Raw genomic sequence first — 55,671 nt, forward strand, 5'->3', positions numbered from 1 at the left:
TAAGCTAGGTGTTTTACTTATTGATATGTAAAAAGTTAATTTCAATGATGGGAAGTTTATGGAAAGCGTGATGTATAGCTATAACCGGGTTTGACGCCTTTCTCATCTGTGGTTGAGTAAACCGCAGGAACGATAACAGGATTACAAAAAGCCCATCCTGACGGCGCAATTTACCGAACAGCGTTCTGACACCTGGCGGCACTCACATGACACGCATAGCAGACCGACAATTAAAATAATCTTATTGATAGGCTGAATTGATTAAGCTTCGTAAATTTTTTTGCTACAGTTAATGTTACTTACCGCAATCACCCAGGAGGATAATTTGTATTTTTCCAGCGACGAAAAAGCGAATGTCATCATTGGCGAAGCCGCAATGAACCTGTTTAATGCCGGTCAGGAAGTGAATGTTGAACTGCTGATTAATGAACTAAGGGTCATGGCTGACTCTGAAGTTAATGAGACTCGCCTTGAGCAGATGCAGCATGCGCTTCAATGGCTGATGGGGTTCAAAACCATCGGTTCCCGCAGCACCGCCCCGGCGACCTGGCTTGCCAAAACCACTGGCAAAGAGCCCGCTGCTCCCGTCTCTGCCGATGACATCTTCTTTAAACACTAACCCAGGTCTGCCGTTCCTCTCCGGCCTTAATATTCAGGTCGGAGCGTCGCTGGGGTGTTAATGATACAAGAATCTGGTACAATTTTTACCTCGCTACAAACTCCTCGTAACACCCTGTTTTAAAAGCCTTAGCACTTTTTGCACAAAAAAATTAATCCCAAAAATCCAAAATTCTGTACAAGTTTTGCAAAGATGTATAACTTGCGCATCCAGAGTGCATACATTTAAATCACCTGAGGACAACAACATGCGTCAGAACGGACAAGCCCCGGAAACGATCAGCGATATTGCCCGTTACTTCAATCAGGCCAGCTCACCGTCGCAACAGGAGACGCTGGGTTCGGTTGTGGTGGAAATTCTGCGCGCAGGTCACAGCCTTAGTCGGAAAACGATTTGCAGTAAACTGCTGAGTCGCCTTGAACTGGCTGCCACGCCAGAAGAAGAGAGTCATCTGCATGAACTCATTGCGATGCTTTTTCGTCGCGAAGATTAATGCCCTCTCACGGTCGTGTATGTTAATCAGGACGCCTGTTTCAGCCATCACCCAGGAAGATCTACCCTAGCAATAAAGCCCAGTACTGCTTCCCGTATCGGGTGCGCCAGGTCGCACCCGCTGACGCATACGGACCCGCAGCATGGCCATTGATTCGCAATCAGAGAAGCCAGTATGTACAGAAGTGAAGATGAGAAACTGACAGATGTCATGATCGGCGAAGCCGTTCTGACATTACTCAAGTCAGACAAACCGGTATCCAGCAATGCCTTAATCGCACAGCTCGAACTGATGGCTGCTGATGCTGACGACGACGTGAAAGTGTCAGTGATTCGCAAAGCCATCACCGAAGTCCGTAATGGTATGGTTGCCGCGCGCAAACGCGTGCAGGGCGACGGTGCCGAACGTGATAACACGGCTCATCGTATGAACAGTGATGGCCCGCCTGAGGGTTCGAAAAAGCACTGATTGAGCGTACTGCGTACCTGATACATGCGGCTAATTTTAAGCGAAGCGGCAGACCTGAACAGAATTTTTAAGGCGGGCTGGGCAAAACGAAAACTGCGTCTACACTCGTTTTTGACTTCAACCATTGCATCTGACTCATTTTCCTCAGAGAAAGAAAAATCATGCAGCATTCATCATCAGATTCTTCAATCATTGACTACTTCCGTAGCGCAGGCGATCAGCTTGCTCCGGAAACTGAACTGCTGGGCGCAGTGATTCGTGACATTGTTGCTGATCAGGGACGTGTAACCAATAAAGCGATCATCCTCTATCTGATCGCGGAACTGGAATGCACTTCAGATGTTGTCAGGCTGGATGTGTTACGCAAAACGCTGGAAATCGTGGTTGGCCGCACGCCAGACGATACCGGTATCTGATACGCCATTCTGCGTTACCTCTGGTAACGCAGGATACTCTTCCCACCCCGCCCGCTTTTGTAACCGTTCATCACTTCCGCTGTATACCGGATATGCCACACCAAAACGATAAGATATAAAAATTCTTTTGCGGTTTAATGATGTGGCAGGCAATTTATCCCGACGATAACGCTTTTTTGCAATCATGCCAGAAGATGATCATTCAGGTTTAATAATACCTGCCAATGAAACGACGCACTTCTTTACCTGAAATTCGCTACCCATAATGAATAATCAACAGAAGGATCTGACTGACATTTTTAATTTTGTCATCAACCGTCACGCTGAATAAAAAAGAAACGACCGACTCACAGTAAAATCCCTTTTAAAGGCTGCGAACAATATGCAAAGCCTCTTATGCTCGCCGATGTCAAAGGTAGCAGGGACGCTATCATGACACAGGCCGGGACAACGCCCGGCATCAGGCCTGGCAACCTTAATGCATCTTACGAGTGAAAAAGCTTATCGCTTCCTGACACAATGCTTTCAGCCTGCTGTCACGCGTCTCTTCGCTCAGGCGAAACAGCGCGTCCGTAATGTCGTGGAAATGAACCGGCTCTCCCGCCTTGATCAAATCACTGACTACCGCACCAACCAGCGCACGGATTTCATTATCGTTGTCGTACTTCACACGACCTCCCGATGGTGTATGCATATACAGTCTATCATTAGCGGGAGCCAAAAAACAAAAAAGCCGTCAAGCGGGAAATATAAGCGAAGCGGCAAAAAGGTTATTAACTATACAACCTCAGAATATTATCTTGATTTATTTTCACCCCATGCAGCCCTGAAGCTATAAATAGCCAAAACGTGGTAGCAACCGCTGTAATCTATTTATGCCCATGTATATTGAGAGTTGGATAGTTATATATCGCGGAAACAGAATTTTGGCTGAATGTGTTATAAACACTTTTTCGACTCACTGTTTGTTGCGATAACCTGCGCGGCAGCTTTCCCGGCCTGATATGTTCTGACCAGCCTTTCACAAATGATCATCTGACAATGGCCAGCAGTATGATAAAACTATCGTCATCCTCTGGTGTCACGAGCAGCACATGGCTAAATTTACCCTGAAACAGATTGCTGCCCAGTCGGGACTCAGTCTGGCGACCATCGACCGGGCACTGCATCAGCGCGGCAACGTGCATGCCACAACCCAGCACCGAATCCAGCAGGCGATAGCGGACCTGGAACTGATGCAAAAAGCGGGACTCGCCAGGGGAAGAACGATCTATTTCGACGTCATCATGCATACACCTGACCGCTTTCAGCCACTGATACGTGAGGCGTTCAGCAGTCAGATTGCCAGTTTTACTGCCTTTAAACTTCAGCTGCGTTTCCACTTCGGCGCGAATTTGACTGCGGAGGCGATTAACGCGCTGCTGAATAAAAAAGCGTTGCATAGTCACGGCGTCATTCTTAAGGCAGCCTGTTCTGGTGAACTTCATCCCACCCTTGAATCACTGCTGAAACAACGCGTTCCGGTGGTCACCATGATGAGTGACCTGCCCGGCAGCGCGCGCCTGCGCTATATCGGCATGGATAATTTTGATGCCGGTAAAGTGGCGGCTTTTCTGATGTCAAAATGGCTGCGGGTTAGTCGTTCGCATATTGTGGCTGTGACCGGCAGTCACGATTTCATTGGCGAACAGGAGAGAATTCAGGGATTTCAGCGAGCAATGCAGGAGTTTGCGCCCCAGCATCAGGTGAGCGTGGTGGCAGGCGGTTATGGCATTGACGCCCGGATGCAGCAGTCGGTGACACAGTTCTTGCAGAGCCATCCGGATGCAGATGCGGTCTACACAGTCGGTGGCGGTAATCCCGGCATACTGCGCGCTTTTGCCGAACAAAAGCGGACGGTTAACGCTTTTATTGGTCACGATCTCGATCGTGAGAATCGTGCACTGCTGCAGGCCGGTAAAATTGATGCATTAATCGAGCATAATTTACAGCTTGATGCGCTGCACGCTTTCAGAACGCTGCTGGCGTTTCATGGATTTTTGCCCGCCTCAGAACCACCCGCGCCTTACTCTAAAATCAACATCATCACCCGTTACAACATGACAGCCTGAAAAACTGTCAGGCAATTAATGAGCCCGGCTCATAACCGTTTGCCGACTGAGCGGGCTAATCACGCTCCGGCTTGCCGGTTACACTGTGCATGACACGTTAACAACAGGAGTGAGTAATGAAAATTATCGCCAACGGATCGCTGCCTTCGCGTAAAGGACCTGCTGAATATTTTACCGGCACGGTTCGGATTGATGCACCATTCCAGGCAACCGAACCCGCCCGCGTGGGTGGCGCAACGGTGACTTTTGAACCCGGTGCCCGTACCGCATGGCATACCCATCCACTCGGGCAAACCCTGATCGTCACGCATGGCCAGGGCTGGATTCAGTGTGAGGGTGAAGCCATTCAGGTGATGAACACCGGTGATATCGTCTGGATCCCGGAAAACGTGAAGCACTGGCACGGTGCAACGCCGGATAACGCCATGACGCATATTGCTATCGCTGAGTCACTGAACGGCTCGCCGGTTGACTGGCTGGAGCAGGTCAGCGATCAGCAATATCAGCGCTAAATCAGGCGCGTATTCTGTCGCTAGAGTCTGACGTGATCGATCAGCGCCCTCAGCTTGGGGGCCAGATTTTTGCGGCTGGGAAAATAGAGATAGAAGCCGGCAAAGGCAGGCAACCATGCATCGAGCAGGGTCACCAGTTCGCCACGTGCGATGTAAGGCTGGAAGGTTTCTTCCATGCCAAAGCTGATGCCGCCCCCGGCGCAGGCGGTTCGAATCATCACCCCCATGTCATTTGTGGTGAGTTGCGGATTGACGGCAACATCAAACTCGCGTCCCTGCTCTGCGAACTCCCAGCGATAAGGGGCCAGACCAGGCCCTTTTCGCCAGCCGATGCAGCGATGATTGACCAGATCCTGAGGATGTTGCGGCGTGCCTGCGCGAGCCAGATAGGCGGGTGACGCCACCGCCACCTGACGCTGCGCATTGGATACCGGCACCGCAATCATATCCTGAGCAATCACCTCCCCCAGCCGCACACCCGCGTCATAGCCCTGCCCGACAATATCAAACTCCTCATCGGTGACGGTGATATCCACCTCCACCTGCGGATAAGCGGTAATAAAGCTTGCCAGCAGTTCTCCCCCCAGCATCCGCTCAGCAATCGAGGAGATCGCCAGCCGCAGCTGGCCCCGAGGTTCCGCAGCCAGTTCGGCAATATCGGTCACGGCGCGATTGAGCTGGTTGATCGCCGGCGCCACTTCGGCATAGAGCCGCTGTCCGGCTTCTGTCAGCTGAACCGATCGTGTGGTGCGCTGCATCAGCGTGATGTTAAGCCGGTCTTCCAGACGCCGCAGACTCTGGCTGATCGCCGGACGCGTAACACCTAATTGTTCTGCGGCCAGCCGGAAATTTCGCGTCTGCGCCACAATCACAAAAACTTCGAGAGCATTTTTATCGGCATTCATTGGTCAGATTGAGTTACCAGTGCGTAAAGCGTTCGGTGGATTATCTTTATAATCCAGTCGCCGTATGATCGCCAGTGACAACCTGACTGGAGAAACAAAATGACTCAGAAAGTGATTTTAATTACCGGCGCCTCAAGCGGCATCGGGGCAGGCATTGCACGTGAACTGGCGAAAACAGATGTCATTCTGCTGCTGGGTGCGCGGCGGGAAAGCCGCCTGGCCGCGCTGGCTGAAGAGCTGCAGTTCAATGGTGCAGAGGTGGCGATCAAAGCGCTTGATGTAACGCGCCGCGAAGAGATGACGCAGTTCGTTGAGTATGCGCTGGAGAGATGGGGCCGGGTGGATGTAATGATCAATAACGCCGGTATTATGCCCTTGTCACCGATGGCGTCGCTGCGGGTGGAAGAGTGGGAACAGATGATCGACGTAAACATCAAAGGGGTGCTGTATGGCATTGCGTCAGTGTTGCCGACCATGCTGGCCCACCAGCGCGGCCACATCATCAACGTCGCGTCGATAGGGGCGCTGGCCGTGTCGCCCACCGCAGCCGTCTACTGCGCCACTAAGTTTGCGGTGCGGGCGATTTCCGATGGATTACGGCAGGAGAACAGCCAGCTACGGGTGACCTGTGTCCATCCCGGTGTGGTGGAGAGCGAGCTGGCATCAACCATTACCGATCCGGCAGCCGCCGAGGCGATGCAGCACTATCGCGCTATCGCGTTGCAGCCGGACGCCATTGGTCGCGCCGTGCGCTATGCCATTGAACAGCCTGAAGAGGTGGATGTGAACGAAATCGTGGTGCGGCCAACCCGAACGCAGCAGTAAGCAACACGCCCGATGCGCTGTGTGCATCGGGCGGAAGGTTTTACTGTCAGTAGAGGCTTCTGCGGGTACGCTGCACGGTGATGGCGATGGCCGTCAGTGCCACCAGCATCAGAAATATTCCCAGTCCAACCATGGCGTTAAAGCCATAGACTTTGAACAGCAGCAGACCGGCAATACAGCCGCTCAGGAATGAAAACACGGTAGTCAGATGGGTGTGCAGAACCTTCTGGAAAAAGCGACGATCGTCGGTTTCAAGATGCACGGCGTGAGAAGTATGGGCAAAGATCCACGACCCCAGCGCAATACCCGCATCGGTCAGCGTGCCGGTAATGTGGGTCGATCTGACGCGGCCATTGGAGAGCTGCGTCGAGGTCGCATTATGAATCCCCATTAAAAAGCCCAGCATTAACAGCACTTCCCCGTTAAAGCTTGGCCGGTAGAACACGATTTCAAAGATTGATGCCGCCGTCAGTGCCGCCCCTTCCGCCAGAATGATCAGACAGAATATGGTGCGTAACTTATGTTTGATCCCCACTACCACCGCCAGCCGGGCAACGGTGCAGCCCAGCACAAAGGCAATAATCAGTGCCATCAAAAACAGCATGGTATGGAGGTCGCTGGTGGTCACTTCCTGGGAGATTTGCGACGTGTTACCCGTCATATGCGATGGAAAAAATCCAAACGCGCCCAGCGCCATGGCATTAAGGATGCCGGCGGTGGTGGCAAGCACCAGCGCCAGCAGTCGATCTTCGGTATGCGAACGAACTTTCTTCTTTTTTATCAGCACAGGCTTCCCCACCTCAGGTGAATGCAAAACATTCTTATAAGGCTTCAAGCATACAACCTGATGGAAATTATTCCTGTCAGAACCAGATAACTCTGATGAAATAAGCCATTAATTTTGCTGATTTTTATAAAGCTGATTCAGTTTACTTTTAAAAGTGTCAACGACGCGATGATTCACCAGCAGGTGATCACCAGAGAGGCTGATGGTGAACTCAGTCAACGATGAAGAGTTGCGCGCCTGTGGACGTAAAGGAGCGATGTGGTTCAGCATCGTCCGCCACCTGATAGCTGACGCCCGGTGTCAGCACGAAACGGCGACCATCTGCCAGTTCAGTGTGCAACTCACCCGCCATGCACAGCAAAATATGGCCCTTTGTGCACCAGTGATCGGCAACATAGCCTGGTGAATAGTCGACCATCCGCACCCGGATATCGTTAAACTTCACGGTTCGCCAGGTCGCCTGCCCCTGGTCGCCGGGATGAATCGTCTCTTCAATCTGATCCCACTGGGTCAGGCCAAACGGCAGATTTTCAATTTTCATGCGATTCCCTCAAGGCTAAGTGCAGGATAAACGTCAGGCCAGCGCCTGGGTAACAGCCTCTTCTGCGTGGATAAGCGTGGTATCAAACAGTGGCACGCTGGCATCCGTGGCATCCACCAGCAGTGTGATTTCGGTGCAGCCGAGAATAATGGCCTCCGCCCCCTGCGCAACCAGTTGCTGCATGATCTCCCCATAACGGCGACGCGACGCGGGATTGATCTCGCCCAGACAGAGCTCGTGGTAAATCACCTCATGCACAAAAATCCGATCCTCTCTATCAGGCGTGATCACCTCAAGACCAAACTGCTGCTGAAGTCGCCCGCGATAGAAATCCTGTTCCATGGTGAATCGCGTCGCCAGTAATCCGACCTTACGCACCCCGGCCTGCTGAATGCGCCGTCCGGTGGCGTCGGCGATATGCAGCAGCGGGATGCCCGTTGCGGCGCTGATTTGTGCTGCCACTTTATGCATGGTGTTGGTACAGAGTACGATGAACTGCGCGCCAGCCCGTTCCAGATTGCGTGCCGCTTCAGCCATTATCTCTCCCGCCTGCTGCCACTCTCCCGCGGCCTGTAGCTGCTCAATACGCTGAAAATCGACGCTATAGAGCACCAGCTCCGCCGAGTGCAGGCCGCCCAGCCGCTGTTTAACCTGCTGATTGAGAATGCGATAATAGAGCGCGGTAGACTCCCACGACATACCGCCTAACAGACCAATCACTTTCACAATGCACTCCGGGTTCAGGGGTTTTATTCCAGCATGCCAGATCGACATTGATCGGCAACGGCTTTGTTCAGTTGATACTGTTCTGAGGTCTGAAGCGTCGGGCAATCACCATTAACAGCACAACGCCAGCGCTCATGATCAGCCAGGCCTGAGTCATTGACGTTCCGCTATCACGCACCCAGCCTGCCAGCAGCGGCATCAGAGCCGCAATCAGATATCCGCCTCCCTGCACGCGCGACAGCAGAATGCCCGCCTCTCTGGCACTGCGCGCATGATCCAGCGTGACAATCAGCGACAGCGGAAAGAGCGCACCGATGCCCGTACCCAGTAACAGTGAAGAGAGTATCGGCATCGTACCTGGGTAAAAGACCAGACTCAGCAGCCCCAGCAGCAACAGGGCCAGCACGCCGAGCAGCAGCGGACGGCGATCGGGAAAGCGATGTAACGTCGCCGAGACGATGAATCCTGCCACCACTTCGGTTAACGTCAGCGCGGCGAGCAGATAGCCACTGTGGCGAGCACTCCAGCCCAGTTGAATATAGAATGGCGGCAGCCAGGCCAGCACTAATGTATAAGCACCCGTGCCAATGCCGAAAAAGAGCATCAGCAACAGGGTACGCCGCACAGGCAGCGTCGCTGCATCAGAGGCCACGCTCACCTGCGGCGATCGTCTGACTAAAGTCAGCCAGATCAGCAGTGTGACCAGCGTTAACCCGCCGGAAAGCGCCAGCGCGGGTTGCAGGCCCAGCCATGAAAACAGCGGGTCAGCACCGGCAGCAGTCAGTGCCGCGCCCGCCATAATGCCCGTGCTGAACAGCGCCATCAGCGTCGCCGCGGCCTCAGCAAAGCGTTGCCGGATCAGAGCGGGCATCAGCGCCTGTATCACGCCAATTCCTGCGCCCCCCGCCAGCGCGGTGAGCAGCAGCTGAGAGGGAGTAAGCGTAACGCCGCGCCACAGGCAGGCGAACGTCAGACAGAGCAAACCGGCGGCGATTCCCTTTACCGGCCCGATGCGGGCGATCAGCCACGGGCCAGAGAGTGCGGCCAGGCCCATCATCGCCACTGGCAGCGTGGTCAGCAGACTGAACGTCGTCGACGACAATCCGGCCTGCAGTTGCAACACCGGGAACAGCGGGCCGATAATCGCCAGCATAGGTCGCAGATTCAGCCCGATAAGAAAAGCGATCACGGCTAACAGAATGGGGAACAACACCTTATTTTTCATCATCGACGCCTTTACAGAGGATTGACGATGACAGCAACGGGCTGCCACCATTTATCTTAACGTTAAGATAAATTCCCCCCGGTGTTAAGAGGCTGCGCACAACCCGACAACATAACCACAATATTTAAAGGTGATTTATGCATGACCATATTGATTTCGTTGTCAGTCAGTGGGACGACGCGATGCCCGATCTCGACGCCTCTTCAATGCGGATCTTCGGCAGGGTGCTGCGTCTGATGAAACATCTGGCGAAAGCGCGCAGTCAGGCACTGGAGCCTTTTGGTTTTCAGGAGGGAGAATTTGATGTGCTGGCGACATTGCGACGGGCGGGATCGCCTTTTCGCCTGTCGCCCACCCAGCTCTACCAGGCGCTGCTGGTGACTTCCGGTGCGATGACAAATCGTCTGAACCGTCTGGAGCAGCAGCATCTGATTGAGCGTATTGCCGCGCCAGAGGATAAGCGCAGCATGCTGGTCGGGCTGACGCCGCACGGGCAGCAGCAGATTGAGCATGCACTCCGCGTCCATACCGCTACGCAGGAGGCGTTGCTGGCACCGCTTGGCGCTTCAGAGCGTGCCGAACTGGAAAGGTTGCTGAAAACGCTGCTGCTGGCGTGTCCAGGCGAAGCGACCGCCGCAGAATAGCGCCGTCAGCGCTGCAGTTCGGCCACCGTCATGGTGAAGATAACCGGCAGGTGATCGGCGCTGGCATAGGCATGCGGCATATCGGTTCGCGCTACGGCTGCACAGCCCTGCTGCACCACCAGGGTCTGCTCACCCACCGTTAAGGCGAGCGTGCCCTGCTCGACGTGCAACAGTTCGAGCGTGCCTGAAGAGTGACCGGTTGAACGGAAAGCTTCGCCCGCAAACATCTGCCAGCGCCATAGCTCGATCATATCCGGCCCACGGGTTCCCGCCAGCAGCTGCGCATAACCGCCCTGCTCACCCTGCCACAGCCGGGGCATTTCGCTGTTCTCAATCAGCCAGGCGTCAGGCGCATGCGAAACGTTGACGATATCTGCCACCGAGACGCCCAACGCGGCAGCCACTTTACAGAGAATGGCGATGCTGGGATTGGCGGCACCCTTTTCGATCTCCACCAGCATGCCTTTACTGACGCCAGCCCGGCGTGATAACTCATCCAGCGAGAGTTTCTGACTTTTACGCCAGCTTTTGATGCTGTCCGAAACAGCCTGATTGACACTGGCGACATCGGCACCCGCATCGGTCGTTATATTGACTTTTTTGGTCATCGGTCATTACTATGAAATAAATTAGTCACTGAGAGAGTATCCGATGTTATCTGTTCATCCGTCAATCGATCCCACTGTTTTCGCGCTCGCTCCCGGCTTTCGTGCCATGAGTATTGTGGTGGAAGCCACACCGATTACCCGACCAGACGTTGCCAGCGATGCACTGAAAAGCGCATGCCAGCAGGTGTTAAATGATGATGCGACGTGGGCAGACGCGCATCTCGCCGCCTGGGCTGAGGTATTTAAAGCCTTTGGTGCCAAAGCGAAACGTACACCCTGTTCGGCAGAAGCATTGCGTAAGCGTGTGCTGCGGGATGGCGCATTGCCTGCCATCGATCCGGTTGTCGATCTCTATAACGCCATCAGCATTCGTTATGCGCTGCCGGTCGGAGGTGAAAATATCGAGGCCTATGCTGGCGAGCCACGCCTGGTGATAGCTGACGGCAGTGAACGTTTCGATACCGTTAAAGAGGGCGAGGTGGTTTATGAGTCGCCGGAACCGGGCGAAGTGATCTGGCGCGACGATCAGGGCGTGACCTGTCGCCGCTGGAACTGGCGTCAGGGTGTAAGAACCCGACTGGATGCCAGTGCGCAGCAGATGTGGTTCATTCTGGAAAGTCTGCCCGCTATGCCGCTCTCCGCGCTGCAACAGGCCAGCGACGATCTGGTTTCGGGATTACAGCAGATGATGCCGGGTGCGCAAATCAGTACGACGCTGATTGAAGCGCCAGCAAACTGAACATTGCCTCAACAGCGGCTGAACAAGGTTAACGGTGAGCGGAAACTGTGGCAGGATACGCGCCCTGCGTCTGGCCATACCCGGCTGACTTAACGGCACTCAACCGGTGACTAAAATGGCTAAAGTAAAATATATCCTGCCCCTGCTGCTGATCCTCGCCCTGACCGCCTGGTGGTTTATCCCACAGGACAGTGAGGAAGATAAGGCGTATTACGTCGCGGTGTTCTGCGCGATTGATCATGATAGTAAGCAGCCCCTCGACCGGCAGATGCAGAACGTCATTGAAGGCGGCAACTCTGATTATGCGCTGCAAAAAATCACTTATAAACCGGGGCTGGGCAGCAGCGTGATTGCTCGCTGGCAGCAACTGACACCTGATGAGCAACAGCGCGCCGTGCAGGATAACCTCGCCTGCCAGCAATTGCTGAAACGCTGATTTCTGACGGGCGTGTTCATATCGTTATTCATATGATTTCGCGCTGGTCATCATTATGGCCGCGCCCGTCCTGGCTTATCCCTACACATCTGAAATTAAAGTGTTTTTTGTCTACGACTAACAGGTAAGCGGGCTTATGAATCCCTGATAACCTGATGCCGGAAGAATATGGGCTGATGGCTGAGAATCCGGAAATCTCAAAAATTGAGTGAAACAAAAACGGGGATGCTGACAGTGGCACTTACGTCCATAAGCTTTCATTATGAAAAAGCCCGCATTAGCGGGCCCTGAGCGTCATTTCAGTATGTTGTATCTGTAGAGCAAATTTCCGAAATCCTGTTTCATGCTAACGAAAAGAAGAATCTGGATAGTATTGTCCACGAAATCGTACAGAACACGATACTCTCCTTCAACATCAAGACGTTCGCGTAACAAAAGCCCGCGCTCTGAAAGATAAGCATTGTAGCGATACCTTTCAGGATCCTGACTGATATTGTCGACTGAATCCATGAGTAGATTATCGACAAATGCAGCCGCTTGCTGCGCCCCAACTGTTCCGCTCTTATAGGACTCAATGTCCTTGAGACACTGTTCAGCCAGAGGCGCGATTACCAGCTGATATTGTTCTGACACTCAAAGCCTCTCTATTATTTTCTTGCGGCACGTAACCTTCCCAGAACGTCTTCAGGGGTCATGCCTTTGCCATCAGCGACTTCCTTTTTAGCTTGCAAGGCCAGCTTGAAAAGGGCGTTTATGTTTCTTTCCTGCTCGATCTCTCTAATCTCAGCCTGACGCTCAGCAGCAGTCTGGATGAAGAGTTCAGAGACGCCGTTTTTTGTTACGTATACTCCTCCTTCGAAGGCGGCAGCATTTCCGAGACTGTCTCTGGCAAGCTTCTGGGACATGGTTTGATTTGAGTTCATACATGATTTCCGATTAGACAGGACGGGTAAAATCAAAGGGATTGCCGGTAGAGCCATCCAGATTTCATCGTTGATTAAAAAATTTCACAGACCGTAAGATTTGAACTGCCCCTCTCTTTTCCGAGGGTCATAGGATGAATATAACCTACGAGTGAAATCGTGTACATATTTATCCACCCTATCCACGTTACTGAATCTGGATGGCAAGGCATCGTCCTGATAGGTTTAAAATCAGAAGGTAGTCATGCTATTCAATGTATTGTATATAGCACGCAACACAGGCCCGGCGTTGATGTCTGAAATCGACTGAAATCGACTGAAATCGTCAAAAGATCGCCTTAACCACCAGCAATCACCTCTTCTGCCTATTGCCGATTTGTTAACACAACCCGCTATCGACTCTCAGCCTGCTTTAATGCCAGTAGCCTGTATGGTATGAAATCACTTAAAAGAGAAAAATATGACGATGCCAGAACGCAAAAATTACCCGCAACTGGGCGAAGTAAAAGCGCCTTATGTCCACGCAGTGAAGCATGGCGCGACGCTGTATGTCTCAGGACTGACCGCTTTCGGTACGGCGGCTCAGCAGGGAAATATGGCTGAACAGGCAGAGGCTATTTTTGATCAACTCAGGGCGGTTGCCGCAGCTGAGCATACGTCGCTCGCAGCGCTGCTGAAGGTCACGATATTCATCACCTCTTTCACAGAGATCACCGCGCTGCGGGAAGTGCTTTATCGCAACTACGGCGAGCATCTGCCCGCCAGCTCACTGGTACAGGTCAGCGGACTTTTCTCCACTGACCTGCGCATAGAGATTGAAGCCATTTTTGCCCTGTGAGTAGAAAGCAGCGACATTCCCGATGCTAGAGCTGCAGATCCGCGGCGGCTGCGCCCCGCGCCAGATAACCGATGCGATAGACTTCCTGCTCGCCAGCGGGGCGCTGGTGTGAAGCGTTAACGTCTACTCCCTGCCAGCGGCTCACATCCCAGGCGCTGATCCCTGTTGTTACCGGCAGTGTCGTAAGGTCTGAATGCGGTGGAATCGTCCAGCGGTTCAGCGTTATAAAGCGGGCATCGGCCAGATCCGGCATGTGGGTCAGCCCCTCAAGCGCCAGCCAGCTTTCGATGATCGGCCAGCCAAAATCCCTGACCAGCGTCGCAAAGCCAGGACTTTGCAGGAAACGCTGCATACCACTCGCCTCCCGCCAGAAATAGAGCGGCGCATAACGGTTTTCATTCTGTCCGTCATCATCACGGCAAGTGTAAAGATATGCCTTGGCCACCAGCCCTGGAAAGCCATCAAGCCGGGCTCCGTTCAGACTGATGCGCTGTTCGATGATGCCCATGTCGTAGTCAGCGGGCAGGGTAAAACGGTAGTGCATGATAATCATAACGCCTCCTGTGCCAGCATCCGGCCGCCGCTAAAGCTCCACTCTTCGGTGCTGTTAAACTGAATGATGATCATCACGTCGTCAGGATCGATCGCCATCTCCGCCTGAAGCGTCGTACAGAGTGAATGATAAAACTGCTGCTTCTGTTGTCGGGTTCGCGGTCGGCCTGCTGTCACCTGAAACAGCACGAAATTATCGCTACGCCCGCCGCTGAGATAGTGACGATCAAATACCCGCTGTCCGGCGGGCAGCATCTCAATCACCTGAAAGCAATCATGCTCAGGAACGTCAAATTCCGCGACCAGCGCCTGCTGAAGCAGCGTGGAAATCTGATGCAGAGCCGCCTCGCTGTAGCCCTGACGCAGGGTAATTCGGGTAAAGGGCATCAGTGATTATCCTCCAGATAACCCAGCGCGGTGACGGCGGCGGGCCAGCCTGCGTAAAACGCCAGATGCGTGAAGCTCTCCACCAGCTCATCCTGCGTCAGTCCATTTTGCCGGGCGAAATCGATGTGCCACGGCAGCTGCTGGACCCGCCCCAGCGCGGTTAACGTTGCCAGCGTCAGCAGGCTGCGTTCACGCGGTGACAGCAGTTCGCGCTGCCAGATATCGCCAAACAGCACCTGCTGTGTCAGTTCGGCCAGTTTTGGCGCGCGCTGCGCCAGTGTTTCCCGATCAAGCGATTTTTTCATTGCACACTCCTCAGTGGTGAGACAGAGTGTCACTCAGGCCTTCAATCCTGAAAATCAAATTAATCAGCTCTTACCATCCATAATTACAGGACAATAATGAACAAGGTACCGGAGTCCCTCGATATGGATGCGCTGCGCAGTTTCGTCGCGGGCATTGATGCCGGCAGCTTTGCCCTGGCGGCACAGCATCTGTGTCGGTCTGCCTCGGCCGTGAGTGCGCAGCTTAAGAAACTGGAGCAGCAATGCGGCACGGCGCTGGTGATGAAAAAAGGGCGGCATGTGCAGCTGACCCGCAGCGGTGAACAGCTGATGAGTTACGCCAGACGCCTGCTGTCGCTGAACGATGAGACATTGCGGGCAGTGAAAGGCGAAGCGTTACAGGGCGAAATACGCATCGGGATGCAGGAGGATTTTGGCGAGGCATTGATGCCGGACATTCTCGGCGCGTTCAACCGGCAGCATCCGGAGGTGATGCTGACCGCACGCGTCGACAGAAATCTGCCGCTGCTTACGGCGCTGGCCCGTCATGAGCTGGATCTGGCGCTGCTGTGGCAGGCAGAGCAGCAGGCTGGCACGCAGTTAATTGGTCAGTGTCCGTTAGCCTGGATACAGCATCCGGCGTTTGATCTGGCGGGATATCTGCAGCGCGGCGAGCCGCTGCCGCTGGTGGCATTCGATGCGCCGTGTGTCATGCGATCGCGCGCCATCGAGGCGCTGGATAAGGCAGGTATTCCGTGGCGGGTTGTGTTCACCAGCCACAGTCTTAGCGGGATCTGGGCGGCATTACAGGCCGGGCTGGGCATCACCCTGCGCACCCGCGCCGGGTTGCCGGAGACGCTGGTGATTGAATCACACCGGCTGCCAATGCCCGGCTATCTGGGTATCGCGCTCGCCCGCTCAGATCAGGGTGACGATCCGGCGCGAGCACTCTTGCAGCATCTGATCACGCAAGCCGCCCTGCCCTTTATTCAGCGCTGACTGCTGTCTGAAATGCCCGCTGAACCAGAGACGAACAGTATTTTGCTGAGATGTCGCGGTCACCGAACAGAATATGAAACATCACCGGCGCCACGACCACATCGATGATGCGATCAACGTCAAAGCCTGATTCGCCGCGTGCCTCGGCCCGACTTTTCAGTGTTTCAAGATGCTGATAGGTAAACCCACAGCATTTCTGGCTCGCCACTTCAGCCTGACTTCCTATCACATCAGCCAGAAGCTCACGACCGACTTTGGACGACATCTCTTCAGCATACTGCTGGATGAACGCGGTAAGATCGCCGGCCGTCGATCCGGTATCTTCCGGTTCTGCAATGGGCCGCATCCGTGCCACGGCCACATCCGCCAGCAACTGGGACAGATCGCCCCAGCGCCGATAGATCGTGGAAGGTGTCACACCTGCCTGTTCGGCGATCATCGGCACTGTAATAGCTGAACGATCAAGCGTTTCAAGCAAGCGGTTAACGGTGTTATGCACTTCCGCCTGAATACGTGCGCTGCGCCCACCCTGCCGAATCATCTCCCTCGCCATCTCTTTCTCCCGCTTTTATCAGCCTGAACGTCATGGTTAAAGCAACGAAGTTGCATTAACAGATACCGGCAGTGTACCGCATCTCAGGCTGAGCAGGCGCTAATGTGTGCTATCGGGCGATTGAGAATCAAGGCTGCAGTTTACTCAGGACAGATTTAACCGGCTCGGCGGTGAGACGTGACGAACGGTTATCTGATGCGCCTATCCATAAAAGACTGACTGCCATAACTGCTGAAATAAAAATTGTACGAATATCCATAAAGCCTCCCCTGATTAAGGTGGCTAAAGTAATCCACACAGGGGAGTATTAATCGCGGGATAAGAGAGGGTTTAAAGGGACTTTGCGCGAAAAGGTGGCGCAGATTTCGCCACGCCTGAATCACAAACGCGAAAGATCAAACTTATTCGGTAACGATGTTGCCAGCCGCAAGCCAGTCACGTCGTGTCAGGGTGTACATCAGGCTGGGAGGCAACCCCTCAGGATCGTCGACCTTTTTCAAAAAGGTCAGGCCCGCTTTTTCCAGTACCCGCCGCGAAGCCAGATGGTTTTCGCGCGTCACACCCGTAATGATGCTCAGCCCGGCCTCTTCGAATCCGTAGCGAATGGCTCTGCGGGAAAGCTCGGTAGCATACCCTTTTCCCCAGGCAGCAGGCTCAAACCGGTAACCGAGATTATTCGTCTGACGACCGTCAAACTGGCTTCTGAAAACACCGCCAAAACCAATAATTTTATCCGGATGGGCTTTCTCAAATATCGTCCAGTCGCCAAAACCCTGTTCCTGATAGCTCTGTAATATGCGCTCTATGGCCTGAATGGCATACGTTCTGTCGGGCCATGGACCTCGCGGGTTAAATTTATGCGTTTCGGGGTCGCCATAGATTCTGAAGAGGTCGTCAAGATCCTCACGAAGAGTATATCTGTAGAGCAGCCGCTCTGATTCCCAAACCATCCTGCGCTCCTTGTGGGTGCTGAATAAGCAATCTTTACTCTTTATATCAGCAACTTCTGCTGTCACCAACTCTGTTAATACTCTTAACGAACGGCGGCTAATTTCAGTGCGCAAGTCGCGGTTTTCGTGCTCATCTGATTGCAGAAAATGGACCTCTCATCAGAGGCTGTCACTACGTTGTGTTGTGCTTCTGATATTGGTAAAGGGTGGAAAGAGGTTGCCGCCCCAGGTAATAAGCTGTTTTAGCGGCGGGAAGACGGATTCACCTGGGGCGATTGCCATAAAGGGTGGCGCACGGGTTCTGAATACGCTGCATGGGTGTTAAAGTGCTGCTTAAACTGGCGCGTCGGGTCTGTGTAGTCTCACCTTCAGCGTCATGAGGATCTGAATAGTGAAAGGAAAGTGCAAAAATGTCTGAACAGAGCAGCATTATCACTGAACTTACCGAACTTGAAGGTCTTTACGGCACGGTCGCCCGGCCCTCTGTCGCTAAAGAAACCGATCATATTCATCCCGCCTATCGTCCGTTTATCGCCGCCTCGCCTTTTGTGGCGCTGGCAACGTCGGGACCTGAGGGACTGGATGTTTCACCGCGCGGCGATCCGGCCGGATTTATCGAAATCGAAGATGACAAGACCCTGTTATTACCCGACAGACGCGGCAATAACCGCATCGACAGCCTGCGCAACATTCTGCATGACAATCGGGTAGCGCTGCTTTTTCTCATCCCTGGCATTGGCGAGACGTTGCGCGTGAACGGCACGGCAGCAATCAGCACCGACCCGGCGCTGCTTGAGCGCTTTGCCATCAACAATCAGCTGCCAAAAACCGTATTACGCATCACTGTGGAGAGCGTTTTCTTTCAGTGCAGCCGGGCGATTATTCGCTCCGGATTATGGGATGCCGAAACGCAGATCTCACGGCAGTCGCTGCCCAGCACCGGTTCCATCCTCAAACAGATTGCAGAGATTGATGGCGATGCCTACGACAAAGCGCTGCCTGAGAGATTGAAGAACTCGCTTTATTAATCGCCGTTCAGGGCCTGGAGGCTTAACTTCCTCCAGCGTGCTGATGAGTGAAGTACTTATACTTTCGGAACGGAGATCACAGTGCGCCTGCAGTCACGCCTCTAAGCGCAAACTGCGATAGCGTTACGCAAAGCTCTCCAGTATCTGCTTTGCATGCAGGTAGTCGTAAGAGGTCACTTCAATTTTATTATTACTGAGATCGCTGAAATAGACGGACATCGACACGTCGTGGTCACTGACGCTGAAAGGGATTTTATTCTTACGGAGTACAGGCATAAGTTCGTTGAAAAATGATGCTGCCACCCCGAAAGCCACCGTATGGCCTGGTGGCTGAGATTTTCGCAGGAAAAGAGAGAGTGATGCCCTGTTATTTCTTATGACCAGCGGCCCACCCTGTTCAAACCAGAAGTACAGGGAAGGGTCGCGTTCAAAGCCCAGGATCTCGTTGTACCACTTTTCTGCCTGTTCAATATTTTCAACGTAGAGATGGATATGATCGATCTCAGCTATCTTCATCATCTGGCTCCCTGATTGTTATTAACAGTGAGACTCGCCGAAATATTATTGATAAACAACCCGCAAAGCACATAACAACACGTATCAGGAAACGGACAGAGAAGAGCGCAGGAAAGCGGCCCGGAGAGACAAAGCGCAGGCGAAGGGAGAGCGGATGTGAGTTAGCATAAACGAGCCCCATTTGGGGTTGTAACGCTTGCATCAGGTCACACGATCACAATATGGACCAGACCTTTATGCTTTCCAGGAATTTATAATTATTAAGTTTTAACTTTCAGCCAGTGTTGATTTACCGCGGGTCGATAAGGTCTACGACTAAAGACAATATTTCATCCATAACATGTGGCTCAACGGTGGCGGCATAGCTTGCCCTGCGCGCAGTCAGGTCAAGCGAGCGCACCTGATAGCACAGCGCCACGCCGGTCACTTTGCCGGTATCTGTGCTGTTACCGTCCAGATAAACGGTCACGCCCTGTGAGCGTGATGCGCCGCCGCCACTTGTTACCGGCACGCAAACTGCCGTTCCCAAAGCCGCAACCAACTCCCGTTGCGAGATAACAAGGTAATAATGCGGCCCTTTAAACTCTCGCCCTTCAACCGGATCGCCATTAACGTGCCAGATTTCGCCTTTCTGCGGCACTCTCCTTGAAACCATCAGATATGCTCCCTGCCCTGCGTCGCGTCGTTCAGCCCGTCCGCGGCCTCTTCGTTATACTGTTGAATTTCCTGCTGATCGATACCGGCCAGCAACTGAGCAACTGTGCGGCGACCGCGTGGTACACGCGTTACCGGCACAATATTCACGGATTCGCCTTCTGCGGTGACGTCCAGCTCAATGCCAACAGTCCAGCCCGCTCTGGCAGCAATCTCGCTGGGGATAGTCAGCACGACCGCCCCGCCCTGCTGACGAAGTCTTGTTGAAGCCATATCTCCTCCCATGTGTGACTTAGTAACACAAAGCTTACCACAGGGTGACACTAAGTCACACAGCAAAATAGGTTAAAGCAAAGATATTGCATTAAGGCACAGATAGCCGTATACCTTATTAAAAGCTAATACTTTGCATTAAGGTAATTTCATGAACCCCACATTGACGCCTCAGGCTGCTGCCCGCACCACGCTTTTCAGTTTTACCGGTGCGGCGCTGATTTCCGCCACCAGCAGTGCGCCAACGCCGCTCTACCCACTTTATCGCAGCCTGTTCCATTTGACGCCGACCATGCTGACGCTGATCTTTGGTGCCTATGCTTTCGCGTTGCTGGCCGCGCTGCTGACGGTCGGTAAAGTGTCCGACTATACCGGCCGCCGCCCGCTGATGCTGCTGGCGCTGGCGATCAATGCGGTCGCGCTGGTGATCTTTATGTCTGCCAACTCTGCCACCACCTTAATCGCCGCCCGGCTGGTGCAGGGCTTTGCAACCGGTATTGCCTTACCGACCTTTGGTGCCAGCCTGATTGACGCCAGTAAAACCCGTGGGCCACTGCTGAACTCATTCACCGCCTTTCTGGGGATGACGCTGGGCACGCTGGCGGGCGGCATACTGGTCACCTTTGCGCCCTTTCCCACGGTGACGCTTTACGCGCTGCTGCTGATACTGATGCTGGTTGCCATGGCGCTGTTGCCGCTAATACCAGAAACCATTGCGCCTCAGCCGGGTGTTCTGGCCGCACTGCGACCTCAGGTCAGCATACCGCGACGCGCGCTGGGCCCGCTGTTAATGGTGACGCCGGTTAATATCGCAACCTGGATGCTGGGCGGATTTTACCTTTCACTGATGCCCTCAATGGTGGCGAACGCAACCGGCCTGACCTCGCCTTTTATCGGCGGCTCGATTGTGGCGACGCTGATGCTGAGCGCAACGGCAGCAGTATTTCTCTTTCGCCCGTTACCGCCTGCGCGGGCATTAGTTATCGGTACGCTGATGCTGATAGTGGGCGTCAGCGTCACTCTTGCGGGCCTTTCTCTGCACAGCGTGGCCTGGCTCTATCTCGGCACTGCCATTGCGGGTCAGGGATTTGGATCGATTTTCTCCAGCGTGCTGAAGATCATTATGCAGTTAGCTGAAAGTCATGAACGCGCCGGACTGTTCTCCGCCTTTTTGATCAAAAGCTATCTCGCCTTTGCCCTCCCTGCGATTGCCGCCGGAGTGGCAGCGCCGCATATCGGGCTGAACCAGACCGCCTGGTTCTATGGCATGACTATTATCGTGCTGGCACTGGTGTCGCTGCTGGCGATCAGAGGTCGCGCTTTAGCCGGAGCGGCCAGTTAATAAATCCGCCCGACGCGGCCAGATATCTGCCGCGTCATCCACAAACGGCAATTTTCACTTACACTCAACGGATTAATTTCAGGCGCAGTTGCTGCGTGATACCGTGAGTATGATGTCGAAATCCCAATCTGATGCGGTTTTAGCCCGGTTTTCATCCGCCACACGACGCTGGTTTTCTGCCACCTTTGTTGCACCCACGCCGGTGCAGCAGGCGGCATGGCAGGCGATAGCCAGCGGAGAACATGCGCTGGTGATCGCCCCGACCGGTTCAGGGAAGACGCTGGCGGCCTTCCTCACCGCCATCGACACGTTGTTTCAGTTCCGAACCGCGCAGCCCTCACCTGCACGTGAAACGACCACCCGCATTCTCTATATTTCACCGGTTAAAGCGCTGGCCGCGGACGTACAGCGCAACCTTAATCTGCCGCTGGCAGGCGTTTACGCTGAGCGGCAGGCGCTGAATGAGCCAGAGATCACTCTGAATATCGGAATGCGATCCGGCGATACGCCCAGTGCAGAGCGCGCCAGGCTGGTGCGCCGCCCGCCCGATATTCTGATCACCACACCCGAGTCACTGTTTCTGATGCTGACCTCAAAAGCGCGAACGACGCTGCAGGGCGTGACCACGGTCATCGTCGATGAGGTGCATGCGGTGGCGGGATCGAAGCGGGGTTCCCAGCTGGCGCTGAGCCTGGAGAGGCTCGATGCGCTGCTGCCACAGCCCGCCCAGCGTATCGGGCTTTCCGCTACGGTCCGACCGGTTGAGCGGGTGGCCGCCTTCCTTGGCGGCTGTCAGCCCGTTCAGATCGTTAATCCGGCCGCCGACCGGACGCTGCACCTGACCATCGAGGTGCCGGTCGAAGATATGACCGATATTGCCAGCCCCGATGACCTGACCGGTGAAGCCACCTCTGCCAGCGGTTCGATCTGGCCGCACATTGAAGCGCGCATTCTGCAGCAGGTCATGTCCCATCGCGCCACGCTGGTGTTTGTGAATTCGCGTGGCCTGGCGGAAAAGCTGACTGCGCGGCTCAATGCGCGTTATCTGGCGCAGCAGACAACCGCTGGCGATCGGGATGCAGAACCGGACGACAGTGACGATCTTATTGCCCGCTCGCACCACGGGTCCGTCTCGAAGGAGCAGCGAGGCGAGATTGAAGCCGCATTGAAGCTGGGCAGACTGCGCTGCGTGGTGGCGACTTCCAGTCTTGAACTGGGCATTGATATGGGGCCGGTGGATCTGGTGATCCAGGTGGGCGCACCGCTTTCAGTCGCCAGCTCACTGCAGCGCGTGGGACGCGCCGGACATCAGGTTGGCGGCGTATCAACCGGCATCCTGTTTCCGCGCACCCGGCGCGATCTGCTGGATTCGGCCGTCATATTGCAGTCGATGCGTGCGGGCCAGCTCGATGCGCTGGCTCCGCCGCGTAACCCGCTCGATATCCTGGCGCAGCAAACCCTGGCGGCCGTCGCAATGGATCCCTTACAGGTCGATGATTGGTATGCGCAGGTCTGTCGGGCCGATCCGTTTCGCACTCTGTCGCGTCGGCTGTTTGATGCCACGCTCGATATGCTGGCGGGTAAGTTTCCCTCAGACGCTTTTGCTCAGCTACGGCCGCAGCTGGTGTGGGATCGTCAGAGCGGACTGCTGACGCCGCGACCCGGCGCTCAGCATCTGGCCGTGACCAGCGGCGGCACCATTCCCGATCGCGGCATGTTCAGCGTCATTCTGCCGGAAGGCGAAGAGCAGGCTGGCTCACGTCGTGTCGGCGAACTGGATGAAGAGATGGTCTATGAGTCGCGGGTCAATGACATTATTACCCTGGGCGCAACGTCGTGGCGGATTCAGCAGATTACCCACGACCAGGTACTGGTGGTACCTGCGCCAGGCCGTCCGGCTCGTCTGCTTTTCTGGCGCGGAGAAGGTGTGGGCCGCTCGGCCGATTCGGGTGCCAGCCTCGGGCTGTTTCTGCGTCATCTGAGTACGGCTTCACCGGTGGACGCGCAGGAGCAGTTGCGCGCGCTGGGGCTGGATGCCCGCGCAGTCACAAATCTGCTGGCTTTGCTGGCTGAACAACGCACCGCGACCGGCGTACTGCCGGACGATCGCACATTGCTGATCGAACGCTGCCGTGACGAAATCGGCGACTGGCGGGTGATCCTGCATTCGCCCTGGGGAAAGCGGGTCAATGCGCCCTGGGCGCTGGCGATTGCCGCCCGAATCCAGCAACGCCTGGGCATTGATGCTTCTGTTGCGGCCAGCGATGACGGCATCGTGGCCCGCTTTCCCGCCAGTGAGGGAGTGTTACCCGGCGCTGACCTGTTTATGTTCGACGCCGGCCAGTTGACCCGGGAGATCACTGAGAGTGTCGGTCAGTCGGCGCTGTTTGCCGCCCGCTTCCGTGAATGTGCCTCACGCGCTCTGCTGCTGCCGAGGCGTAATCCGGGCAAACGTTCGCCGCTCTGGCAGCAGCGGCTGCGCGCCGGTCAGTTGCTGGAAGTTGCACGACAGTATGACGATTTCCCCATCCTTATCGAAACCGCACGCGAATGTCTGCAGGATGTCTACGATCTGCCTGCCCTGCACCAGCTGATGGAACAGATGGCACAGGGAAAGATAAAGCTGGTCGAGGTGACGACCGAACAGCCCTCCCCTTTTGCCGCGCCGCTGCTGTTTGGCTATGTTGCAGAGTTTATTTACGCCAGCGACGCCCCTCAGGCAGAACGGCGCGCCTCACTGCTGGCGCTCGACAGTAACCTGCTGGGTGAGCTGCTCGGCCAGACCAGCAAGCGTGATTTGCTGGCACCTGACGTCGTTGAGCAGGTTGAACAGGAACTGCAGCGCATTGATTCCCGCTATCAGGCACAACACGCCGAAGGCATTATCGATCTGCTGCGCGATCTTGGCCCGCTCCCGGTTGCCGGTATTGCGGCACGTTTCAGTGGCAACGCCCAGCAGATCGCGGAAGCCATAACGCAGTTCGCTGCCGCGCAGCGAATGATTACGGTCACCCTTGCCGGTGAAGAGCGCTGGGCGATCATTGAAGATGCAGCCCGCCTGCGCGATGCACTGGCCGTTGTACTGCCTGACGATCTGCCCGAAACATTTCTGGAGCCGCAGGCCGATCCGCTACGCGATCTCATTAACCGCTACGCCCGAACCCATACCCTGTTCACTGCCCGACAGCTGGCCACGTATTTTGGTCTGGGTATCGCCATTGTGAATGAGGTGCTGCTTTCCCTGCATCAGCAGGGCAACCTGCTCAATATGGGTTCGCCAGAGGGCGCATCGGAAACGGAGTGGGTTTCCATTGAGATCTTCAAACGGTTACGCTTACGTTCACTGCAATCAGCACGTGAAGCAACCCGGCCTGTTCCACCTGCCGCCTGGATCAACCTGCTGCTGGAGCGTCACGGTGTGCTTAACACGCAGCGTGAAGAGCATCACGGGGTTAACGGGCTGTTGCGGGTAGTTGAGCAACTTGCGGGCGTGCCGCTACCGGCCTCGCTGTGGGAGTCACAAATCCTGCGCGCCAGGATAGCCGACTATCAGCCCGCGATGCTTGATGAACTGTTAGCCAGTGGCGAGGTTACCTGGTGTGGACATAAAGCGCTGGGTCAGAATGATGGGTTGATTTCGCTGCACCTCACGGAATATGCCGCTGAAACACTGCCGGTGATTGACACCACACAGCCTCTGACGCCGATTCAGCAGGCGACTCTCGACGCACTGAGCCGGGGTGGCTCGTGGTTTGTTCATGAGATCATGGCACAGATGGACGAGGCAGAGACGCAAACCACCGACGTTTATGCTGCCCTGTGGCAACTGGTGTGGCAAGGCTATGTCACCGCCGATAGCTGGATTGCGGTGCGTGGGCTGCTGACCACGCCAGGCGCCCCCCGTTCACGTCCCGCGCGTTCCCTGCGCACCCGTTTTGGTCAGCGCTTCACCCCGGGCGCACTTTCTGCACGCCGACCGGCGGTCAACACGCTGGCTGGTCGCTGGTCGCGGGTTAACCGACAGGAGGTTGCTCCTGCCCGGCTGGCCCTGTCGCTGGTGGAAAATCTTCTCGACCGTTATGGGGTGATCAGCCGGGGTAGCGCGATATCGGAGCAGATCCCGGGAGGATTCCCCGTGTTACAGCCGGTATTACGCAGCATGGAAGATGCCGGACGGCTGCTGCGTGGCCGGTTTGTCGCTGGTGCGGGCGGCGCGCAGTTTGCCGACCATAACACCATTGAGCGGCTGCGGGAGCTGGCAGAAAAGCCGCTGACCGCGACAGAGGCGGTGGCGCTGGCCGCACCGGACCCGGCGAATCCGTTTGGCGCGTTACTGAGCTGGCCGCTCCACGCCAGCGGCATCCGCCCGACCCGCCGTCAGGGAGGTCGCGTGGTGATTGCAGGCGGCGCGCTGGTACTCTACCTGACGCCGGGAGGCAAAGAGTTGCTGACATTCACCGACGATCCCGCGCTGCAGCAGGTCGCGGTGGCAGCGCTGGGCCTGGCACTGAAGCGTGAAAAGCCCGCGAGTTTCACGCTTGAGAAGGTAGATGGTGAACCGGTTTCGCGGTCACCGCTGCTTAACGCGTTGCGACATGCCGGATTTTCACGGGTGCCACAGGGGTTTAACTGGTATAGCTGAGTTGTTTTCGCGCCCGTTTTTTTCGCGCACAAAGTCGATAAATGCCTGAAGCGGGGCGGGGATCAGGCGGCGATCGTTGTAATAGAGCCACGGACCGGAGAAAGTCAGCCACCAGGGTTGCAGCAGCGGTTCCAGCCTGCCGCTGTCAAGGGCTGGCCTGAGCCACTCGTCAAACAGATATATCACGCCGCTTCCGGCGATGGCCGCCTCCACCGCCAGATCCATTGCGCCACCGACCGAAACCACCAGCGGCCCGCTGGTTTCAACGCTGATCTCTTCGCCCTCGTGGCTGAAGGTCCAGTCAGCCATGAGGCCGCTGGCATAACGGCCACGCAGACAGCGATGATGGATCAGATCGCGCGGATGTTCCGGTCGGCCATGTTCTGCCAGATAAGCCGGAGAAGCCGCCAGCGCGAACTGTTGCTGTCTGGGGCCAATTGGCATCGCCACCATATCCTGCTCCAGCCGCTCATCATAACGAATCCCGGCGTCACAACCGTCACGAAAGACATCCTGCACGCTGCTCTCCGCCACAATTTCCAGCCGGATGTCGGGATAACGCTGCAAAAATTCCGGCACCAGCGCGGGCAGCACCAGCCGGGTTGCACTGACCGGCACATTCAGCCGCAGCGTGCCACCAGGGGTGTTACGGTAGCGATTAACCGCATCCAGCGCGGCGTTAACTTCATTGATCGCGGGCAGCAGACGTTCCATCAGCGCCCTGCCCGCTTCGGTTAATACCACGGTGCGGGTGGTACGGTGAAACAGACGAATACCCAGCTGTTGTTCCGCCCGTCGTACCGCATCGCTCAGGCGTGACGCATTGCTGCCGGTGACGCGTGCCGCTTCCCTAAACCCTCCCGCTTTTGCCACCGCCACGACGGCATCCAGCAGCGCCATATCGATCGCCATTGTGCATCACCCCGTACAGTCTGTCCTGATTTCACCGGATAGTTGCACAGCTGAATCACCGTTACAATTGATCTACATTCACGCAGGAGGTTTTCATGTCAAACACCACCATGACTTTTACGTTAGGCGATCGTGAAGTTAACCGTATTGGCTACGGCGCAATGCAACTGGCCGGGCCGGGCGTGTTCGGCCCGGTAAAAGATGAAGCCCGGGCAATCCAGGTTTTGCGCGATGCTGTCGCGGCAGGCGTTAATCATATCGACACCAGCGACTTTTATGGCCCGCACGAAACCAACCAGCTGATTAAAAAGGCGCTCCATCCCTATCCGCAGGATCTCTGCATTGTCACCAAAGTGGGTGCCCGACGCGACGCCAAAGGCGGCTGGCTGGCGGCGATGGAGCCAGAGGCGCTGAAGCAGGCAGTTGAAGATAACCTGCGCAACCTGGGGCTGGATGTGATTGAAGTGGTGAACCTGCGCAGTATGTTGCATCCGGCCAGGCCGAAAGAAGGCTCTCTGAAGCCACAACTGGAGGCGCTGCTGGAGTTACAGGCGCGCGGACTGATTCGCCATATTGGCCTGAGTAACGTTACCGCCACGCAGATCGCAGAAGCTCAGGCGATGACGCCGATTGTCTGCGTGCAGAATATGTATAACCTGGCGCATCGACAGGATGATGAGCTGGTGAATCAGCTGGCGCAGCAGGGAATTGCGTATGTGCCGTTCTTCCCGCTGGGTGGCTTCTCTCCGTTGCAGTCGGATCAGCTTAATGAAGTGGCTGCATCCCTGAATGCCACGCCGATGCAGGTCGCACTTGCGTGGCTGCTGCGGCGATCGCCAAATATTCTGCTGATTCCAGGCACCTCTTCCCCGGAACATCTTAAAGAGAATCTTGCCAGCGACAGCCTGGAACTGTCGGATGATGTGATGGAAATGCTGAACGCTATTTAACATCAGGCCCGCACGATGCGGGCCTGATGCTGTACTGATTCAGAAACTGCTGAGACAGGCCGCAAGTTGCGGCTTGTCGCTACAACTGATGTGGTGATCGATTCGGTTAATCATATAAGGATAAAACGGGTTAGAGGTGGCGCGCATAATCGAGTCCAGCCCGACAATCAGCACCGCACTCTCGCCGCGCAGTGACAACGTCCCAAAACTGATACCAAACTCATTCTTCTGCGCGGGCGCGCTGCCATATAACCCATCCTCGGCCGGGAATGGAATCGCAACGTGCGACAGTGAGTAGAGACCCGCCGGATAGGCAATTGCCAGCGGCTGAATCCGTTCCTGCATCTCTCCCGCGGGAACGCTTTTCGTCACCATCTCCAGTGAGGTGGCGGAGGCATTGGTGATCACTGTGGATGAGTAATTCCGACGCGCCGCAGGCAACAGCTGATTAACCGCGGTATATGAGGAGTGGCGGAATAACGGACTGACGCTGACCGCCTGATTGATATCGAACAGCACCAGTTCGCTGCCGTTCACTGGCAGATAATTATAGAGCGAGCGGATGACCGAAGGCGTACTGACGGTGGAATCCATGACCGACTGAAAGGTTAGCACGGGCGGGAAACCGGAGAGCTGCTGATTACGCGCATATTGGAGGATCTCTTTCTGCAGCGCCTGCGTCAGCAAATAGGTCTGCCGGGCAGCGTGAACCGGAAAAGAGTTGTATTTAAACGGATTAAACTCCGGCACGATATTCAGCCAGGCCGTTTTCGAGAAGGCAGGGAAAACAGAGGGCAACCCGGCAACACCTGCGAACCGGGCAAAACGAGTCACACCGATCATCGCCGATAACAGAATCAACTGCTGCGGACGACGCAGCGTATGATCGCCCAGGCTGTCGAGCGCATATTTTACCGCCAGCGCCCCGCCGTTCGAGAAACCCACCAGATGCAGCGGCGTCTGCGTGCCCGCCAGCCGGGTCGCTTCCCGCACCGCCAGGCGTGTGGCGGCCATCCAGTCCTGCCAGTCAACATCGGTCAGACCCGCAGGCACCGTACCGTGACCCGGTAACCGTATCGCCACTGCCACATAACCCTGCTGACGGTAAGCCTCTGCCACATGCCGCAGACTGTAAGGACTGTCGGTCAGTCCATGTAACAGCACCACCGCACCGCGCGGCCTGCCCGTCGGTTGCAGAATATAGGAACGGTTCCAGTCCTGCGCGAAATGCCCCGGATAGATCATGCTGCCAGCATAGTATCGGTTGAGTGGCGTTTTATCTTCCGCATCCAGCCGGTTGCTGACCTGCTGCTTCATCTCGTCGAACAGATGATTTTCGGCCTTGAGGTAGTCGGCATAGGTCGCATTATCAAGCTGTTCCACTGTCAGTTCATGCGGGACCCAGGTGTGCCAGCGATGTAACTCCGGCCCGCGCTCCGCTTCATAGATTCGAATAATCAGTAGCAGCAGTAACAATACTCCAGACACAATCGCAAGACGCCAGAGCCTGCGGGTGACGGTTTTCCACCTCCGGGTCATAAATCCTTTCCTGAAAAATTAAAATGCATAGCGAAACCACGCGAACAGCACGTTGCCATTATTGTACGTGCCCGGAATATAGGTGAACTGTACATTCAGCGCCTTATAACCGGCAGAGAACAGCGGCAGAATAATCGGTAGCGGAATATAGTTACCAAAATCTTCGCGTGCAGTGATACCGGCGGTTAATCCCGCGCCAAGACGAAAGTCCTGATTCGAACCAGGATACCAGCCCTTCTCCCAGCCATAACCGACAATCGGCTGCCACTCATTGTGTGAGTCTTTGAAAGCCATTGCATAAAGCGCGCTCCAGTTGCCGCTGTCGCTGTAGCGGGAAATGCCCAGACCGCCTCCCCAGGGATTCTCGTTATAGTTATCGGTTTTTTCTTTGTCGTACATAAAGCGGGCGTGCCAGCTGATAAATGGCAGGTAGAGATCGGTATGCTGAGGCGCGTTCCAGGTCTGCGCAACATCGTCAGTGAATCCATTCCACCAGGAGGAGATTGGTGTGTTTTCAGCATGCAATGGCGCAGCAGTCAGCAATGCGGCAAAAACTGCCGTCGTGGTTGAAATTTTCATAGTGCGTACCGGTCAGCGTGCGGAGCAGATGAAAAATGAGTATAGCGCAGAGCCTGAGGCAATCTTTGTCAGCGGTCATGCTTCGCTTAACCGGGGATTTCTGAAGACAATAACGACAGTTCATTAAGTCAGTTTCTGGCGATTTCAGCCTGAAATCGCCAGAACTGTATGGAAATTAATCGAGGGAAAATTGCTGATTACAGTGAATGTTGTCTGATGGTACTTAGTGAGGATAAGGACGGGGAAATGCGGTGCAACGGTTAGTAAGAAGATAAGGAGGTAACAAGATAAGGCGATAAGGAGGTAAAACCGGATTCAGCCGGTGGGCTGAATCCGGTGGGACTCAGGAGGCTTCAGCCTCTTTTGGCTTTTCACCAAACTTCTCTTTCATGTGTGACTCAATCTCTTCCAGGCTTTTGCCCCGCGTCTCTGGCACCATCGCCATCACGAAGATCAGCGACCCGACATTAATCGCGGCAAAGATAAAGAAGGTGGTGCTGCCGGCATATTCCATTATCGGTGGAAAACCAAAGGCGACTATCGCGTTAAAGATCCACTGTAGTGAGACAGCGCCGCCGGTTAATACGCCACGCAGCTGCATCGGGAACAGCTCCGACATCATCAGCCAGTAGACCGGGGAGATGCACATCTGCATGCAGAACAGGAACAGCAGAATACAGGCCAGGGCGAGGTAGCTCTGCATCAGGCTGGGAGCGATAAAGGTCATCACGCTGCCCAGCATAATCTGCGAAGCGACCACCAGACACAGGCCGGTAATCAGCATCGTCCGGCGCGGGAAGCGACTAACCGCCCAGATACCGACAATCGCCGCCACCACTGAGACCACGCCGTTACCGATGGTCGCGGCAATCGAGGCGCTGGTGCCAAGTCCGGTCTGTTTAAGGATGATCGGGGTGTAATACATAAAACCATTTACCCCGGTGAACTGGGCGACAAAGCCCAGCCCGACGCCGATAACCATCAGGCGAATCACCCACTTCTCACGGATCAGGGTTTTCGCATCCGGCCCACGTTCCGCCGCCCTCGCCTGCTTCTTCATCTGCGCCATCTCATGGCGCACTTCACGCGGCGTTTCACGCAGATACTTCAGGATCTTTTTAGCCTCTTTCAGACGCCCTTCCGCGACCAGCCAGTGTGGAGAGGCGGGAACGAAGAACGTGCCGATAAACAGCAAAAGACCCGGCACCATGGCAATTGCCAGCATGTAGCGCCACAGGTGCTCATCATGCAGCAGATAGCTCAGCAGCGTACTGGCAACATAAGCAATGAGCTGTCCGGTAACGATCATCAGCTCATTGCGGCTGACCAGCGGCGCACGCAGGCGCGGTCCGGCAATTTCGGCGATAAACACCGGCACGGTAGAGGAACCGCCGCCGACCGCAATCCCCAGCAGGAAGCGCATTGCCACCATGACGTTGACAGAAGGCGCCAGCGCTGTTCCCAGTGAACCCAGCACAAAAATAACCGCCAGGCTGCGTAAGGTAATACGCCGGCCAAACCGGTCAGAGAAGAAACCACTCAGGAAAGAGCCGATTGCGGCACCGAACACCAGCGAAGAGGCTACCAGCCCTTCAGTGAATGAGTTCAGTCCAAGTCCACCCTGATCGGGTGGTGAGGTCATGTAGGGTAACGCACCCGAGATAATCCCGGTGTCATAACCAAAAGCCAGCGCGCCCATAGTGGCAACCAGTACCACTAAAAAAATGCGCTGGCGTACCGTATCCGCAGGCGCGTGATCGCCCGCTTCACCAGAGTCTGGTGTATTCGTACTCATAATATCCCTGCCATTAATAAGTTAAACATCCGTTTGATTAAATTTCATACGGAATAGAAATGGAACATATTTACCGAGTGGGTAAAGAAGTGTAGACGGTATTTAAAAGTTAGCTTTAGCAATGCGATTTTTATAACAGGGATAGTTAACCGGATAAATAAACCGGCGCAATAATGACGACGTGAAAGTTATTTTAACATTAGGTTAACACTTTCAGTTCCTGCTGGATCCAGCTCAGGAAATGCGCGACGCGGGGAAACTGGGCAAATCCACGCGGGAAGACCAGATGATGGGCGCTGACGGGCAGACTCTCCTGTTCGGACAAGACTCTGACCAGTTTTCCACTGCGCAGATAATCCTCCGCCAGCAATTCACTTTCAAATATAAGACCGTGGCCTAACATCGCCGCCTCAAGACTCATATAAGAGCGATCAAAGCGAAATAACCACTCTTTATCTGGCTGAGGTAATTGCTGAGAAGCAAACCACTGCGGCCACTGAATAAGCGGCGACTCCGATAATATCAGCGCATGATGAATTAAATCAGCGGCCTGATTAACAGGATGCTTTTTCAGATACTCAGGCGAGGCCAGCACCGACATTCTTTCGTGGCGGATCGTTTTAATCTCGAATGAGTTCCAGTCCGGGAATCCATGGCGTATCGCAATATCAATATTGTCGCGGCTGAAAGATAAATTCTCGTAAGAGCAGGAGAGCGTGAGCTGAAACTCGGGATAGCTGTCGCGAAATTTATGGATGCGCGGCAACAGCCACAGCAGACCGAAACTGGGCGCGCAGTGGATCCTGAGGTTGCTGCGGGCTTTCTCGTTACTGATGCGTGCAGTCGCCTGCGTCAGACTCAGCAGTATCGGACCAATCTCCCTGAGGTAGTGCTCACCCGACAGCGTCAGCACTACGCCCTTTGCCGAACGATTAAACAGAATACAGCCCAATTCACGCTCCAGTTTTGCCAGCTGATGACTGGCCGCCGAAGGCGTAATACTTAATTCCTCGGCCGCACGCGCGACATTACCAAAATGGGCCACCTGCTCAAAAACCCGCAGTGATTTAATCGAAGGTAAGTGATCAGACTGCTTTTCCATCCGCCTCTCCACACTGGAATTTTGTGATGTGTGCCCATTTTTAAATCGCAGAATTGTTAACTGCATCAAACCAACAAATTCATTCAGCATCAAATGAATTTTTTTGCATTGCCAATATTAGCCGCTTTATCAATTCTGATCGTGACCCTGCCGGTAGCGATACCGAACCACTAATAATTATTTTTCTGGAGTGGACAATGTTACTCGAAAATAAAGTTGCGATTATTACAGGTGCCGCCTCTCAGCGCGGCATTGGCCGGGCAACAGCCGCCTGTTTTGCTCAGCATGGTGCGCGCGTGGTAGTGCTCGATTTAGATCTGCAGGCCGCCCAGGCCAGCGCACAGTCTTGTGGTGAGGGGCATCTCGGCCTGGCCACCGATGTGACCGATCCCCTCTCTGTTCGTCGTGCCATCGACCAGGTCCTTGAGCACTTCGGCCGTATTGATGTGCTGGTCAACAATGCAGGTATTACTCAGCCGGTTAAAACACTGGAAATCGGCATCGAGGATTACAACCGTATTCTTGATGTCAATCTGCGCGGCACGCTGCTGATGTCTCAGGCGGTGATCCCCACCATGCAGCAGCAGAAAGGCGGCAGCATCATCTGCCTGTCCTCGGTCTCAGCACAGCGCGGCGGCGGGATTTTCGGTGGCCCGCACTACAGTGCCGCTAAAGCGGGCGTTCTGGGCCTGACTAAAGCGATGGCGCGCGAATTTGGCCCTGACCAGATACGCATTAATGCCCTGACGCCCGGTCTGATCCAGACGGACATCACTGGTGGCCTGTTACAGGATGAACGCCGCCACGCCATTCTCGACGGAATTCCGCTCGGACGCCTTGGGTCCGCCAGTGACGTCGCCAACGCTGCGCTGTTTCTCGCCAGCGATCTCTCCGGTTATCTCACCGGCATCACGCTGGATGTGAACGGCGGCATGCTGATCCATTAAATAGCGCCCTTCCCTGCCCGCACGCCTGGCGGGCTAACCTCGGGAGTGAACACCATGACCACGCTTAATCTGAGCGCAGCCTCTGCTGCGCGCGATATCACCTATCGCAAAATTGCCTGGCGCCTGATGCCCTGGCTGATGCTCTGTTATCTCTGCGCCTATCTTGATCGCGTCAATGTGGGCTTCGCTAAATTACAGATGATGGATGATTTGTCTCTCAGCGAAACCGTGTATGGACTGGGTGCCGGGATCTTTTTTATCGGCTACTTCTTCTTTGAGGTGCCGAGTAACCTGATCCTGCACCGTGTCGGCGCACGCCGCTGGATTGCCCGCATTATGATCACATGGGGAATCATCTCAGCCCTGTTCGCCTTTGTAGAAACCGCATGGCAGTTCTACCTGCTGCGCTTTCTGCTCGGCGTCGCCGAGGCCGGTCTTGCGCCAGGTTTACTGCTCTACCTGACCTACTGGTTTCCATCACACCGTCGCGCACGTATGACCGTGCTCTGGTTTGTCGCCATTCCACTCTCAGGGATGATTGGCGGCCCGCTCTCAGGCTGGATTATGGCGACCTTTGCAGGCTTTCACGGATGGGCAGGCTGGCAGTGGATGTTTATGCTGGAAGCTATCCCCACCCTTGTTATGGGATTAGTGGTACTGCTGGTTCTGAAGGATCGTGTTGAACAGGCAGATTGGCTGGACGAAGATGAGAAACGCCGGGTGCGTGCCGATCTGGATGAAGATAATCAGCAGAAAGCCTGTCATGGCACGGTAAAAGCCTTTGTCGCCGACCGTCGTCTGTGGCTGCTGGCGCTGATCTACTTCTGTGTGGTGATGGGTCAGTACGCCCTGACGTTCTGGTTACCGACGCTGGTGAGAAACTCAGGCGTCAGTGAACCGCTGCATATTGGGCTGCTGACCAGTCTGCCTTACCTCTGCGCCATTATCTTTATGCTGCTGGCCGGGCGCAGTGGCGATCGCTATCGTGAACGCCGCTGGCATCTGATTGTTCCAATGCTGATCGGACTCACCGGACTGACGCTGGCAACTCTGCTGAGCCATAGCGTTTCCCTGTCACTGCTCTCCCTTTGTATTGCCGCTGCGGGCATTCTTTCCGCCTCATCGCTGTTCTGGATGTTGCCGACCAATCTGTTAGGTGGCGTCTCTGCCGCCGCAGGCATCGCCGCCGTGAACTGCATTGCTAATCTGGCCGGTTTTTTCTCACCGTGGCTGATAGGCACCATCACCACCGCAACCGGTACGCCCGCTTCCGGAATGTACTTTATTGCTGCCGTCCTGCTGGGTGGCGCGCTATGCGTGCTGCGCATCCGGGCAGCGGACGTTAATCGTTAATCAGGAGGTAATATGACTGACTCTCGTCACGCTTCACACGTGCTCTCATTACAGCAACGAGCCACCAATATTCGCCGCCATGCCTTATTAATGGGGCAGATTCAGGGGCAGGGATATATCGGTCAGGCGCTGGGTGCCGCCGATTTGCTTGCTGTCAGCTATTTCCACGCCATGAATTACCGGCCGGATCAACCTGAGTGGGAAGACCGCGATCGCTTCTATCTGTCGATTGGCCATTACGCTATCGCCCTTTACGCCGCCTTGCTGGAAGCAGGCGTGATACCTGAAGAAGAAAGGGAAACTTATGGGACTGATGAGAGCCGCTTGCCGATGTCCGGCATGGCTGCCTATACCCCAGGCATGGAAATTACCGGCGGTTCACTGGGTCATGGCTTAGGTATTGCTGTGGGTGCCTGTCTGGGGCTGAAACAGAAAGGCTCGCAGGCACGAGTCTATAACCTGCTTTCAGATGGTGAACTGAATGAAGGCTCTACCTGGGAAGCGGCAATGTCCGCCTCACACTGGCAACTTGATAACCTGATCGCCCTTATCGACGTCAACAATCAGCAGGCTGACGGCCATAGCAGTGAGATTCTCGCTTTTGAACCCATTGTGGATCGCTGGCAGGCTTTTGGCTGGTACACCCAGCGGGTTGATGGCAACGATATCTCTGCTTTGCAGGCCGCCTTTGATGCGGCTCGCAGCTGGCCCGAACCCCAGCCGCGCGTCATCATTTGCGATACCCGAATGGGCAAAGGGGTGCCGTTTCTGGAAAGTCGTGAGAAAACCCACTTTATTCGGGTCGATGCCAATGAGTGGGACAAAGCCCTGACTGCACTTGAGCAAGGAGTCTGAGATGAGTTCACAACCGCAAAAAAAACGTCTGACCACATCCGCCATGATCGCCTCGATCGCCGCTGAAGGCCAGCCCACGGTTTCAGCTCCTTTTGGACATGCCCTGGTCTCTCTGGCAGAGCAGCGCTCAGATGTGGTCGGGCTGACGGCTGATTTAAGTAAATACACCGATCTGCACCTGTTCGCAGAGGCTTTTCCGAAACGTTTTTATCAGATGGGCATGGCGGAACAGTTACTGATGAGCGCCGCAGCGGGCATGGCGCGTGAAGGCTTTATGCCTTTTGTCACCACGTATGCCGTCTTTGCTTCCCGCCGCGCTTATGATTTTATCTGCATGGCCATCGCCGAAGAGAATCTGAACGTTAAAATCGCCTGCGCACTGCCGGGCCTGACCACCGGTTATGGTCCGAGTCATCAGGCGACTGATGACCTGGCAATCTTCCGTGGCATGCCGAACCTGACTATCATCGATCCCTGCGATGCACTGGAGATTAGCCAGGTGATACCGGCTATCGCTGAACATCAGGGTCCGGTCTATTTGCGCCTGCTGCGCGGTAAGGTTCCGCTGGTGCTGGATAAATATGACTATCGCTATCAGCACGGTAAGGCTCAGCGCCTGCGCGGCGGTAAGCATGCCGTTATTATCAGCAGCGGATTGATGACCATGCGGGCGCTTGAGGCCGCTGAAGCGCTGGAGAAGCAGGGGATTGAGGTCGGTGTGGTTCACTCACCCATGATTAAGCCTCTGGATGAAGAGACCATCCTGCGTGAGGCGGGAGTAGCACTGCATCATAACCAGCTGGTTATCACCGCTGAAAATCATTCGATAACCGGTGGCTTAGGCGAAGCTATTGCCGGCCTGTTAATGCGAAACCATGTGACACCGCGCTTTAAACAGATTGCGCTGCCGGATGCTTTCCTTGCAGCAGGCGCACTACCGACGCTGCATGACCGTTATGGCATCTCAACGTATGCCATGGTTAAGCAAATAACCGCCTGGCTTGAAGCCTGATTCATATCAAAACCGGGCCTGGCCCGGTTTTCTTCTGCATAGGTTCGGTACTGCCGTGGAAGATCATCATTGCATTACGTCACTTCACATCGGTCTGATTACTGATTGCAGTGGTCAGCACTCTCTGCGCATCAGCAACTACGCTGTATGCCGATAACAGCCACTGATAACACGGTTCAATGCCATACAGACGTTATTTCTCGCAATTCACTGTAAACAGCAGTGCAGTGAGCCATCGCCTTTTATCAGGTAGGCCGATAGGAGCTCTTCGACCGTAAGCTGTCGATTTCATCTGCTTTACCTAACACAGTGAATCTGGTGCCATGCAACTACCTTTCCGTCATGAGCAGACTGTGACAATCTTTTCGCGCTGATCAGGTTTTAATTGAGTTCCCTGCCAAAGCTGCATCTTGTATCGCATCTCTTCAAAAAAAATTTTATCGCGCAGAAAAAGTTATCCACTTTTTCTGTGGATAAGTGAGGGATAGTTTCTGAGTATCTTTTTTCACTCTCTGTTCAGGACTTTACTGCTCTTAAGATACGCCTCTTTTCTGATCTTATCCGTTCGCCCTCAGACCTGAAAGGAGGGAGCGTTTAACTGCAGGCATGGCGATTTCAGGCTGAAATTTTTTAATCTTTTATACTAAAAACAAACAGTTAATTACGAAATATCGCTGGCGGGCTAATGTTTGGAGAAAGGCTAAGCAGAGGAATTAGCGGAGTGTGTGAAGCCGGTACGCTGTGACTGAGGTTTAGTAAAGTTGATTGGTCACTAATGAACCAGCCCCGGGAAATCATTACTTGCAATATTCTGACCGTCGGATGCGCGCTGACGGCGATGAGATTCATCAACGATAGCATCAGACGAAAAACGTTATCTCTGTTTATAGTGACCTGTGCGGTTTGGAAGGGGCCTGGGTATCTGGCGAAAGAGTTCAGCGAAGTGGCGATTTCATGCAGTTTTTCAGCAAGAGATAATAAAGCAATTTATTATATTTCAATATCTTAAGCAGGAATTCACACTTAAAAATCTGGCGATTTCAGCCTGAAATTTGGGTGTCCGCCATCTCTTTTAACGACGACTCGCTACAAAAATCGAAAAAAAAGCCAGCGTTTATCGCTGGCTGATTTGAGTGCATATACGTTAACGGTTGAGATATTTTTTCAGGGTCTCCGCAATAACTTTATCCAGCTCTTCCTGCAACTCTTTCGACTGCCGGTTAAATTCATAACTGAACATCCGTCCGCGTACCTTTTTTCGGGCGAACCGATCTTTATCAGCAAAAGACCAGAGCGCAGTCGCCTGGGTTTTATCTTTCTCCGGTTCTTTGATCAGAGTCTGGCTGCCCTGTCGAATCAGACGCAGAATATGATTTTTAAGCTCGTCCTCGGCCAGACCTTCACGGGCACAGACCACATCAATTTCCCTGGAAATGGATTTGATCAGAGCTTCAACGCTTTGCCCGGACTCACTCAACTTGTCAGCAGCCTGTAACAACGCTTTATAGTCGGGATAGGTCAGCTCAGCGTGATTAGGAAAAAGTGAAATCAAATCTGATGGAACGCTGGCGGCCTGCAGGGCACGCGTCACTTTCGCCTGGGACAAACCCTGATTTTCAGCAATCTCCTTCTGCGACAAACCGCCATCTTTAAGTGTTAACAGACGCATACCCACTTCGCGCAGATTGTGTTCCCGTGCCGTCTGAATATCCTGCGCCAGTCGGCGGGCTTCATCAGCGGTGATGGCCGCGTCAGTGATCAGCACGTCCAGGCCGGTTTTGCAGTAGAGTGCGGCTGCACGACGACGTGAGCCATCCAGGATTTCGATGCGGTCATCGCGCATCACGCCAATAGCGGGAAAGAACTGCTGCAGCTTAATGGTCCGGATAATGTCGCGCAGCGAATCAGGTGTCAGGCCTGCCTGATCGCGACCGTTGGTTTCCATTGTGACGAACGTTTTGCTTTCAACGTCGCTGGCGGCAATGCGTTCAAAGCGAAACAGGGCGCGCTTGCCCGTTGCCAGAACGAATGTCTGGTTGTGCTGGCTGTCTGGCGTGTCATTTTCCAGTGGAGTCTGGCTGAAGGTTCTGCCAATCGTAATTCTTTTTGCGCTCATACAAACCTCAGTTCAGGCGAATAAATTCGATACGGTCGAAGACGGCTTTAGCAAAGTCTTCTGCGGCGGATCGTGCATTCTTCAACGCTTCGCTGCTGCCGACGTAGGTCGAAGGATTGGCGGAGATAACCGTATCAAAGGATTCGCCACAACGTTCGAAACCATCAAGGCGGGGAAGGGCAGCATCAAGCATGTCGCCACCAAAAATCTCTTTTGCCAGGCTATGACAGAGTTTGTGGTCTGCTTTATTGGAGAGCTTCGACATGAAGCCAATATTACCCTGCAGCCGACAGGTCGCGCCGGAGTCTTCGATAATCGCAATCAGTTCCGGAAGACGAGTCAGGTATTTCAGTGTCGAGTGAAAGTCTACCTGAGCCGGTGGCACCGGAGTCATCAGAAGATCTGACGCTGCAATCGCATTCTTCAGGAAGGCATCAAGATGCGGGCCGCTGTCGATAAAGATAAAGTCATAATCTTTTTTCAGTTTGGCAATAACGTTGTCATACAACACGGCGTGAACGTTCTGTTGCGGAAGATGCTCAGCACAAAGCTGATCCCAGCTTGAGGCGATAAAGGCGTCATCAATCGATGCTGGCAGCACATCCACACCCGGAATGATCGACGGAACGATAAACTCGTTGACCAGCTCATCTCGTGAGACATTCTGCAGCATTGCCTGCGCCGCAGTCGCTTCCACCAGCCCGACGGAGCGCTCGTGGTTCAGAAACATGGTTGCTGAGGACTGCGGATCAAGGTCGATAACCAGGATGCGCAAATCTTCAAAAAGCAGATGGGGATGTGCGCGCAACGCATGTGCCAGCGAGACGGTTGAAACCGTTTTGGAGACACCGCCCTTCAGATTACCGACAAACAGGGTGTAAGCGTCACTATGGCGATCGCGATACTTCGGCACGCCACGATGATGATAGATATCGATAATATTCTGAATCGACATAGCATATTTAACGGAAGAACCGGCCGCACGTTTATCAAATTGATAACCGCTTTCTTCCATCTCATTGACTGCGTAATCCACACTGGCTCGGGTCAGTTTGGGCAACTTTGCCAGCGCCGCTTTGGCATAGACCTGATAGTAGGTATTTTCATGCAGTTCCTGCTTTTGCGCCTGAATTTGCTCGGTGAGGCTTAGCAGCATGCGTTCTGAACGCTGCGCAACCTTCATCACCTGCTTGTCATCATTAGCCATAGTTGCTCCAAACATGTAGGATTTATGACTTTATACAGAAATCCTGCACGTGAGGCAATAAATTATCTTCTCAACATAATCTCCGTTTTTATGTAACCACACAGGTTTTGGTGAGCTTCATCACATTATTTCGTCTGGCCGAATATACTTTTGCAGGTTAATTGCGGTTAGCATTCACTGTAATCAGTAGAACATTCACTGTAGTGAGCAAACAGGTTTAAAAAATCATCAGACAAACCGGGTACAGTGAGCAGGAAAGGGGAGACCTCAGGAGACAGCCCTGGAGAGATCAAACGTTCACTGTAGTCAGTAAAGCTTGTGTCTCATTCGGTGACTTATGGAGCAGGCGAAAGCGCGATGGATACATTCATAAACGGATTTTCAGGCAGTAATTGCAGGTTGGTGTACTGATCTTTGCCACTGCATCACTCCAACATTCACTATAGTCAGTAGCGTTTTGCGTTGTCAGCTCAGTAAAGAGCGACGTTCACTGTAATCAGTAAACTTGCCGATCAGGAGCCAGAAGAGGGAGCAGGGCAGAGTAAACGTTCACTGTAGTCAGTAAGGATGGGTTGAAAAATCTTCAGCGGATGATAAAAGCATCGGAATCTGGAGAGGGAATATACACCGGCAACGTCACAACCGACTCTGGTCTGCGATACAGAAGCGTAAAGCCCATAAACGTTCACTGTAATCAGTAAATCCAGAAAGCAGTAAACATTCACTATAGTCAGTAACATCACAAACAGAAGAGGGATTAGAAGGAGAACAACCGCGCAAACATTCACTGTAGTCAGTAGTTCCTGGTTAGCAGTAAGTAGACAGAAGCGATTCTGTTCTGCATCAGCGCGTGCCGACGGGGTCGTAATATGAGTCAGTAGATAGCAGTAAGAAGACAGAGGCGATTCTGTTCTGCATCAGAGTGTGCCGACGTGGTCGTGAAAGACTCAGGCCATGCGAGCAACGTCTTCTTCTGTCGCCCTTCAGCCAGTCATGCACCAGCCCCGTATCGCATACATCAGCAATGCCGTCAGCAGGTTCACTTTAACGTTCACTGTAATCAGTAGAATGCACGATGCCTTCAGGTACACCGCAGCAAACATTCACTGTAATCAGCAGAACGTTCACTGTAATCAGTACAAGATTAGCATCTCGCCATGGCAGTTATGACTCGCTTCAGACCGGACATCTGGCAACAACGTTCACTGTAATCAGTAGCGATTCGGAAAGCCGTTAAAGAGATTCAATGGTGAGGCGAGGGTAGTGCCCATCAGCAAACATTCACTGTAATCAGTAACAGTGTCACGCTGCTCTCTCTGGTTACGTGTGTCATTCAGGTCATACGTATCATGTGAATCACGCTGAGCAGACCCCTCATGGTAAACCGCATCCAGCCCTGACTTGCTGGCCAGTCGGTAATGCTCTTTGAGAACAGGCCAGAGCAAAGGCATTCACTGTAGTCAGTAAAAAGGATTCACTGTAATCAGCAGAGAGGGGCTTAGCCAACCGAAGTCAGGGCATTCACTGTAATCAGTAAACACGGTATAAGTGAGTGCTAACCAATATGAGAGTAAGCACTAACTTACTTATAAGTTCTTGTTATCAGGCACAATGAAGGGGAACGGGGTCTGAACACACTTTTGCCCGGCGGCCCGTATACTGATTACAGTGAACGTTACTGATCACAGTGAATCCCTGGGGAGTACTGATTACAGTGAATGAAGAGTGGATGGCGCAATGTCACCGGTAACGCAGAAAGTGACACTGCCACGCAGGAATACTGATTACAGTGAACGTGAGGGGTTAATCATCAAACTCGATCTCATCCAGCGAATCGATGCTCTCAAGATTACTGATGCCATCGAGCTTAGGCGTACGGCTGTGGATAATAAAAAAGACTGAGCGGCCACGCTTCACTTCTGAATAATCCAGATAACCGATCTCTTTCAGCTGCTCCATCGCGCGCCGCACGACATGGTTCTGCGTGGTGGTTTTAGAGCCGAGGTTCAGGCGCATACGCAGGCGTGCAAGCGAGATAGGCGCCGGATTGGTTGGCAGGCTTTCCAGGAAAGTGTAAAGCGCCTGCGCAGACTCTTTACGCTTCAGACGGGATATTGCACGGAGCTGAAGCAGGACCTTGTGGTCGAAGTTATAGAGTTCGAACAGCTTGGGGTCGGCCTGGATGCGCACAATATCTTTTTCGCGATCGTAATAAGCAGACTGAACAAGGTGGGTATGATAGGCCTTGCCGTTACCTTCAAAAGAGAGCGTATTGGTCGCGATACGGCGCAGAGAGGCATCAAGACGCTTGCGCAGGGCAGCTGAAGAGTTGGCAGAGGGAATGCCACACATCTTCACAAAATCGATAAACGGCAGCGTGACGGTATCGCCTTTGGTCGGATAGCGGGAAAACGATTGAATAATACCCGCCCAGGTTTTGAAATCGTTATCCATATCCAGCCGCGCGCCGGTAATGGTAATCTTTTCGTAGCCTTCCGCTTTCACCAGCGTCAGATTCTTCAGCTCTTTCGTCGCATCCGTTGATGCCATAGCACCGGATTTACCGCGTGCAGTAGATTTCAACGTCGGCACGAACAGCCCAAGACGCATTAAAGCGACAGGCTGAACGGTATTATTCTTGTTGGGATGAAGCTGAATAACTTCACCGCTGTTTTTTGTCACTGACAGAAAAGGTTCAAGTAACGCTTTGTTTTCGTTGTCTTTATCTGCCATGGCGTAAGATCTTCATTCTGTGGATGAAAGGGATCGTTTTCTGACTACAGTGAACATTAGCACTGTTTACAGTGAACATTCTACCAGGTACAGTGAATAAAGTACTGATTACAGTGAACACTTTACTGATTATAGTGAACGCGATCACCCTTTCAGCCCTTGTGGGGTGCGGCCTGCGACGATCGGGGATCTCTTAGGATCTCTATATGATCTATTAAGGATCGTTTATTAGGATCTGGTCACTGTATAAGTGGAAAACTTAAGGCGTAACATCATTTTCAGACGTGTTGACCACCAGCAAAAACTGGCCCGCAATCTGCCCACTGCCTGACCGACTAATCGGTCATAGCCGCATTCATTCTCAATCGATAAACAACTTCCTCACTATTATTCATTTTTCATCATCAACTACAGCGCGTATCGTCTCTCCATCACTGACAGAATGAGGAATACGGCACCATGACTGAACATGCCCTATCACGTAACCCCACAACTGGTGAAATTCTGGCACGCTATCCTTTGCAGAATAGTGCAGAGCTGGAACAGACACTGACTGAAAGCGCATCTGCTTTTGCAGCATGGAAACAGAGCACCATGACGGACCGCATTCGCGTATTGCGTCAGCTTGGCGAACAGATCCGTCTGCGTGAGCAGGATCTTTCCCGCATGATCACCCTGGAGATGGGTAAACCCATTGCACAGGCACGCGCTGAAGTTCTGAAATGCGCTAACTTATGCGACTGGTATGCGGAACATGGCCCTGCAATGCTGGCCGATCAGCCTACGCAGATTGCCGATGCGTGGCAGCGATTCCGTCCCATCGGGGTGATCCTGGCTGTAATGCCATGGAATTTCCCCTTGTGGCAGGTTCTGCGGGGCGCAGTGAGTATGTTGCTGGCAGGCAACACCTATCTGCTCAAACACGCGCCTAACGTCATGGGAAGCGCCACACTGATGGCTGAGCTGTTCAGGGCAACCGATCTGCCTGCTGGCGGCTTTAACCTGATCAACGTTGACAATGATGGTGTCTCCGTAGCCATCAAAGATGACCGTATTGCCGCCGTTGCCGTTACCGGAAGTGTCCGGGCTGGCGCCGCGATCGCCGCACAGGCGGGCGCAGCACTTAAGAAAACCGTGCTGGAGCTGGGTGGATCCGATCCCTTTATCGTGCTGGCGGATGCCGATCTTGATGAAGCGGTTAAATCAGCCGTTATTGGACGTTTCCAGAATACCGGACAGGTGTGTATGGCTGCCAAACGCTTTATTTTGGAAGCTCCGATCGCTGAAGAATTTGAAAAACGCTTCACTGCCGCGGTCCAGGCACTCACCATGGGCAATCCGCTGGATGAAAATACCTTCCTGGGCCCGATGGCACGCGCCGATCTGCGTGACGAACTGGATGGACAGGTAAAGGCCACGCTGCGTGAAGGTGCACGTCTGGTACTGGGCGGCGAGAAAGTGGCAGGGCAGGGTAACTACTACGCGCCGACCATTCTCGCTGATGTCACCAGCGACATGACCGCGTTCAGGCAGGAGCTGTTTGGCCCGGTAGCCGCTATTGCGGTCGCAAGGGATCCACAACATGCGCTGGAGATCGCCAACGACAGCGAATTTGGCCTCAGCGCCACCGTCTGGAGCGGTAATGAAGAGATTGCCGATCGTCTGGCGCTCCAGCTGGAAGTCGGTGCTGTGTTTATTAATGGCAACGGCGCGTCCGATCCGCGCGTTACCATCGGTGGTGTGAAGAAAAGCGGCTACGGCCGTGAGCTGTCGCACTTTGGTGTGCACGAATTCTGTAACGTGCAGACCGTGTGGAAGAATCGTCGCTAGTGTTTACTGTGCCGACGGAAGATAAGCGGGCGCTGTTTTAGCGACTGCACTGAGCGGACTCAGCAACCGATGCGGTGCAAACGCACTCAGCATTGGTGACGCTGTGCCGCTCAGCATCTCCTCAGCCACCAGCCTGCCCAGCAATGGGGCAAGTGTCATGCCGCTATGGCTTACCATCAGATAAACGCGTGCTGACTCGCTGATGTAGCCTAATGCCGGCAAGCCATCTGCCGGACGCGACCGCTGTCCTGTTTCAATCCGCTCAATTCTCGCGCCTTCCGTATTTCTAAACAGCCGCCGCAATCGACGCAGCATCTCTTTGCCAATCAGTCCATCCGGCGAGACCGGCCGCGCCGGATCGGCATGCTGATCCAGATCCAGCGCCTGCAGCATCAGGCGGCCGCCACCATCCGGCCGCACATTCAGTTCCGGGGTAATCAGATTGCATTTAAGTGGGATCGGCAGAGGCTGCGTCTGCGCCAGAAAACTGCAGGCAACAGGATCGGCGCGGTTCGCATCGGTCATCGCCAGTTCAAGCCCGCACTGGCTTATCAGTTCCGGTGCCCAGCGGCCGGTCGCCAGCACCAGCTGATCGCCGCGCCATTCATCCCCACTGGCCAGCGTAAGATGGACATCCTGCGCCGATTCAGTCAGCGTCGTCACTTCATTGTTGCAGACCAGCTGCCCGCCACTGGTACGCAGCTCTGCCAGCAGAGAGGCGATAAACAGGCTCGGATAAAGCAGACACTCCGACGGGAAAGACCAGGCGTGCTGAACGCGGGGATCAAGCCGCAACTCGGGCATTGCACCCAGAAGTGCGGCGCGGCTACGTTTCTCTACGGGGTAATCGAGCGTCGTAAGCTTTGCTGCGCGCTGCGCCAGCTGGCGCAGGGATGATTCATCGGCCGCCCACTCAAGCGTGCCGGTTTCCAGCAGCCATCGGGGTGATGCAGGATGGCTTGCCTGCCAGCGCTTGTGCTCGTCTATCGCATGGGCATTAAGATCATGGTAGCTGGTGGGTTCTTTGCCGTTGGCATTGACCCAGGCATAGCTGATCTGACTGGTTCCGCTGCCAGGATAGTTTTTATCGAAGACGGTGACCTGTGCGCCCCGTCGCGACAATGACTGCGCGACGGCTAAACCCAGCACGCCTGCACCGATTACGGCAATACGTTGTGGCATATCTGGTCTCTCCTGAACAGGGATTAGTGGAAAACTGCTACCCGCCGGTTCGTTTACTATTGCGAAGTCAAAGAAGTACGTCAACCGCAGCGTCAGGCGGTGGTTTCATCGAACCATGCGGGCACCGGATCGGCCAGGGTGATCCACTGTTCAGGCCCCGCAGCCATCTCCTGTGGTGTCAGCAGCGCATGATCCAGCGCGGCACGGACGCTCTTCTCGTCCATCTCAATGCCGATAAAGACCAGTTCCTGGCGCGCATCGCCGGTACCTTCCTGCCACTGTTCAGCGATAAAGTTGAGCGAATCTGCATCCTGTGGCCATTCAGTTCGCGGCACGCTGACCCACCAGCGCCCGGCATAACCCTGACGTGCCACCGCGCCCGCCTGCGACCACATTGCGGCATATTCCGGCCGACTGGCCAGCCAGAAGTAGCCTTTAGAGCGGATAACGCCGTCAAGCTGGTGGTTTACTGCATGCCAGAAACGCTGCGGATGGAACGGACGACGGGCGCGATAGACAAAGTTACGAATGCCATACTCCTCCGATTCCGGCTGATGCTCACCGCGCAGGGTCTGCAGCCAGCCGGGTGCCTGCGCTGCCCGGTCAAAATCAAACCGGCCGGTATTCAGCAGGCAGTCCAGCGAAACCTGCCCAAACTCACTGTTTACAATAAGCGCGTGCGGATTAAGCGCCTGCAGCATGCCCTTCAACTGGTGCAGCTGCGCCGGGCTGAGCAGGTCCGTTTTGTTCAGCACCAGCAAATCACAAAACTCAATCTGATCCACCAGTAGATCAACCACTGAGCGCTCATCCTGCGCGCCCAGCGATTCGCCACGTGACTGCAGATCATCGGCTGAACGATAATCGCGCAGGAAGTTAAAGCCATCGACCACGGTGATCATACTGTCCAGCCGGGCATAGGCTGACAGACTTTCACCCGCTTCATCTTCAAACGTAAAGGTTTCGGCAACCGGCAACGGTTCAGAAATGCCGGTAGACTCAATCACCAGGTGATCGAAACGCCCGGCCTGAGCCAGACGTTTTACCTCCAGCAGCAGATCTTCACGCAACGTGCAGCAGATGCAGCCGTTACTCATTTCGACCAGCTTTTCATCGGTGCGGGAGAGCTGCGCGCCGCCATCGCGCACCAGCGCAGCGTCAATATTAATTTCAGACATATCATTGACGATCACCGCGATCCGCCGTCCTTTGCGGTTGTTCAGAATATGATTAAGCAGGGTAGTTTTACCGGCACCGAGAAAGCCGGAGAGAACGGCAACCGGCAGACGGGGATCGTCGGATGTCAGAGCAGAGAGTGTCATGATGTTACCTGTAAGAACGGGATTATAGATACGTTATAACATAACATTAGTGAGTTTGTTTTCAATCCTGATTTGTGTTTTTGTTGCGGGTATCAATGAGCGTTTAAAAGGGAGTGGAAATGCAACAACTCACGCTTGTCCCGCGTCTGATGCCAGCCGTCAGGTCCGGAGAGAAAACCTCGACGATTCGCTGGCAGGAGGGCGATATCACTATGGGTCCGCTGAGACTGGTGAATCAGCACGATGAAGCGGACGCGGTAATCGTGTGGGTGAAGCAGGTCGACACGCTGCGCTTAAGCGAAGTCGCCGCGACACAGGGGAAACAGGAGGAATGGCCTGATGAGGTGCTGCTGGAAGGGATGCGCGAGCACTATCCGGAGATCAGGCTGAGCAGTGAGGTGCAGCTAATCACTCACCTCACGCCCGCAGAAACCCTGCAGAAGCTCACTAAACAGTGATCAGCTGTGCTCAATCACCAGCAGCGCCATCGTATCGGCTTCCAGCGCCCGAAAGATATGCAGCTCATCGCCCGGATAGGTAATGTAATCCCCCACATCCAGCTCCACCGCACTGTCGACCGGGCCCACCAGCGCACGCCCTTTAGCGATAATAATATGCTCAATGGTATTGGGGATATGGGGCTGGGAAATGCGTTCGCTGCCGGGCTGAACTTCCAGCAGATAGATATCACGCCGAACGCCGGGCGGGCAGGAGGCCAGCAAAACGGCCTGATAATCGGCAAGATCGGCGGTAACCGTCAGGCCCTCTCCACGCCGAATCACCTGCAGACGAAGCGCATCCGGCTCCAGCAGACGTGAAAATGGAATGTTCAGTGTTACGCAAAGCGACCACAGGGTTTCAATGCCCGGATTGCCATTACCCGCTTCCAGCTGTGACAGCGTAGATTTAGCGATCCCTGCGCGGCGCGCCACTTCAGCCAGTGAAAGACCGGCTCGCTGGCGTTCACGTACTAAGGCATTGGCAATAATGCTGATAGGGGTATTCAAACGCACTCCTGATAACCTGAATGTTTTTTATATCGAACATAACGTTCATCTTGTAAAACGTTTTCGCAGTGTTCATTATATCGGATTATATGTTCATTATGAGACAGAGTGATGCTTTTTCCGCAAATGCAGTTGCTGGACAAAGGGGTGATCAAAGCGATTTTTCTGGTCTGCCTGGCTGATGGAATTGTTGGTTTATCCTATGGCTCGCTGGCGTCGGCCGACGGGTTTCCGCTCTGGGTGCCGCTGGCGCTCTCAACGCTGGTGCTGGCGGGGGCGTCGGAGTTCCTGTTTATCGGCATTGTGGCCGGTGGCGGCAGTCCATTTACCGCCGCCGCAGCGGGCCTGCTGGTAAACGCACGTCATTTGCCGTTTGGCATCGCGGTCAAGGATCTGGTGGGGCAGGGTCCGTCAGGCTGGCTGGGCTGTCACATCATGAACGATGAAAGTGTGGTGTTTGGGATCTCTCAGCCGCAACTGGCGCAGCGCCGCAGTGCTTACTGGCTGTGCGGTATCGGTATCGGCTTGATATGGCCGGTCAGCGTCATGATCGGGGCAGCAATCGGGCAGTTTATTCCTGATGTCTCGGTGATCGGACTGGATGCGGTGTTTCCGGCGATCCTGATTGCTCTGATCTTCCCGGCGCTGCGCCAGCGACGCACCCGGATCCCCGCGACCGTCGGCGCGCTGCTCTCCTTGCTGGCGACGCCACTGGTTCCGGCGGGCATGCCGGTGCTGTTTTCACTGCTGGGCCTGCTGACATGGAGATCGCGCAAATGACACATCAGGGAATGATTATCGCCGGGATTGCCCTGCTGGCTGCCGGAACCTATCTGATGCGGTTTGCAGGCGTCAGGCTGGGAAACCGTCTGCCGATCAGCGAGCGCACCCAGCAGATGCTCTCCGACGCCGCCACGATATTGCTGCTGGCGGTAGCGGCCACCACCACGCTGTTTGAAGGCCAGCATTTTGCCGGTGTGGCACGGGTGGCGGGCGTGGGCTTTGCCCTGTTGCTGGCGTGGCGTCGTGCGCCGCTGATTATGATTATTCTGGGGGCGGCGGCGATGACGGCGCTGTTGCGTTTTCTCGGCGTGCCCTGAGGATGTTATTAACCCCGGCAAAAGCGGGGATGTTATCGCAGTGAAAATTTGTCAGGATGGCACTCTCTCAGGCGTGATTAGCCCGATAACCTTGCAGGGATTGCTGAATGAACACTATCCGTACCTGTTTCCTCCTGATGCTGCTGACCGTGATGACAGCCGGTTTAACCGCCGTTCCGGCTATTGCCCGACCCGATATGCGTCCGCTGGGCAAGAACATCGCCGACACAGGCTCCGCCTGGTATCGCTTCCAGAGTAAAAAGTTTGTCTCACAGGATGGGGAACGGCACTATCGGGTGTGGCTTGCTATCCCCAAAAGCGATGCGCCGCCAGGCGGCTATCCGGTGCTCTGGCTACTGGATGGCAATGCGGCGATGGCACATTTGACAGAACCTCTGCTTAAAAAGCTGAGCAGCGGCACGCCGCCAGTGCTGGTCGCGGTGGGTTACGACACCCATTTGCCCTTTGATGTGGTGGCGCGTAATTACGACTACACCCCACCCAATGATGCGCCTGATACTCTGGTCACTCAGCCTCATGGCCGCAAAGGCGGAGGCAGCCATCAGTTTCGTCAGCTGCTGCTGAACACCATTGTCCCGTGGGCAGAACGTCTTGCGCCCAGTAATCCGCAGCGGCGTGCGCTCTGGGGGCACTCCTACGGCGGACTGTTCGTGCTGGATACCTTCTTTCATGCCGCCTGGTTCAGCCATTACTTTTCGGCTGCTCCCTCGCTGAGCTGGAATCATCAGCGCATTCTTACCCTGGCCCGACGCGCCGACGCCGGACCGCTCAAACATTTGTCGCTCTATCTGATGGAGGGCGATGGCATTACCGAACGCCGAACCGGCCACTCTGACGATCTTCAGCAGGAAGAGCGTGCGCTTACCGACATCCTGCGCCCGAGCGGTGCCAGACTGATTCTGACGCGTTATCCCGGTCAGAGTCACGGCCAGATATTACCCTCATCGCTGGTGGATACGCTGGAAATAGTTTCCGGTAGCCGGGATTGATATCTGACCGGGCATCGCGGCATGATGGCGTTTCATCACCTGCCCGGAGTTCACGCATGAATCGTCCGCTACAGATTGGTCTTTTACTGTTCCCTGATGTCACTCAGCTCGACTTAACCGGCCCGTGGGAGGTGTTTGCGCGCACGCCTGGTGTCGAATGCCATCTCATCTGGAAAGATCTTCAGCCGGTGCGTTCCGATCGCGGCCTGTCGATATTGCCGACTACTACGTTTGCAGATTGCCCGCCACTGGATGTGATCTGTGTGCCTGGCGGGCCGGGACAGATCGCCCTGATGTCGGATGACATCACGCTGAATTTCCTTCGCCAACAGGCCGATCAGGCGAAGTGGGTTACGTCGGTCTGTACCGGTTCGCTGGTGCTGGGGGCCGCCGGATTGCTAAAGGGATATCGTGCTACCTCGCACTGGAGCTCCATCGATCAGCTGGCACTACTGGGCGCGGAGCCGGTCAGTCAACGGGTGGTGCGCGACCGCAATCGTATCAGCGGCGCAGGCGTGACCTCTGGCATCGATTTTGCCCTGACGCTGGTGGCAGAAATTGCGGGTGACGCGGTGGCGAAATCGGTTCAGCTGCAGATGGAATATGATCCTGAACCGCCGTTTACCAGCGGTTCGCCGCATACCGCACCGCCACAGGAAGTGGAGCAGGCGCGGGCGAAAATGGCTGAGTTTCTTGCCACTCGTCGTGCGGCAACCGAACGAGCCGCCCTGCGACTACAGGCTGATTAGCTTACTGACGCCGGGGATGCGCAACAGCAGCAGTGACAGCGCCATTGAGAAGATTAACGTCAGGGCGATGACCAGCAGTTTATCGCCCAGCGTCTGGATGCGGATTGCCGCCGCCAGCAGGCCAAAAATCAGATAGTGCAGGATATAGACGCCGGTCATGGTCTTCCCCAGGGTCGTCAGAAACGGCGTCAGCCACTGGACTTTTTCCGGCAGGCGAATGGCGTTAATGCTGATCACAATCAGCACCACCAGCAGATAAACCTGCGAGCCCGTCAGCACCACATCGTTATGGGTCGCCAGAAAGCGCGCAAGAAAGTAATGACGCTCATACAGCCAGGTAAAGAGATAAACCGCGGGCAGCATCAGCAGGCTGATCTTTATCACTCTGGGTGATGTCAGCAACTGCATCACGCGCGGCGCGGCCATCAGCCGACCCGTGAGGTAGTAGAGCACCCAGGTCCAGATACGGTATTGCGGCAGCAGCGAAAAGGCCCGCTGGCCCGGGTAGAGGCTGGCGAGCAGGTCATAGGCAAAAGCTAACACCAGCAGCAGTAAAATCCCCGATGCCATCAGCCCAGGCCGCTGAATGAGTCGGTCAATCAGCGGATGCGACACATAAATCACAATCAACGCAATTACAAACCACGGCTGAATCAGATAGCCCTTATGATGCATCCCGGCAAACCAGAAAAAGCTGAACCAGAAGATAAAAATCAGCAGAATGCGGCGAATTTTGCCGAGCTGCCACGCGGGCGTATGCAGCTCACCGGCGTCGATATAACCGCTGAGCAGAAAATAGAGCGGCGTGGCGATCGTCGAAACAAAACTCAGCACGTTCAGCGTCAGATTGATGTCGTAATGGTAGCTATCGTAGCTCTGGTAAAGCGTGAAAAACGAGACGGCGGTGATACAGGCCAGCGTCTTCAGCATTGCCAGTCCGCTCTTATTCACCGTGCGCCTCCCGACCATGGAAGCAACGATAGATGACCGGCAGCACCAGCAGGGTCAATACTGTCGCGAACCCGAGGCCAAAAATAATGACCACCGCCATGCTCTGGAAAAAGACGTCGCGCAGCAGCGGCAGCAGGCCCAGCACCGTGGTGAAGGCGGTCAGCAGAATAGGACGCAGACGTGAGGTCGCCGCATCAATAATTGCCAGCTGCAGCGATTTCTCCTGCCGGAACAGCCTGATCTCCTCAATCAGCACGATCCCGTTACGGATCAGCATGCCCGACAGGCTCAGCAGCCCAATCAGCGCCATAAAGCCAAACGGAATACCGGTGAACAAAAAGCCACAGGTGACGCCAATCAGCGCCAGCGGCACGGTGATCCAGATAGCGACGGCGTCGCGCAGCGAGTTAAACATCAGCACGGTAATGATGAACATCGCCAGGAATCCCACCGGCAGCGAACTCAGCAGCCCGCTTTGCGCTTCACGTGAACTCTCCAGCTCACCTCCCCATTCAAGCCGGTAGCCCGCCGGGAGTTTAAGCTGGTCGATCTGTGGCTGAACCCGCGCCACCACTTGTGCGGAGGTTAACCCTGAAGCGGGATCGGGATCGGTCTGCACCGTCAGCACGCGCGTACGATCGCGGCGCATAATCAGCGGATTCTCCCACTCCAGCCGGAAGTCAGAAATCACATTGCTCAGGGGCACAAAGTGCTGCAGGGCGGCACTCCACAGCTGAATATTCTCGATGTGATCGACACTCTGCCGCTCTTCATCAGCCGGATAGAGCATCACCGGCATCAGCCGCGAACCGTCACGGAAAATGCCCACCGCGTCACCGCTGAAATTCATTCTCAGCGCCTGATCGATGTCACGTTTATCGATACCCAGTTCCTGACCACGCAGCGCCGAATAGACCGGGCGGATCACTTTGCTGCGCTCCTGCCAGTCGTTGCGAACCGGAAACGTAGAGCCATCCGCCAGGAAAATGGCATCCAGCTGGCTGCCGATGTGGCGCAGCACTTCGGGATCGGGGCCGATCACCCGCAGGGCAATGGCGCTGTCACTGGCGCTGCCAAACTGGATACGTTTGATGCGCTGATTTACCTGTGGGAAGTTCTGCTCAATATACGCCTCGGTTTTCAGCGCCAGCGCATCAAGCTGTCGGCCATCCTTAACCCGCACCATAATCTGGGCGAAGTTGCTGTACTGCCGTGCCGCGTCGTAGGTCAGGGTAAAGCGCAGAGCGCCCTGGCCCACCGTCGTGACCGTGGCTGCGACCTCAGGATCCTGATTAATAAACCGGGCAATGTCCGCCGCCGTATTCGCGGTGTAATGAATATCAGTGCCATAGGGCAGCCAGAGATCGGTGAAAAAGACCGGCGTGCTGGAGGAGGGGAAAAAGTTCTGCTTCACGAGTGTAAAGCCATACAGCGACAGAGCCAGCAGTGTCACCATTACGGTCAGCGTGGTCAGGCGGAAACGCAGCAGGCCGCCCAGCGCCTGACGATAGAGCCGGAATACGATTCCCTGATAAGGCGTGGAGGGTTCGGTTTGCTCAGGCTGAGCCGTGCTGCGGCGCTTCTCACTCCAGTTGATAAACACCGGCGTTAAGGTCAGCGCCGTGACCCAGCTCAGCATCAGTGAAATCAGCAGCACCTGGAACAGCGATTTACAATATTCGCCGGTCGAATCCTGCGACAGGCTAATCGGCGCAAAGGCGAGAATCGCAATCACCGTGGCACCCAGCAGCGGCAGGGCAGTGCGTCGTACCATACGGGCAATGGCCTGCTGTAAAGGGTGCCCGCGCTGGTGATCGATTTTGACCCCTTCGACCACCACAATGGCATTGTCCACCAGCATGCTGAGCGAAATAATCAGCGCGCCCAGCGACACCCGCTGCAGCTCAAGTTTAAACAGGTACATGATCAGGAGTGTGCCAAGCACGTTAAGCGCCAGCGAGGCGGCAATCACCATGCCGCTGCGCAGGCCCATAAACAGCAGCAGCGTTCCCACCACAATCGCCAGCGCCATCAGGAAATTGAGGATAAAGCCATCAACCGACTGTTTCACCTCATGGGCCTGGTTATAGAACACCTTCAGGCTGATACCGGCGGGCGTATCCTGCTGGTAGTTCGCCATTCGGGCGGAAAGCGCGTCGCCAACATCAATCACATTGACGCCGGGCGCGAACGAAATGCCGATAGCCAGAGCCGCTTCACCGTCTGCAAAGTAGATATTGGCGGGATTGTCGGTAACGCCACGCGTCAGGGTGGCGATATCGCGCAGATGCACGTTCTGTGGGTTGCCAGCGGGCAGAATCGGCAGATTAGCCAGATCGTCCAGCGTCTGCAGTTCGCCCGTGGGATGAAAACGGATCGATTCGCTGTCGACCCGCAGCGTTCCGGCACTGGCAACGCTGTTATTCCGGCTCAGCAGATCGGCGACGCGCTGCGGCGTCATACCATAGGCGGTCATTTTGCTGGCGGAGAGAGCGATGCGGATCTCCTCCTGCTCGACGCCCGCTACTGCAACTTTAGCCACACCCGGCACCAGCACCAGATCGCGCCGCAGCTGATCGGCGTAGTTGCGCAGTTTGCTGTTGGTAAAGTCTTTACCGTGAATGACGAAGAAGTAGCCATAAACATCGCCGAAATCATCGTTAACCAGCGGGGCCTGAACGCCAGGCGGGAACTGCCGGGCCGCATCGCCGACCCGACGACGTAACTCATCCCAGATTTGCGGCAGCTGATCGGCCAGATAGCGGGTATGAATATTAACGGTAATCTGCGACAGGCCATTGCCAGAAATGGACGTGACATTGTCCAGCGACGGCAGGCGCTGCAGCGCATTCTCCAGCGGCAGCGTTACCTCCTCTTCAACCTGCTGTGCGGACGCGCCGGGATAGTGGGTGACAATTACCGCCGACTTAATGGTAAACAGCGGATCTTCGAGGCGGCCAATGTTGAGCAGCGCATAGATGCCGCCCACGCCCAGCAGCAGAATGACCATCCAGATGCGAATGGGTTTATCAAGAAAATGCTCCTGAATACGCATTATAACCCCCGCTCGCGCTGCCAGATGCGCACCGCTTCACCGTCACGCAGCTCACCCACTCCGGCGGCAACGATACGGTCGCCCGGCTTTAGCCCGCTGATGATTTCAATGCCCTGGGCGGTGAGACGACCCACTTCGACAGGTCGATCTTTGATGCGCAGCGCCTCGCCATCCTGCTCAACCAGCCAGACGTGCGGCTGATTGGTGGGGCTGCGATCGGGATTGAACACCGCCGCCGCAGGCACGACCAGACGCGGCTGGGCAGGGGCATTTGGCAGGTTATGCAGCCTGACGCGCACCGATCCGCTGAGGCCGGCAACGCCAGGGAGATCAGCCGGACGCGGCATGGTCAGCACCACCTGATAGGTC

The 55,671-nt window shown here is 54.9% G+C and carries 58 protein-coding genes (1 of these 58 cut by a window edge); 26 read left to right on the top strand and 32 right to left on the bottom strand.

Features of this window, described 5'->3' with window-relative positions; all coding sequences use genetic code 11:
- The first annotated feature begins 325 nt into the window (after positions 1-325).
- The 4 genes from GVJ63_RS11065 to GVJ63_RS11080 all read left to right on the top strand — a co-directional run bounded on the left by GVJ63_RS11065 (position 326) and on the right by GVJ63_RS11080 (position 1,996).
- A complete protein-coding gene (locus GVJ63_RS11065; protein WP_010246892.1) occupies positions 326-619 on the top strand; it encodes a hypothetical protein in 294 nt (97 codons plus the stop codon).
- Positions 620-866: 247 nt separating this feature from the next.
- The gene (gene ycgZ, locus GVJ63_RS11070) at positions 867-1,112 is read left to right on the top strand and encodes a regulatory protein YcgZ (RefSeq protein WP_010246891.1); all 246 of its coding nucleotides are present in this window, start codon (positions 867-869) and stop codon (positions 1,110-1,112) included.
- Between the two features lie 174 nt (positions 1,113-1,286).
- Entirely contained in the window at positions 1,287-1,580 is a 294-nt protein-coding gene (locus GVJ63_RS11075; RefSeq protein WP_010246889.1) for a hypothetical protein, read from the top strand.
- Between the two features lie 161 nt (positions 1,581-1,741).
- On the top strand, positions 1,742-1,996 hold the full coding sequence (locus GVJ63_RS11080; protein ID WP_010246887.1) for a biofilm/acid-resistance regulator YmgB/AriR: 255 nt from the start codon (positions 1,742-1,744) through the stop codon (positions 1,994-1,996).
- 475 nt (positions 1,997-2,471) lie between these two features.
- Here the strand turns inward: GVJ63_RS11080 and GVJ63_RS11085 are convergent, their stop codons facing one another.
- Complete coding sequence (locus GVJ63_RS11085) at positions 2,472-2,666, bottom strand: hypothetical protein (protein ID WP_010246886.1); 195 nt, start codon at positions 2,664-2,666, stop codon at positions 2,472-2,474.
- A gap of 424 nt (positions 2,667-3,090) precedes the next feature.
- Between GVJ63_RS11085 and GVJ63_RS11090 the strand changes: the two genes are divergently transcribed.
- Both GVJ63_RS11090 and GVJ63_RS11095 read left to right on the top strand, forming a co-directional pair.
- Positions 3,091-4,107 (top strand): substrate-binding domain-containing protein, encoded by a 1,017-nt coding sequence (locus GVJ63_RS11090; protein WP_033768778.1) that lies wholly within the window; start codon positions 3,091-3,093, stop codon positions 4,105-4,107.
- 116 nt (positions 4,108-4,223) lie between these two features.
- Complete coding sequence (locus GVJ63_RS11095; RefSeq protein ID WP_010246880.1) at positions 4,224-4,619, top strand: cupin domain-containing protein; 396 nt, start codon at positions 4,224-4,226, stop codon at positions 4,617-4,619.
- A 20-nt stretch (positions 4,620-4,639) separates the two neighbouring features.
- On the opposite strand, the gene GVJ63_RS11100 is transcribed toward GVJ63_RS11095, so the two are convergent.
- Positions 4,640-5,524, bottom strand: coding sequence for a LysR family transcriptional regulator (locus tag GVJ63_RS11100; RefSeq protein ID WP_010246879.1), 885 nt, complete (start codon positions 5,522-5,524; stop codon positions 4,640-4,642).
- 99 nt (positions 5,525-5,623) lie between these two features.
- Between GVJ63_RS11100 and GVJ63_RS11105 the strand changes: the two genes are divergently transcribed.
- Positions 5,624-6,349 (top strand): SDR family oxidoreductase, encoded by a 726-nt coding sequence (locus tag GVJ63_RS11105; protein WP_010246877.1) that lies wholly within the window; start codon positions 5,624-5,626, stop codon positions 6,347-6,349.
- 46 nt (positions 6,350-6,395) lie between these two features.
- On the opposite strand, the gene GVJ63_RS11110 is transcribed toward GVJ63_RS11105, so the two are convergent.
- The 4 genes from GVJ63_RS11110 to GVJ63_RS11125 form a co-directional block, all read right to left on the bottom strand.
- Positions 6,396-7,136: a YoaK family protein gene (locus tag GVJ63_RS11110; RefSeq protein WP_010670564.1), complete on the bottom strand. Its 741-nt coding sequence runs from the start codon at positions 7,134-7,136 to the stop codon at positions 6,396-6,398.
- 211 nt (positions 7,137-7,347) lie between these two features.
- Positions 7,348-7,677: a DHCW motif cupin fold protein gene (locus GVJ63_RS11115; protein WP_010670565.1), complete on the bottom strand. Its 330-nt coding sequence runs from the start codon at positions 7,675-7,677 to the stop codon at positions 7,348-7,350.
- Positions 7,678-7,710: 33 nt separating this feature from the next.
- Positions 7,711-8,403: an aspartate/glutamate racemase family protein gene (locus tag GVJ63_RS11120; protein ID WP_159226861.1), complete on the bottom strand. Its 693-nt coding sequence runs from the start codon at positions 8,401-8,403 to the stop codon at positions 7,711-7,713.
- Positions 8,404-8,470: 67 nt separating this feature from the next.
- On the bottom strand, positions 8,471-9,628 hold the full coding sequence (locus GVJ63_RS11125; RefSeq protein ID WP_159226935.1) for an MFS transporter: 1,158 nt from the start codon (positions 9,626-9,628) through the stop codon (positions 8,471-8,473).
- Positions 9,629-9,765: 137 nt separating this feature from the next.
- On the opposite strand from GVJ63_RS11125, the gene GVJ63_RS11130 reads away from it, so the two are divergent.
- Positions 9,766-10,272, top strand: a complete 507-nt coding sequence (locus GVJ63_RS11130; protein ID WP_022624551.1) for a MarR family winged helix-turn-helix transcriptional regulator — start codon at positions 9,766-9,768, stop codon at positions 10,270-10,272.
- 5 nt (positions 10,273-10,277) lie between these two features.
- Here the strand turns inward: GVJ63_RS11130 and GVJ63_RS11135 are convergent, their stop codons facing one another.
- Positions 10,278-10,880 (bottom strand): helix-turn-helix domain-containing protein, encoded by a 603-nt coding sequence (locus tag GVJ63_RS11135; RefSeq protein ID WP_061902327.1) that lies wholly within the window; start codon positions 10,878-10,880, stop codon positions 10,278-10,280.
- 43 nt (positions 10,881-10,923) lie between these two features.
- On the opposite strand from GVJ63_RS11135, the gene GVJ63_RS11140 reads away from it, so the two are divergent.
- Both GVJ63_RS11140 and GVJ63_RS11145 read left to right on the top strand, forming a co-directional pair.
- Complete coding sequence (locus tag GVJ63_RS11140; RefSeq protein WP_061902326.1) at positions 10,924-11,619, top strand: B3/4 domain-containing protein; 696 nt, start codon at positions 10,924-10,926, stop codon at positions 11,617-11,619.
- A gap of 115 nt (positions 11,620-11,734) precedes the next feature.
- On the top strand, positions 11,735-12,055 hold the full coding sequence (locus GVJ63_RS11145) for a hypothetical protein (protein WP_010670571.1): 321 nt from the start codon (positions 11,735-11,737) through the stop codon (positions 12,053-12,055).
- Positions 12,056-12,349: 294 nt separating this feature from the next.
- On the opposite strand, the gene GVJ63_RS11150 is transcribed toward GVJ63_RS11145, so the two are convergent.
- Both GVJ63_RS11150 and GVJ63_RS11155 read right to left on the bottom strand, forming a co-directional pair.
- Complete coding sequence (locus tag GVJ63_RS11150; RefSeq protein ID WP_010246865.1) at positions 12,350-12,688, bottom strand: type II toxin-antitoxin system RelE/ParE family toxin; 339 nt, start codon at positions 12,686-12,688, stop codon at positions 12,350-12,352.
- Between the two features lie 14 nt (positions 12,689-12,702).
- Positions 12,703-12,978 (bottom strand): hypothetical protein, encoded by a 276-nt coding sequence (locus GVJ63_RS11155; protein ID WP_010246864.1) that lies wholly within the window; start codon positions 12,976-12,978, stop codon positions 12,703-12,705.
- Positions 12,979-13,438: 460 nt separating this feature from the next.
- Between GVJ63_RS11155 and GVJ63_RS11160 the strand changes: the two genes are divergently transcribed.
- A complete protein-coding gene (locus tag GVJ63_RS11160; RefSeq protein WP_137241050.1) occupies positions 13,439-13,816 on the top strand; it encodes a RidA family protein in 378 nt (125 codons plus the stop codon).
- Between the two features lie 25 nt (positions 13,817-13,841).
- Here GVJ63_RS11160 and GVJ63_RS11165 read toward each other — a convergent pair whose 3' ends face one another.
- The 3 genes from GVJ63_RS11165 to GVJ63_RS11175 are packed head-to-tail and all read right to left on the bottom strand — an operon-like array spanning position 13,842 to position 15,060.
- A complete protein-coding gene (locus GVJ63_RS11165; RefSeq protein ID WP_010246862.1) occupies positions 13,842-14,369 on the bottom strand; it encodes a DUF4865 family protein in 528 nt (175 codons plus the stop codon).
- Positions 14,366-14,755, bottom strand: coding sequence for a tautomerase family protein (locus GVJ63_RS11170; RefSeq protein WP_045139977.1), 390 nt, complete (start codon positions 14,753-14,755; stop codon positions 14,366-14,368). The genes GVJ63_RS11165 and GVJ63_RS11170 overlap by 4 nt, the downstream gene beginning before the upstream one ends.
- A complete protein-coding gene (locus GVJ63_RS11175; RefSeq protein WP_010246860.1) occupies positions 14,755-15,060 on the bottom strand; it encodes a carboxymuconolactone decarboxylase family protein in 306 nt (101 codons plus the stop codon). The genes GVJ63_RS11170 and GVJ63_RS11175 overlap by 1 nt, the downstream gene beginning before the upstream one ends.
- Positions 15,061-15,156: 96 nt before the next feature.
- On the opposite strand from GVJ63_RS11175, the gene GVJ63_RS11180 reads away from it, so the two are divergent.
- Positions 15,157-16,038 carry a LysR substrate-binding domain-containing protein gene (locus GVJ63_RS11180; RefSeq protein WP_033779946.1) on the top strand — a complete coding sequence of 294 codons (882 nt, stop codon included), beginning with the start codon at positions 15,157-15,159 and terminating at the stop codon, positions 16,036-16,038.
- Here GVJ63_RS11180 and GVJ63_RS11185 read toward each other — a convergent pair.
- From GVJ63_RS11185 to GVJ63_RS11190, 3 genes are all read right to left on the bottom strand, one after another.
- Positions 16,025-16,591: a TetR/AcrR family transcriptional regulator gene (locus GVJ63_RS11185; protein WP_022624560.1), complete on the bottom strand. Its 567-nt coding sequence runs from the start codon at positions 16,589-16,591 to the stop codon at positions 16,025-16,027. The two genes, GVJ63_RS11180 and GVJ63_RS11185, sit on opposite strands and share 14 nt — an antisense overlap.
- A gap of 127 nt (positions 16,592-16,718) precedes the next feature.
- On the bottom strand, positions 16,719-16,850 hold the full coding sequence (locus tag GVJ63_RS22490; RefSeq protein ID WP_022624561.1) for a hypothetical protein: 132 nt from the start codon (positions 16,848-16,850) through the stop codon (positions 16,719-16,721).
- 142 nt (positions 16,851-16,992) lie between these two features.
- Positions 16,993-17,541, bottom strand: coding sequence for a GNAT family N-acetyltransferase (locus tag GVJ63_RS11190; protein ID WP_010670580.1), 549 nt, complete (start codon positions 17,539-17,541; stop codon positions 16,993-16,995).
- Positions 17,542-17,951: 410 nt separating this feature from the next.
- Here GVJ63_RS11190 and GVJ63_RS11195 point away from each other — a divergent pair, with 410 nt between their 5' ends.
- On the top strand, positions 17,952-18,569 hold the full coding sequence (locus GVJ63_RS11195; RefSeq protein ID WP_010246855.1) for a pyridoxamine 5'-phosphate oxidase family protein: 618 nt from the start codon (positions 17,952-17,954) through the stop codon (positions 18,567-18,569).
- Positions 18,570-18,692: 123 nt separating this feature from the next.
- Here GVJ63_RS11195 and GVJ63_RS11200 read toward each other — a convergent pair whose 3' ends face one another.
- From GVJ63_RS11200 to GVJ63_RS11210, 3 genes are all read right to left on the bottom strand, one after another.
- A complete protein-coding gene (locus tag GVJ63_RS11200; RefSeq protein WP_010246853.1) occupies positions 18,693-19,085 on the bottom strand; it encodes a VOC family protein in 393 nt (130 codons plus the stop codon).
- Between the two features lie 289 nt (positions 19,086-19,374).
- Entirely contained in the window at positions 19,375-19,740 is a 366-nt protein-coding gene (locus GVJ63_RS11205; protein ID WP_029519587.1) for a type II toxin-antitoxin system PemK/MazF family toxin, read from the bottom strand.
- Positions 19,740-20,012: an antitoxin gene (locus GVJ63_RS11210; RefSeq protein ID WP_033773606.1), complete on the bottom strand. Its 273-nt coding sequence runs from the start codon at positions 20,010-20,012 to the stop codon at positions 19,740-19,742. The genes GVJ63_RS11205 and GVJ63_RS11210 overlap by 1 nt, the downstream gene beginning before the upstream one ends.
- 151 nt (positions 20,013-20,163) lie before the next feature.
- Between GVJ63_RS11210 and GVJ63_RS11215 the strand changes: the two genes are divergently transcribed.
- On the top strand, positions 20,164-21,354 hold the full coding sequence (locus GVJ63_RS11215) for an MFS transporter (RefSeq protein ID WP_022624565.1): 1,191 nt from the start codon (positions 20,164-20,166) through the stop codon (positions 21,352-21,354).
- Positions 21,355-21,463: 109 nt separating this feature from the next.
- Entirely contained in the window at positions 21,464-25,996 is a 4,533-nt protein-coding gene (locus GVJ63_RS11220; RefSeq protein WP_200843118.1) for an ATP-dependent helicase, read from the top strand.
- Here the strand turns inward: GVJ63_RS11220 and GVJ63_RS11225 are convergent.
- Positions 25,961-26,908, bottom strand: a complete 948-nt coding sequence (locus GVJ63_RS11225; protein WP_159226862.1) for a LysR family transcriptional regulator — start codon at positions 26,906-26,908, stop codon at positions 25,961-25,963. The genes GVJ63_RS11220 and GVJ63_RS11225 overlap by 36 nt on opposite strands.
- A 95-nt stretch (positions 26,909-27,003) precedes the next feature.
- Here GVJ63_RS11225 and GVJ63_RS11230 point away from each other — a divergent pair, with 95 nt between their 5' ends.
- Positions 27,004-27,858, top strand: coding sequence for an aldo/keto reductase family oxidoreductase (locus GVJ63_RS11230; protein WP_159226863.1), 855 nt, complete (start codon positions 27,004-27,006; stop codon positions 27,856-27,858).
- 39 nt (positions 27,859-27,897) lie between these two features.
- Here GVJ63_RS11230 and GVJ63_RS11235 read toward each other — a convergent pair whose 3' ends face one another.
- From GVJ63_RS11235 to GVJ63_RS11250, 4 genes are all read right to left on the bottom strand, one after another.
- Complete coding sequence (locus GVJ63_RS11235) at positions 27,898-29,397, bottom strand: alpha/beta fold hydrolase (protein ID WP_159226864.1); 1,500 nt, start codon at positions 29,395-29,397, stop codon at positions 27,898-27,900.
- 18 nt (positions 29,398-29,415) lie between these two features.
- Entirely contained in the window at positions 29,416-29,976 is a 561-nt protein-coding gene (pagP, locus tag GVJ63_RS11240; protein WP_010246837.1) for a lipid IV(A) palmitoyltransferase PagP, read from the bottom strand.
- A 343-nt stretch (positions 29,977-30,319) separates the two neighbouring features.
- A complete protein-coding gene (locus GVJ63_RS11245; RefSeq protein ID WP_022624569.1) occupies positions 30,320-31,771 on the bottom strand; it encodes a sugar porter family MFS transporter in 1,452 nt (483 codons plus the stop codon).
- Between the two features lie 199 nt (positions 31,772-31,970).
- Complete coding sequence (locus tag GVJ63_RS11250) at positions 31,971-32,873, bottom strand: LysR substrate-binding domain-containing protein (protein ID WP_010246833.1); 903 nt, start codon at positions 32,871-32,873, stop codon at positions 31,971-31,973.
- Positions 32,874-33,070: 197 nt separating this feature from the next.
- Here GVJ63_RS11250 and GVJ63_RS11255 point away from each other — a divergent pair, with 197 nt between their 5' ends.
- The 4 genes from GVJ63_RS11255 to GVJ63_RS11270 are packed head-to-tail and all read left to right on the top strand — an operon-like array spanning position 33,071 to position 37,040.
- Entirely contained in the window at positions 33,071-33,820 is a 750-nt protein-coding gene (locus tag GVJ63_RS11255; RefSeq protein ID WP_022624571.1) for an SDR family NAD(P)-dependent oxidoreductase, read from the top strand.
- A gap of 54 nt (positions 33,821-33,874) precedes the next feature.
- Positions 33,875-35,173, top strand: coding sequence for an MFS transporter (locus GVJ63_RS11260; RefSeq protein ID WP_010246829.1), 1,299 nt, complete (start codon positions 33,875-33,877; stop codon positions 35,171-35,173).
- 12 nt (positions 35,174-35,185) lie between these two features.
- Positions 35,186-36,028, top strand: a complete 843-nt coding sequence (locus GVJ63_RS11265) for a transketolase (RefSeq protein WP_060679379.1) — start codon at positions 35,186-35,188, stop codon at positions 36,026-36,028.
- A gap of 1 nt (position 36,029) precedes the next feature.
- On the top strand, positions 36,030-37,040 hold the full coding sequence (locus tag GVJ63_RS11270; protein ID WP_159226865.1) for a transketolase family protein: 1,011 nt from the start codon (positions 36,030-36,032) through the stop codon (positions 37,038-37,040).
- 1,144 nt (positions 37,041-38,184) lie between these two features.
- On the opposite strand, the gene GVJ63_RS11275 is transcribed toward GVJ63_RS11270, so the two are convergent.
- From GVJ63_RS11275 to GVJ63_RS11285, 3 genes are all read right to left on the bottom strand, one after another.
- On the bottom strand, positions 38,185-39,156 hold the full coding sequence (locus GVJ63_RS11275) for a ParB family protein (RefSeq protein WP_010246824.1): 972 nt from the start codon (positions 39,154-39,156) through the stop codon (positions 38,185-38,187).
- Positions 39,157-39,163: 7 nt separating this feature from the next.
- Positions 39,164-40,363 carry an AAA family ATPase gene (locus tag GVJ63_RS11280; protein ID WP_010246822.1) on the bottom strand — a complete coding sequence of 400 codons (1,200 nt, stop codon included), beginning with the start codon at positions 40,361-40,363 and terminating at the stop codon, positions 39,164-39,166.
- Between the two features lie 1,803 nt (positions 40,364-42,166).
- The gene (locus GVJ63_RS11285) at positions 42,167-43,096 is read right to left on the bottom strand and encodes a RepB family plasmid replication initiator protein (protein WP_010246820.1); all 930 of its coding nucleotides are present in this window, start codon (positions 43,094-43,096) and stop codon (positions 42,167-42,169) included.
- A 459-nt stretch (positions 43,097-43,555) separates the two neighbouring features.
- On the opposite strand from GVJ63_RS11285, the gene GVJ63_RS11290 reads away from it, so the two are divergent.
- The gene (locus GVJ63_RS11290) at positions 43,556-44,926 is read left to right on the top strand and encodes an aldehyde dehydrogenase family protein (protein ID WP_159226866.1); all 1,371 of its coding nucleotides are present in this window, start codon (positions 43,556-43,558) and stop codon (positions 44,924-44,926) included.
- Positions 44,927-44,929: 3 nt separating this feature from the next.
- Here GVJ63_RS11290 and GVJ63_RS11295 read toward each other — a convergent pair whose 3' ends face one another.
- Positions 44,930-46,108, bottom strand: a complete 1,179-nt coding sequence (locus tag GVJ63_RS11295) for an FAD-binding oxidoreductase (RefSeq protein WP_159226867.1) — start codon at positions 46,106-46,108, stop codon at positions 44,930-44,932.
- A 92-nt stretch (positions 46,109-46,200) separates the two neighbouring features.
- On the bottom strand, positions 46,201-47,430 hold the full coding sequence (gene zigA, locus GVJ63_RS11300) for a zinc metallochaperone GTPase ZigA (protein WP_159226868.1): 1,230 nt from the start codon (positions 47,428-47,430) through the stop codon (positions 46,201-46,203).
- A 119-nt stretch (positions 47,431-47,549) separates the two neighbouring features.
- On the opposite strand from zigA, the gene GVJ63_RS11305 reads away from it, so the two are divergent.
- Complete coding sequence (locus tag GVJ63_RS11305) at positions 47,550-47,888, top strand: ASCH domain-containing protein (protein ID WP_159226869.1); 339 nt, start codon at positions 47,550-47,552, stop codon at positions 47,886-47,888.
- Here GVJ63_RS11305 and GVJ63_RS11310 read toward each other — a convergent pair whose 3' ends face one another.
- Positions 47,889-48,437, bottom strand: coding sequence for a helix-turn-helix domain-containing protein (locus GVJ63_RS11310; protein ID WP_159226870.1), 549 nt, complete (start codon positions 48,435-48,437; stop codon positions 47,889-47,891).
- Between the two features lie 111 nt (positions 48,438-48,548).
- Here GVJ63_RS11310 and GVJ63_RS11315 point away from each other — a divergent pair, with 111 nt between their 5' ends.
- The 4 genes from GVJ63_RS11315 to GVJ63_RS11330 all read left to right on the top strand — a co-directional run bounded on the left by GVJ63_RS11315 (position 48,549) and on the right by GVJ63_RS11330 (position 51,296).
- Positions 48,549-49,217 (top strand): AzlC family ABC transporter permease, encoded by a 669-nt coding sequence (locus tag GVJ63_RS11315; RefSeq protein WP_010246808.1) that lies wholly within the window; start codon positions 48,549-48,551, stop codon positions 49,215-49,217.
- On the top strand, positions 49,214-49,537 hold the full coding sequence (locus tag GVJ63_RS11320; RefSeq protein WP_010246806.1) for an AzlD domain-containing protein: 324 nt from the start codon (positions 49,214-49,216) through the stop codon (positions 49,535-49,537). The genes GVJ63_RS11315 and GVJ63_RS11320 overlap by 4 nt, the downstream gene beginning before the upstream one ends.
- Positions 49,538-49,644: 107 nt before the next feature.
- Positions 49,645-50,547, top strand: coding sequence for an alpha/beta hydrolase (locus tag GVJ63_RS11325; RefSeq protein WP_022624580.1), 903 nt, complete (start codon positions 49,645-49,647; stop codon positions 50,545-50,547).
- Between the two features lie 56 nt (positions 50,548-50,603).
- Entirely contained in the window at positions 50,604-51,296 is a 693-nt protein-coding gene (locus GVJ63_RS11330) for a DJ-1/PfpI family protein (RefSeq protein ID WP_132499241.1), read from the top strand.
- On the opposite strand, the gene GVJ63_RS11335 is transcribed toward GVJ63_RS11330, so the two are convergent.
- The 3 genes in view from GVJ63_RS11335 to GVJ63_RS11345 are tightly spaced (each overlapping or abutting the next) and all read right to left on the bottom strand, a layout consistent with a single transcriptional unit that may run on beyond the window.
- Positions 51,282-52,247: an acyltransferase family protein gene (locus GVJ63_RS11335; protein ID WP_159226871.1), complete on the bottom strand. Its 966-nt coding sequence runs from the start codon at positions 52,245-52,247 to the stop codon at positions 51,282-51,284. The genes GVJ63_RS11330 and GVJ63_RS11335 overlap by 15 nt on opposite strands.
- Positions 52,240-55,302 (bottom strand): efflux RND transporter permease subunit, encoded by a 3,063-nt coding sequence (locus tag GVJ63_RS11340; RefSeq protein ID WP_159226872.1) that lies wholly within the window; start codon positions 55,300-55,302, stop codon positions 52,240-52,242. The genes GVJ63_RS11335 and GVJ63_RS11340 overlap by 8 nt, the downstream gene beginning before the upstream one ends.
- On the bottom strand, positions 55,302-55,671 hold the 3' portion of the coding sequence (locus GVJ63_RS11345) for an efflux RND transporter periplasmic adaptor subunit (protein WP_159226873.1). It continues 719 nt past the right edge of the window; the window shows 370 of its 1,089 coding nt (coding positions 720-1,089); its start codon lies beyond the right edge, outside the window; it ends in the stop codon at positions 55,302-55,304. The genes GVJ63_RS11340 and GVJ63_RS11345 overlap by 1 nt, the downstream gene beginning before the upstream one ends.

This window comes from Pantoea sp. 18059 (assembly GCF_902706165.1).
Classification (GTDB): domain Bacteria; phylum Pseudomonadota; class Gammaproteobacteria; order Enterobacterales; family Enterobacteriaceae; genus Pantoea; species Pantoea agglomerans.

What these genes read in the sequence shown, in the direction of transcription:
- GVJ63_RS11330 (WP_132499241.1), top strand. Translation starts at nt 50,604, where the DNA reads ATGAATCGTCCGCTACAGATTGGTCTTTTACTGTTCCCTGATGTCACT.
- GVJ63_RS11270 (WP_159226865.1), top strand. Translation starts at nt 36,030, where the DNA reads ATGAGTTCACAACCGCAAAAAAAACGTCTGACCACATCCGCCATGATC.
- GVJ63_RS11290 (WP_159226866.1), top strand. Translation starts at nt 43,556, where the DNA reads ATGACTGAACATGCCCTATCACGTAACCCCACAACTGGTGAAATTCTG.
- GVJ63_RS11265 (WP_060679379.1), top strand. Translation starts at nt 35,186, where the DNA reads ATGACTGACTCTCGTCACGCTTCACACGTGCTCTCATTACAGCAACGA.
- GVJ63_RS11275 (WP_010246824.1), bottom strand. Translation starts at nt 39,156, where the DNA reads ATGAGCGCAAAAAGAATTACGATTGGCAGAACCTTCAGCCAGACTCCA.
- GVJ63_RS11145 (WP_010670571.1), top strand. Translation starts at nt 11,735, where the DNA reads ATGGCTAAAGTAAAATATATCCTGCCCCTGCTGCTGATCCTCGCCCTG.
- GVJ63_RS11200 (WP_010246853.1), bottom strand. Translation starts at nt 19,085, where the DNA reads ATGAAGATAGCTGAGATCGATCATATCCATCTCTACGTTGAAAATATT.
- GVJ63_RS11190 (WP_010670580.1), bottom strand. Translation starts at nt 17,541, where the DNA reads ATGGTTTGGGAATCAGAGCGGCTGCTCTACAGATATACTCTTCGTGAG.
- GVJ63_RS11140 (WP_061902326.1), top strand. Translation starts at nt 10,924, where the DNA reads ATGTTATCTGTTCATCCGTCAATCGATCCCACTGTTTTCGCGCTCGCT.
- GVJ63_RS11315 (WP_010246808.1), top strand. Translation starts at nt 48,549, where the DNA reads ATGCTTTTTCCGCAAATGCAGTTGCTGGACAAAGGGGTGATCAAAGCG.
- GVJ63_RS11175 (WP_010246860.1), bottom strand. Translation starts at nt 15,060, where the DNA reads ATGAAAAAATCGCTTGATCGGGAAACACTGGCGCAGCGCGCGCCAAAA.
- GVJ63_RS11185 (WP_022624560.1), bottom strand. Translation starts at nt 16,591, where the DNA reads ATGGCGAGGGAGATGATTCGGCAGGGTGGGCGCAGCGCACGTATTCAG.
- GVJ63_RS11255 (WP_022624571.1), top strand. Translation starts at nt 33,071, where the DNA reads ATGTTACTCGAAAATAAAGTTGCGATTATTACAGGTGCCGCCTCTCAG.
- GVJ63_RS11135 (WP_061902327.1), bottom strand. Translation starts at nt 10,880, where the DNA reads ATGACCAAAAAAGTCAATATAACGACCGATGCGGGTGCCGATGTCGCC.
- GVJ63_RS11245 (WP_022624569.1), bottom strand. Translation starts at nt 31,771, where the DNA reads ATGAGTACGAATACACCAGACTCTGGTGAAGCGGGCGATCACGCGCCT.
- GVJ63_RS11170 (WP_045139977.1), bottom strand. Translation starts at nt 14,755, where the DNA reads ATGCCCTTTACCCGAATTACCCTGCGTCAGGGCTACAGCGAGGCGGCT.
- GVJ63_RS11100 (WP_010246879.1), bottom strand. Translation starts at nt 5,524, where the DNA reads ATGAATGCCGATAAAAATGCTCTCGAAGTTTTTGTGATTGTGGCGCAG.
- GVJ63_RS11325 (WP_022624580.1), top strand. Translation starts at nt 49,645, where the DNA reads ATGAACACTATCCGTACCTGTTTCCTCCTGATGCTGCTGACCGTGATG.
- GVJ63_RS11125 (WP_159226935.1), bottom strand. Translation starts at nt 9,628, where the DNA reads ATGAAAAATAAGGTGTTGTTCCCCATTCTGTTAGCCGTGATCGCTTTT.
- GVJ63_RS11160 (WP_137241050.1), top strand. Translation starts at nt 13,439, where the DNA reads ATGACGATGCCAGAACGCAAAAATTACCCGCAACTGGGCGAAGTAAAA.
- pagP (WP_010246837.1), bottom strand. Translation starts at nt 29,976, where the DNA reads ATGAAAATTTCAACCACGACGGCAGTTTTTGCCGCATTGCTGACTGCT.
- GVJ63_RS11235 (WP_159226864.1), bottom strand. Translation starts at nt 29,397, where the DNA reads ATGACCCGGAGGTGGAAAACCGTCACCCGCAGGCTCTGGCGTCTTGCG.
- GVJ63_RS11295 (WP_159226867.1), bottom strand. Translation starts at nt 46,108, where the DNA reads ATGCCACAACGTATTGCCGTAATCGGTGCAGGCGTGCTGGGTTTAGCC.
- GVJ63_RS11320 (WP_010246806.1), top strand. Translation starts at nt 49,214, where the DNA reads ATGACACATCAGGGAATGATTATCGCCGGGATTGCCCTGCTGGCTGCC.
- GVJ63_RS11095 (WP_010246880.1), top strand. Translation starts at nt 4,224, where the DNA reads ATGAAAATTATCGCCAACGGATCGCTGCCTTCGCGTAAAGGACCTGCT.
- GVJ63_RS11165 (WP_010246862.1), bottom strand. Translation starts at nt 14,369, where the DNA reads ATGATTATCATGCACTACCGTTTTACCCTGCCCGCTGACTACGACATG.
- GVJ63_RS11155 (WP_010246864.1), bottom strand. Translation starts at nt 12,978, where the DNA reads ATGAACTCAAATCAAACCATGTCCCAGAAGCTTGCCAGAGACAGTCTC.
- GVJ63_RS11305 (WP_159226869.1), top strand. Translation starts at nt 47,550, where the DNA reads ATGCAACAACTCACGCTTGTCCCGCGTCTGATGCCAGCCGTCAGGTCC.
- GVJ63_RS11250 (WP_010246833.1), bottom strand. Translation starts at nt 32,873, where the DNA reads ATGGAAAAGCAGTCTGATCACTTACCTTCGATTAAATCACTGCGGGTT.
- GVJ63_RS11280 (WP_010246822.1), bottom strand. Translation starts at nt 40,363, where the DNA reads ATGGCTAATGATGACAAGCAGGTGATGAAGGTTGCGCAGCGTTCAGAA.
- GVJ63_RS11215 (WP_022624565.1), top strand. Translation starts at nt 20,164, where the DNA reads ATGAACCCCACATTGACGCCTCAGGCTGCTGCCCGCACCACGCTTTTC.
- GVJ63_RS11090 (WP_033768778.1), top strand. Translation starts at nt 3,091, where the DNA reads ATGGCTAAATTTACCCTGAAACAGATTGCTGCCCAGTCGGGACTCAGT.
- GVJ63_RS11195 (WP_010246855.1), top strand. Translation starts at nt 17,952, where the DNA reads ATGTCTGAACAGAGCAGCATTATCACTGAACTTACCGAACTTGAAGGT.
- GVJ63_RS11225 (WP_159226862.1), bottom strand. Translation starts at nt 26,908, where the DNA reads ATGGCGATCGATATGGCGCTGCTGGATGCCGTCGTGGCGGTGGCAAAA.
- ycgZ (WP_010246891.1), top strand. Translation starts at nt 867, where the DNA reads ATGCGTCAGAACGGACAAGCCCCGGAAACGATCAGCGATATTGCCCGT.
- zigA (WP_159226868.1), bottom strand. Translation starts at nt 47,430, where the DNA reads ATGACACTCTCTGCTCTGACATCCGACGATCCCCGTCTGCCGGTTGCC.
- GVJ63_RS11230 (WP_159226863.1), top strand. Translation starts at nt 27,004, where the DNA reads ATGTCAAACACCACCATGACTTTTACGTTAGGCGATCGTGAAGTTAAC.
- GVJ63_RS11210 (WP_033773606.1), bottom strand. Translation starts at nt 20,012, where the DNA reads ATGGCTTCAACAAGACTTCGTCAGCAGGGCGGGGCGGTCGTGCTGACT.
- GVJ63_RS11220 (WP_200843118.1), top strand. Translation starts at nt 21,464, where the DNA reads ATGATGTCGAAATCCCAATCTGATGCGGTTTTAGCCCGGTTTTCATCC.
- GVJ63_RS11075 (WP_010246889.1), top strand. Translation starts at nt 1,287, where the DNA reads ATGTACAGAAGTGAAGATGAGAAACTGACAGATGTCATGATCGGCGAA.
- GVJ63_RS11340 (WP_159226872.1), bottom strand. Translation starts at nt 55,302, where the DNA reads ATGCGTATTCAGGAGCATTTTCTTGATAAACCCATTCGCATCTGGATG.
- GVJ63_RS11130 (WP_022624551.1), top strand. Translation starts at nt 9,766, where the DNA reads ATGCATGACCATATTGATTTCGTTGTCAGTCAGTGGGACGACGCGATG.
- GVJ63_RS11080 (WP_010246887.1), top strand. Translation starts at nt 1,742, where the DNA reads ATGCAGCATTCATCATCAGATTCTTCAATCATTGACTACTTCCGTAGC.
- GVJ63_RS11115 (WP_010670565.1), bottom strand. Translation starts at nt 7,677, where the DNA reads ATGAAAATTGAAAATCTGCCGTTTGGCCTGACCCAGTGGGATCAGATT.
- GVJ63_RS11260 (WP_010246829.1), top strand. Translation starts at nt 33,875, where the DNA reads ATGACCACGCTTAATCTGAGCGCAGCCTCTGCTGCGCGCGATATCACC.
- GVJ63_RS22490 (WP_022624561.1), bottom strand. Translation starts at nt 16,850, where the DNA reads ATGGATATTCGTACAATTTTTATTTCAGCAGTTATGGCAGTCAGTCTT.
- GVJ63_RS11105 (WP_010246877.1), top strand. Translation starts at nt 5,624, where the DNA reads ATGACTCAGAAAGTGATTTTAATTACCGGCGCCTCAAGCGGCATCGGG.
- GVJ63_RS11285 (WP_010246820.1), bottom strand. Translation starts at nt 43,096, where the DNA reads ATGGCAGATAAAGACAACGAAAACAAAGCGTTACTTGAACCTTTTCTG.
- GVJ63_RS11180 (WP_033779946.1), top strand. Translation starts at nt 15,157, where the DNA reads ATGAACAAGGTACCGGAGTCCCTCGATATGGATGCGCTGCGCAGTTTC.
- GVJ63_RS11205 (WP_029519587.1), bottom strand. Translation starts at nt 19,740, where the DNA reads ATGGTTTCAAGGAGAGTGCCGCAGAAAGGCGAAATCTGGCACGTTAAT.